The sequence below is a fragment of the Actinomycetaceae bacterium MB13-C1-2 genome, from assembly GCA_035621235.1.
In the GTDB taxonomy this organism is placed as follows: domain Bacteria; phylum Actinomycetota; class Actinomycetes; order Actinomycetales; family Actinomycetaceae; genus Scrofimicrobium.
Genome location: CP141731.1, coordinates 1494264 through 1551934, shown reverse-complemented (window position 1 = coordinate 1551934; position 57671 = coordinate 1494264). Strand labels below are relative to the sequence as shown.

The window sequence follows — 57671 nt, the reverse complement described above, 5'->3', positions numbered from 1 at the left end:
CACCGTCGGCGCCTCCTCCAGTTCAGCGGTCAGTTAGGGGCGATTTCAATGAGAGTTGCAGTCAAACGAGATCAGACAGTAATCAGCGAAGATGGACGCATTGTCGGCCATGACGCTGGTGCCACCCTGGTGCGGCGTTTCTTGCGCATCTTTCCGGGCGCCCAGGTAATCGGCCCCTCAGCCCGACGTTGCCACGGCTTCGACGTGGTACCGCTCGAATTCCTGGATCCCGAGAACACCGTAATTATCAACATGGATGTCATTGACTCCCCCACCATCTGGAACACGATCTATCAGGCAAGCGGTGGTACGGCTCCGAAGATCATGAACTTCGTGTGGTGGCCTGTATCGTTCCTCGAACGTCCTGAACAGAAATACACTGCCGCTCTGTCGTGTGCAATGTTCCCGACATTCGCGGCTTCGGAACGCACCGCGTCCGAGGTGAAGGAACTGGTCCAGAAGTCGACCCTCCCCCAACTGGAAGCAAAGATGAAGCTGGAGTGGGTCAACCTGGGCTTCCGCGTTGACCACGTTCAGGAACGCCAAGAGACGGCTAAGCCAATCGTTCTCTACCCCGCTATCTACCTCGCCCCGGTGAAACGCCCGGATCTGTTCAAAGAGATCGTCGAGCGTGTTCACAGGCAGGTCCCGATCGAAGTGGAGATGCGCCTGCAAGAAACCTCGCTCATCAGCGAGAAAGCCATGCAGTTCTCTCAACTGCCGTGGGTTTGGGTTGGACCGTTGACCTCAACGCGTTCCTCGTACTACGAGGCGCTGTCGCGGACCACCGCGTTCCTTGCCACTGCCACCGATGAGTCTTATGGAATGTCCTACGTGGAGGCACTCGGTTCCGGCGTCATTGGAATCTTCCCGGATGAGGAATGGGCGCGGGCACTGGTTCCCGTCGATTATCCGTTCTTCTACCGTGACAAGGTGACGGCCGAGAAAATGCTGTTGCAAGCAGTGACTGCTCCCGAAGAATGCCGCAAGGAGATCGATAGGGCCGCTGGAGGGTCGTTCATCGACTGGATTGCCCGGCACCACTCTGATGCAGCATTCGACCGTGAGATCACGGAAACAGTCAAGGATTGGTTTAGTTAGAGCCACACGAAACCGAGTGACTACAGGCGCTCGGTTTTAGACAGCAGGGGCTCCCGCGCATCGATTCGCGGGAGCCCCTTTGGGCGTCAGCCGCAGTTCCTCGCAATCCTGACCCTTGCTTGTGGTTTGAGAAATAGTTGCGCTTCTGGTTGCACTGAGCTGGCCCATATTTGGTTCGATCTGTCAGGTAGATGTACTTGACGGCTGGAGGATAGTCAAAAAACGTCCTGCGGCAGAGACTCTTCATCACTGGATTAGTTTGATCCTTTGGCCCCGTGGGAAAATCGTCTGGTGCTAACGATTCCAGAGACCATTGATATACAGGTAACCTCGGCCGATTCCAAGTCGTCGGGGCTAGATACCCCCGGAAGGTTCCTACTATCGGGAATGTTGGCCGGTGTCTTCATGGGGATCGGAGTAGTCCTTATGGTTTCTACGGCCGGTCCAATGTTTGCGGCGGGTGAAGGGCTAGCGAAGCTAGTAAGTGGGCTCGTCTTCGGAACAGCATTAACGCTCACGGTCTTCGCCGGAGCTGAGCTAGCGACATCTGCCATGATGGCGCTTCCCCTGGGGGTACTCACCAAGTCAATCCGACTTGGTCGAGCAAGCGCGACGCTACTGTTTATCTTTGTCGCGAACCTATTCGGAGCTTTGCTCTTTGCGCTTCTGATCCGAGGTTCAGGAGTCTTGATTTCCAACCAAGCAGCGGGTGCGATGCTCTCTGACATGCTGGCCACAAAAGCTCACGAGACGCCGCTTGAACTATTCGCTCGAGGAGTTCTCTGCAACATCCTGGTCTGCTTGGCCATTTGGATGAGTTCGAGAGTGAACTCAGACGGTGCCAAGATCGCCCTAATCTTTATCGCCATAACTGCCTTCATTGCCTCTGGGTATGAACACGTCATCGCCAACATGTTCACCTACTGCTACGGCATCATCATTGGTGATCCAAACGGAACCCTTCCCCTCTTTGGGAAGAACCTGCTCTGGGTTGGGCTCGGGAACCTGGTCGGCGGAGCGGTAGTCGTCGCCCTCGTCTACTGGCTGGTCGCGGGTTCACCAAAGAAAGAGCCGGTCGGAGGGAGGAATTAACTCTCGTCAACCTTGACTGGTTAATTCAGCAGGTTGACTGGCAGATCGGGCACAAAATCAGGGAAGGATAAGCCATCCAGGGATGGGTAAAGGTAGTCGAACCGCTCTCCATCAACCTTCGGAAGGCATTTCCCGATTAGGCGGTTTCGAGGGCGATCTTCATGTACATGCGTTCATTCGCGCATGCTTGGCCCAAAGACGTAATCGTCTAGCAGCCAACTGGAAAATTGCCGCGGAGGCATAACATTGCTCTACTAACGAGGCTCAAAGATCACGACCTGCGCCTTGCATCCGCTGAAGTAGCACGGAGTCATGCTCAATAGGGGTATCGCTTCAGCCTAACAGCGGGACGTGTCTGTGGCCAAAGGTGCCCCCGTTTCGATATGCCAGGACCTTTATGAACCCAAGGGCGTAGCGTTGCCTTGTCGAGCTAGTTCAGTTGACCAGGTCTACCAAGTATTTCCCGCCAAGACCGTTAAGGGGCGCCAGTGGCACAAAAGGGTCAGCTACTGTACGAAGGAAAAGCCAAGAAACTCTACGAAACAGACTCACCCGAAGTCTTATGGGTTGAGTACTGTGATCAAGCAACAGCTTTCAACGGGGAAAAGAAGGATCAAATCCCCGGAAAAGGCAAACTCAACAACCAGATCAGCGGAATGATCTTCGATCTTCTCGCTGACGCGGGTGTTCCCTCCCACTATTTGGGTTCGCTTTCTGAAACCGAGCACCTCGCACAAAAGGTGCAAATCATTCCCCTTGAAGTCGTCGTAAGGAACGTGGCAGCAGGCAGCCTCTGCAAGCGATTGGGGCTGATGGAGGGCACCGCACTACCCGATCCGATCGTCGAGCTCTTTTACAAGGACGATGATCTAGGTGATCCGCTCATCACCGACGAACACGTCAAGATTCTCAATCTGGCATCTGAGGCGGAAGTCGCAGAAATCAAAGAGAAGGCTCTGACAGTGAATGCCGCACTCACCGAGATATTCGAGAAGTGCGGCATTCGTCTTGTGGACTTCAAACTCGAGTTCGGGCGTGACGCTGAAGGGAACGTTCTGCTCGCCGACGAGGTTTCGCCGGATACCTGCAGGCTCTGGGACGCTGCTACCGACGAACACCTGGACAAGGACGTTTACCGCAGGGACATCGGCGATCTGACTAGCGTCTACCAGGTTGTCCTCGCCCGGCTTCAAGAACTCACGGCCAAGCGAGGCTGAGCGGGCTCACGTGGCACCGCTGAGCTTCCCCGACGCAACCAGAAATGGAAGCCAAAGAACTCAAGCTCATCTCTAGTTTCCCTAGTGCTGTTGAGAAGCGACTCCCTCGGACAAACACTCACAACTGAATAGGCCGCCCCTCCACTGCTGCAAACCGACCCCCACGACTCGGCTGGTGCTACAACCCGACTGCTACGACCTAACTCCGCTACGACAACCAACCTTCTACAATTCAGGAGCATTTGCGTGTATTTGGCCAAGGTGTACGTCACCTACAAGGACTCCGTACTAGACCCTCAAGGACAGGCCGTAATGGGAGCCGCCCACCGACTCGGTTACTCGGAGATCGACGACGTTCGCGTCGGCAAATATTTCGAGATTTGGGTGAGCGCTGACGGACGTGACCCCGAGATAGTCGTCGAAGAAATCAGCGACAAATTGCTGGCCAACGTGAACACCGAAACGTATCGAATCGAGATTGAACGGGCCGACAGTGAGTAGTCCTCGGTTCGCTGTAGTCGTCTTCCCTGGATCAAACTGCGACATCGACATGCTGGAAGCACTCACGGATGTGATGGAAGTCGAGGCCCAGGCCGTGCGACACGACGCCACCAGCCTTGAAGGATTCGACGGGGTAATGCTCCCCGGAGGCTTCTCATACGGCGACTACCTTCGTTGTGGTGCGATCGCCCGCTTCTCCCCCATCATGGAAGAGGTCCGCCGATTCGCCGAGTCAGGCAAACCCGTCTTCGGTACCTGCAACGGTTTTCAGGTCCTTACCGAAGCCGGCCTACTCCCCGGCGCACTCATCGAGAACGAGTCACTAAAGTTCGTCTGCAAAACGGTTCCGCTAAAGGTCGTGAACTCCCACACCCGCTTCACCAGCGAATATGACGAGGACGAGGTTATTTCTCTTCCCGTCGCTCACGCCGGGGGTAACTACTTCTGTGATGCCGGAACCCTTGCCGAGCTTCAGGAGAACAACCAGATTGTGTTCACTTACGAGGAGAACATCAACGGTTCAACCGCCTCCATCGCGGGTATCACCAACAAAGCGGGAAACGTGCTGGGCATGATGCCACACCCCGAACGTGCCGTCGAAGCCCTGTTAGGTTCCGAGGACGGAAAACGCTTCTTCGCCTCCCTGATTGATTCCATCCACAACGCCAAGTCCTCAGAGGAAGCAGGTGATGTCCGATGACCAGGGCGAATGAACCCACTCCTCAGGCAATCAAGAACTCCCGCATGTACGCGCAATGGGGTCTTACCGACGAGGAATACCGACTCATCGAAGAAGAAATCCTCGGACGCATGCCGAACTACACGGAAACTGGACTTTTCTCGGTTATGTGGTCCGAGCACTGCTCGTACAAGAACTCAAAATCCGTCTTACGGAAGTTCCCTACGGACGGTCCCCGCGTTTTGCAGGGGCCCGGTGAGGGAGCTGGAATTGTCGACATTGGTGATAACCAGGCTGTGGTCTTCAAGGCGGAAAGCCACAACCATCCTTCGGCTGTTGAGCCATACGAGGGCGCTGCCACCGGCGTTGGCGGCATCATCCGCGATATCTTCTCAATGGGAGCCCGTCCGATCGCAGTTTTGGACTCCCTTCGTTTCGGCGAGCTAGACAACGACCGTACGAAGTTCCTTCTTCAAGAAATCGTCGCGGGCATCGGTGGGTACGGTAATTGCATTGGTATTCCAACCGTGGGCGGAGAGATCGCCTTTGACTCGTGCTATGAGGGAAATCCTCTAGTCAATGCTATGTGCGTTGGAATCATCGACCACAAGGATATTCAGAAGGGTCGCGCCGCGGGCTCCGGCAACTCGATCCTCTACGTCGGGGCAAAGACTGGCCGCGACGGGATTCACGGAGCAACATTTGCCTCGGAATCGTTCAATGATGGCGAGGAACAGAACCGCTCGGCCGTCCAGGTCGGTGATCCGTTCATGGAGAAACTACTGCTTGAAGCCTGCTTAGACCTCATCGTCAATCACGCAGACATTCTGGTTGGAATCCAAGACATGGGTGCCGCCGGGCTAGTCTCGTCCAGTTCAGAAATGGCGTATAAGGCTGGCTCCGGGCTCCGTCTCTACCTGGATGACGTTCCGGTTCGTGAACCGGAGATGACCCCCTATGAAATGATGCTCTCCGAGTCCCAAGAACGCATGCTGATCTGCGTGAAGAAGGGACGCGAAGCGGAGGCACAGAGAGTCTTTCACGACTACGATCTTGACGCGGTCGTGATCGGCGAGGTTACCGATGATGGCCGATATCGCCTGTTCTTCGAGGGACAAGAGGTGGCGGATATTCCCGTAGAAGCACTTGGGGACGCCCCGGAACAACAGCCCGCTTCAAGCAGACCGAAGCGACTAGATGATTTCGCTGAACAGGGTTCGTACCAGCCGAACCCACTGGAGCCGGCCTCGACTCTATTGAAGCTCTTGTCGCAGCCGACAATCGCCTCAAAACATTCAGTGTTCCAGACCTATGATTCGCAGGTCAGAACTAATACTGTGGTGGGTCCAGGTTCGGATGCGGCGGTCTTGAGGGTTCGCGGAACCAACAAAGCCCTGGCAATGACGACGGACTGCAACGCGCGATACCTGTACCTCGATCCCTTCGTCGGCGGCCAGATCGCGGTGGCGGAGGCGGCTCGGAACATCGTCGCAAGTGGAGCGCAACCGCTGGCAATCACCGACTGTCTCAACTTCGGTTCACCCGAGAATCCCGAGGCGTACTGGGAGCTTTCAACTGCCGTTGACGGCGTGGCTGATGCCTGTCGCAGGCTTAGGACCCCCGTGATTTCGGGAAATGTCTCGCTCTACAACGAAAGCAATGGCGAGGCCATCTACCCGACACCGATGATCGGGATGGTTGGACTCGTACAGAAGCTGGAAGATATCACGACCAGTGACTTCAAGCGTGCAGGAGACCTGGTCTATGTGATCGGTGAGACCGGGCCAGATTTCGGCGGCTCAGAACTGCAGAAGATGAATGAGGGCAAGATTTTCGGAACTCTGACCGGGTTCGACTTGGAAAGGGAATCTAGAAACCAGAAGCAACTCCTTGAGGCAATCGAGGCTGGTCTGGTGGTTTCGGCTCACGATCTGGCGGAGGGCGGCTTGGGAGTTGCGCTGGCAGAAAGCGCGTTCCCGGGCAACTTTGGGTTCGAAGTCTCGGTGAGTTTTCCTGCAACCTGGTTGTTCTCAGAGACTCAATCCCGTTTCGTAGTTTCGATCAGACCCGAGGACCGCGAGCGCTTCGAGACAGTTGCCCCCAATGCAGCCCTAATCGGCACGGTCAGCGATGCCCTGACATACCGCTTTGCCACTAGCGACGCCAGCTTCGAGGTCAACGCCGCAGAAGCCAAGAAGACCTGGGAGGAATCACTCGAGTGCTTGATGAAGTGAATTACCGCGATTCTGAGGTGGGCAGCCTCAATGAAGAATGCGGCGTCTTCGGCGTCTGGGGCCACCCTGACGCCGCCCGCATCACCTATTTTGGCCTGCGAAACCTACAGCACCGCGGGCAGGAAGGTGCCGGGATCGTCGCGGGCAATGAAGGCGAACTGAAGGGGCACCGCGGCCTCGGCCTGGTCTCAACCGTTTTCGCGAATGAAAGCCAACTTGATCGCCTCGCTGGACGCGCTGCCATTGGTCATGTTCGTTATGCTACGGCCGGGAGTGAATCGATCGACAACGTCCAACCGCTCCTCTTCCGGTTCCAAAACGAGTCGGTGGCCCTGGCCCACAACGGCAACCTGACCAACGCTCGAACGCTACGCAGACAGCTTGAGGAAGACGGAGGGATCTTCCACTCCGATTCCGATACCGAGATCCTGATGCACCTAATCAGACGGAGTTCCTGCGTCAGGTTCATCGACCAACTCAAAGAGGCACTGAACTCGATCAAGGGCGGCTTCGCCTACGCGCTCCTCACAGACGACGCCCTCTACGCAGCCCTCGACCCTAACGGGTTCCGACCTCTGGCCATCGGGCGCATGAAGAACGGGGCTTACGTCGTGGCTTCCGAAACCTGTGCGCTTGACGGCGTTGGCGCCGATTTTATTCGAGATGTTGCCCCCGGCGAGGTCGTCATCATCAATGACGAGGGCATGACCGTCGATCAGTTCACCACGGAGACACAGCAGTCGATCTGTGCGATGGAGTACATCTATTTCGCCCGCCCCGACTCGAACATCGCCGGGATCAATGTTCACGCGGCCCGTAAAGCAATGGGGGTCCGTCTGGCGACTGAAGCACCAGCGGAGGCCGACATGGTTATCGGCGTCCCGAACTCGTCTCTTTCCGCCTCGTCCGGATACGCCGAGGCATCGGGGATCCCCTACGAAATGGGCCTGGTGAAGAACCAGTATGTCGCCCGTACCTTCATCCAGCCAACGCAGGAACTGCGCGAGCAGGGAGTACGGATGAAGCTCTCTGCGGTCCGAGGAGTCGTCTCTGGCAAGCGTGTTGTGATGGTCGATGACTCCATCGTCCGCGGCACGACGAGCAAACGGATTGTCCAACTACTAAAGGATGCTGGCGCCGCCGAAGTTCACGTTCGGATCGCCGCACCCCCACTGGCCTACCCGTGCTTCTATGGAATCGATATTCAGACCCGCGAGGAACTGGTGGCATCAGATCACTCGATTGAGGAGATCCGAGAGATGATCGGAGCGGACTCACTCAGCTTCCTCAGTGAAGAAGGTCTGCTCAACGCCATTGGCCTTGACTCAGATGCGCCCTACTCCGGTATCTGCATGGCCTACTTTAACGGCGACTACCCCACCGGACTTTACGACTATGAGGAGGGGCTACGGGCCTCGCTTGAGGCCCAGGCACTCCGGGAGGCAGCGACTCACGGCGACATCTCCGATGGGTCCGAATCGGCGCGGGCCTGCGAGCCACCGCACGGTCAAGCAAACCCAGGACTGCTGCGCGAGTCCGTATTGGCGGTGGCGAAATGAGCAACGCATACGCTGCTGCCGGAGTCGACGTCGAGGCCGGATACGAAGTGGTGCGCCGCATCCGCAAACACGCGAAGCGAACTGAACGCCCCGGAACGATGGGCGGGCTGGGAGGTTTCGGAGGATGCTTCGATCTCGCCTCGCTGGGCCTAGTGGACCCCATCCTGGTCTCGGGAACCGACGGTGTTGGCACCAAACTTCTGGTGGCAATCGCAACCGGCAAGCATGACACTGTTGGCATCGACTGTGTGGCGATGTGCGTAAATGACATCGTGGCGCAGGGAGCTATGCCCCTCTACTTTCTGGACTACATCGCAACCGGGAAGAACAACCCAGCCCAGATTGAGGCCATCGTCGCGGGCGTGGCCGAGGGGTGCGTCCAGGCCGGTGCCGCCCTCATCGGCGGTGAGACCGCCGAGATGCCGGGGATGTATGCCGGGGACGACTACGACCTGGCGGGATTCGCAGTCGGAGCTTGCGAACGCGGGCAACTGGTTGACAGTTCCACCGTACGCCGGGGCGACATATTGATTGGACTTCCCTCGTCCGGGGTTCATTCAAACGGTTTCTCACTGGTACGGAAGGTCCTTGATCAGGCGGGCAAGAGTTTCGGTGATTCGGTCCCGGAGCTGGGCGGGGCGACGCTGGGAGAAGTACTACTGACGCCGACGCGGATCTATGTAAACGCGGTTCTGCCCCTAGTCCAAGAGAATCTGGTGCGGGGAATCTGCCACGTCACCGGGGGTGGCTTCGATGAGAACATTCCGAGGATGATCCCCGCGGGGCTATCTGCGGCGATCGATCTTGGAACATGGCCGGTTCCGCCGGTGTTCGGCGTAGTTCAAGGCCTGGGTCAGATTGCTCTACCTGAGATGTACCAGGTGTTTAACATGGGCCTCGGAATGATACTTGCGATCCGTCCCGGCGATATGGATGCGGTGATGGCTTCGCTGGCGAGCCGTGGCGAAGAGTTTTATCGGATTGGTGAGGTCGTCAGGGAAGAGAGTGATCCCGTGATCTATAGGGACACGTTCGAATGAGGCTGGCAGTGTTTGCCTCGGGAAGCGGTAGCAACTTCGAGGCGATCGCAGCGGCCGTCGAAGCCGGAGAAATCCCGGCAGAACTGGCGTTACTGGTATCAGATCAACCTGAGTGCCCGGCACTGCGGCGGGCAGAAAAGCGGGACGTTCCGACCCTGGGCCTCTCCCCCAATAACTTCGGGTCAAAGGCGGAGTTTGAGGCCGAAATTGTGAGAGTGCTGGGTGAGGAGCAAGTAGATCTTGTTGCATTGGCCGGATACATGCGCATCGTCGGACCGACTTTACTTTTGGCGTACGAGGGGCGGATCGTCAACCTTCATCCCGCCCTGCTTCCGGCGTTCCCAGGTGCACACGCAATCACGGATGCCTTGGAAGCTGGAGCAATCGAAACCGGAGTTACCATCCACTACATTGACGCGGGAGTCGATACCGGACCGGTGATTGAGCAACAATCCGTTCCGGTTCTTCCGAACGACACCGAGGAAACGCTCGCCGAGCGGATTCACGCCGTTGAGCATGAACTGTATCCGAAGGTCCTCAGAGACATTGTGCTAGACATCGAGTCCGGCGGCATTTCGAATCATCGGGCTTTTGGGTTTGAACTTTTGGACAGGGACACCCCAAACAGAGGAGACCACATGAACGCAAGCGTCGGAGTCATAATGGGCTCGATTTCCGACTGGGAGACGATGAGGAACACCTGCGAGATTCTGGATCAGATGGGTGTTGCATACGAGAAGAAGGTGGTCTCGGCTCACCGCACCCCGGATGCTATGTTCGAGTACGCACAGACGGCCCGCGAGCGCGGCCTAAGGGTGATCGTTGCCGGGGCTGGTGGGGCCGCTCATCTTCCGGGCATGATCGCAGCGAAGACGACCCTTCCGGTGGTCGGAGTTCCGGTGCAAAGCCGAGCATTGAACGGTCTGGACTCTCTGCTTTCCATCGTGCAGATGCCCGCAGGCATTCCGGTTGCAACAACCGCGATCGGACGTGCGGGGGCGGTGAACGCCGGGCTTCTGGCCGCGCAGATCGTCGGGGCGTTCGATCGCGGGGTCGCGGTCAAGCTTGATGAGTATCGCACCGAGCTGCGAGCCCAGGTAGAAGAGAGCAATGAGCAACTCGGGTAGCTCCAGTTCGACCCGACCCGAGGATGAGCGCAGGCAGTCCGCCGCCGCTCGCTCAAACACGCTGTCCCCGATGCAGCAAGTGACAGCGGGCGAGGTGCCCGACCAGGCAAACGGAGAAACCGACATCCGAAGCGGACCAAACACCGACGTGCCCACGGTAACAGGCAAGAACCCAGCGACAGCGGGCGAGGTGCCCGACCACGCAAACGGAGAAACCGACATCCGAAGCGGACCAAACACCGACGTGCCCACGGTAACAGGCAACCCTTCTGCTGAGTTGGTGGCCGAGCTGCCCGGACTTCCCTCCTCCAAACCGGCGTTGCTTCCCGAGCGAACGACCATTGGGATCGTCGGCGGAGGCCAACTGGGACAAATGATGGCCGAAAGTGCCCGGGACATGGGATTCAAAACCATTATCCTCGACCCGGCCGCTGACTGCCCCGCCGCGCAGGTCGCGGATGAACAGATCGTCGCGCAGTACTCTAACGAGGACGCAATCCGCGAACTCGCAGACTCGAGCGACGTGGTCACCTACGAGTTTGAGAACGTCGATGCAGATGTCCTCGACCGAGATCCGGTCCGGGTGAAGCTCCCCCAGGGCACAGCGTCCCTTCGAGTCTCACAGGATCGCCTCGCAGAGAAGCGGTTCGTGGAACGCCTAGGGATTCCTCTTGTCGACTACCGTCCTGTGTCCTCCCGCGAGGAACTGGAACGAGCGGCCCAGGAGGTCGGATATCCGTGCGTTCTAAAGACCACCCGCGGTGGGTATGACGGCAAAGGTCAAAGAGTGTTGCGAAGTGAAGTGGACCTCGAGGATGCGGCCGCGCTCGTTCAGGACTCGCAGAACTCCGAGAGCTCCGAGCACATCGCCTGCGTTCTTGAGGCATGGGCGGCGTTCACCAAAGAGATATCGGTCCTGGTCGTCGGTGACGGCACCGGCAAGACCGTCGTATTTCCCGTGTCAGAAAACGAACACAGGAACAATATCCTCCACCTCACTACTGCGCCGGCCCGGATTCCAGGCCGGACTGCGGCGACGGCTCAAAGGTACGCGAGCACCATCGCAGAGACACTAAAGATCGTCGGGATGCTGGCTGTGGAGATGTTCGTAACTGCGGAGGGGGCGGTGCTGGTTAACGAACTGGCCCCTCGTCCGCACAATTCTGGGCACTGGACCATCGAAGGTTGCTCGGTCAGCCAGTTCGCTGAGCACATCCGGGCGGTCGCTGGAATGCCCCTAGTTGAGCCCGAACTGGTGAGCTCGGCGGTGATGATCAACGTACTGGGTCAACACCTTGAGGGCGCAACGACGCTATCGGAAACCAGACCGACCTGGGTACTCCATGACTACGGCAAGTCCGAGGCGAGACCAAACCGCAAGGTCGGGCACATAACCATCCTGGGCGATGACCCGCAGACAACCATTGATGAGATCGAACAGACGAGCGTCTGGGGCCGTCCGAGATAGTAAGGAATCTGATGCGCGTACTAGTTGTTGGACGAGGGGGACGTGAACATGTGGTTTCGCGCCATCTTGGATTGAGTGATCTTGTGGAGACGGTGTACTGCGCGCCGGGCAATCCGGGAATGATTGCAGACGGAATCGTCACGGTCGACATTAACGAGAGCGACCACAAAAGGCTGATCGAGTTCGCGAAGGCCAACGGAGTTGACTGGGCGTTCATCGGCCCGGAGGCTCCTCTGATTGCGGGGATCGTCGACGAGTTTGAAGAGGCCCGGATTCCTGCCTTCGGCCCTCATGCGAATGCCGCAGTGATCGAGGGTTCTAAGGAGTTCGCGAAAGAACTGATGTTCCGTCACGGTATTCCAACCGGCACGTACCGTTCGTTCACAGACTTCGAGGAGGCGCGAGATTACGTTCTGGGGCAAGGTGCCCCCATTGTTGTCAAGGCCGATGGGCTCGCGGCGGGCAAGGGTGTCGTTGTCGCGGTGACGATGGAGGAAGCCGTCGAGGCATTAGACTCCATGCTTCGCGCAGAGTCTTTCGGCACTGCCGGAGCAACAGTGGTGGTCGAGGAGTTCTTAGAAGGGCAGGAGTTTTCCCTGCTCGCATTCGTTCGGGGTGCCTCAGTTCACCCGATGGTGATCGCGCAGGATCATAAGCGTGCCTGGGACGATGACCGGGGCCCAAACACGGGAGGCATGGGTGCTTACTCCCCGGTTCCACAGATTCCTGAAAGCATGGTTGAGCAGGCGGTTCGAACGGTGGTCGAACCGGCGGCACGCGGCATGGTTGAGGACGGGACGCCCTTCACAGGCATCCTCTACGCGGGATTGATTGCCACGACCGAAGGGCCGAAGGTGATCGAGTTCAATGCGAGGTTCGGGGATCCGGAAGCGCAGGTGGTTCTGCCTCGTCTGAAGTCGGACCTGGCTCAGATCATTGATGATCTGTTGGCTGGGCGCGAACCAATCGTCGAGTGGGACAACGACCGGGCTGACCTCGGCGTAGTTGTCGCTGCGGAAGGCTATCCGGGAGAATACGTGAGGGGAGCAAGTATCCCCTCGTTCGATGACTCGGTGACGGTGGACTACGCCGGAGTGGCCGCTGAACAGTACGACAAGACCTCTGGTGGCTCTGCGCGGAATGGAAGCGGCGCTAGCGACTCCGCAGCAGTCGATGCTACGCCAATCGAGGTGGGTTCCGGTCCTGCATCCCCTGCAGAAGCCTCCAACTCCGGTGGTACGGGACTTGTGTCTGACGGGGGGCGGGTCTACCTGGTCAAGGCAAGCGGTCGGACGCTGCAAGAAGCACAAGACAAGGTCTATGCGGCATTGGCGAAGGTAAACACCGACGGAACCTTTTACAGAACCGACATAGGGAACAAGGCAATCAACTCCTAGGGCGTCCTCGCCTAAACCTGTGCTCAGGCGAGGACGCCCGGGAGATCCGTGGTTGCAAGGCGGAAGAAGAGGCCCTGCCGGTGGCAAAGCCGACGATGAAAACCTAGCAAACACGGATTCTCCGGTCACCACAGCGAGCAGGGATATAGGAGACACCCTAGCCAATCAAACTCGCGTTCGGAGCGCCCTAAGCACGATCCCAGGCCAGCTCCGCCCGCGTAGCACGACCGTAACCGGTGGAGCTTACCGGCACACCTGACCACCAGCATCAGCCCTCATGTGGGTGCCGTAATCTGTGGCACCCACATGGCAAAGCTAGTTCCTTCTTCTTCGCGACAGTGCAGCAGCCACCGCTCCCATAACCAGCAACAACGCCCCTCCAATGGCCACTGGTGCCGCGTTCGCACCAGTGTCTGGCAGCGCCGGGTTTGCCCCAGCATCGCCGCCAGCTCCCGGGTCAACGGGAGGATTCGGAGGCCCAGGAGGCAAAGGAGGCTGGTTTACCTCGCGCCACTGCGCAACCAGGGTCGCGTCCGCATCAGGCATAGTAAACTCAACACCCGCGTTGAACACCTGATCGTTGTACCACCAACCCGTGAACGCAAAACCATCGCGCACCGGCACATCAGTCGGCAACGTGACCAACTCACCCTCAACCAAACCAGTGATCGGATCGAAGACACCGCCCCCGGCAGCCCCACCACCAAGGTCGAACAACAAGGAGAACTCAGCCGGAGGCGGGGGTTCCACCTCGCGCCACTGGGCCACCAGAGTCACGTCCACATCAGGCATGGTGAACTCAGCACCCGGCTGATACGTCGTATCCGCGTGCAACCACCCCTCAAACTCATGCCCATCCCGAGTCGGCACATCAGAAGGCAGGTTCATCATGCTACCGGGCACGCCCACCAGCGGATCAAACACGCCCGCTCCACCATTCAGATCAAAAGTGACCGCCACCGTGCCAATAGGCACTTTTCCCCACTGGGCCACCAGGGTCACGTCCGCATCAGGCATAGTGAACTCAGCACCCGCGTTGAACACCAGATCGTTGTACCACCAACCCGCAAATGCGAAACCGTCGCGCACCGGCACAGACGCCGGCAGAGTCAGTGTCTCCCCCTCAACCAGACCAGTGATCGGATCGAAGACACCACCCCCGGCAGCCCCACCACCAAGGTCAAACGACAGAGTTAACTCAGCCGGAGGCGGGACATCCTCTTCCCACTGCGCCGTCAATGTGATCGCACCCGGCGCGCTTACCACGAACGAGTCGCCCGGATGCAACGAACCAGCTGCCCCAAGTTCACCGATCGCACCGCGCGCCTGAGCCATCACCCAATCGAGCAAACCCATTCCCGCCACGCGGGTCGTCGCCTGACTCATCTGCCAACCATCGAATGTGTACCCGATCAACTCCGGTACATCCGTCGGTAGCGTCAGCAACCTACCCACCGCGGCATTATCAATACTGCTCAGATCAGGCGCCGCGCCCGGAGACCAAGAACCACCAGTAAAGTCCAACGTCACGGGCGTCGACATTTGCCACACGTATGTGCCCGCAGCTGTCGCCGAGTTCTGGCTTCGTTCGATCAGCTCGTCACTGTCTCCGCTCCACCACGCCTCGGTGGACGAGGGATCAGGCCCGGTCCGCACCCATTTCCCCGTGTACGGCGCACCATCTGGAGCATCTCGCAAAGCGACGGTCGCCGCGAACTTCGTGTCCGCCCCCAAAGTCAGCGAAGCAAGAGACGAGGCCCCTATGAACAAGCTCTCCTGGTAATCTCCGTCCAGCACCCATCCGGACAAATCCAACGATTCAAGCGAAGAAGCACCGGAGAACATGAACTCTGTATTCGTAAAGCCCGTGGTATCCCATCCGGACAAATCCAACGATTCGAGTGAGGAAGCAAAGGAGAACATACCCCTGGGATTGGAAACCTCAGACGTGTTCACCTGACCGATCCCAGAGATGCCCCGCAGATTCTCCAGTGGGAAACCGGTGCGTGATGAGAACAGGGATTCACTATCAGCCGGCAACTTGATGCTCTCCGGGTCCTCAAACACGATCTTCTCTACGTCCCGTGGTCCAAAGCCGCTACCCACCGTGTGCCACGGCGCTTGGGATTCGGTTCCCAAAATACGTGGGTTTGCCGAGTCACCACTGCCGTAGACAGTGACCGTGCCCGAGGCTGTATCGAACTTCCACGGAGCCTCACCCCACAGTCGCAACGGCGGGTCCCACTGAGCCGTCAGAACCAAACCTGGTTCTGTCACGACAAAAGAGTCGCCCGCCGACAACGTCCCGTCCGGGTCAGCCGGATTCGGGCCCCAACTATCAAACTCAAAACCATTCAAGACCGGAACATCGACAGGCAACGTCAGCGAATCGCCCACGCCAGCACTGGCAAAGGCATCCAGGTTTGGCACTGGATCAGACCAAGCACCGTGATTTAGGTCAAGCGCGACCGGGGCCTTCTGCTGCCACACGTAGGTGCCCGCAGCATCGGTCTGGTCCTGACTTTGTAAGATCAGCTTGTCACTGCTCCCACTCCACCACGCGGTCGTGAGCGAGGGCGAGGTCTCAGTCCGCACCCACTTCCCCGTGTAGTCAGAACTGATACCACTCGGAACACCTGGCAGATCCGCACTACTCGCAAGGCGCGACGTATCCCCAAGAGTCAGTGATGACAGCTTGTCAGTCCCGAGGAACATGTAGTTCATCTCCTGCACGCTGCCGGTGTCCCAACCAGACAGGTCCAATGCCTCCAGAGACGATGCCCCATTGAACATACTGGACATGGACGCCACACTGCTGGTGTCCCATTTGTCCCCAAAAGTTAGTGATGACAGCTTGTCAGTCCCGAGGAACATGCTGTTCATCAACTCCACGTTGCCCGTGTCCCAACCAGACAGGTCTAACGCCTCCAGAGACGATGCCCCGGAGAACATGCCAGCCATAAACATCACTTCGGTGGTGTCGACCTGGCTGATCCCCTCTATCTCAGTCAGATTCGCCAAGAAATCCAGAGCCGAAATCGCACTGAACAGATAATTACTACCCACGGGGAGCTTGATTCCCTCCGGGTCCTCAAACACGATCTTCTCAATACCAGCCGGGTCCACTCTGCTGGTGTCGGCGCGGTTCCACGGCGAGGCGGGGTAACCACCCAAGGTACGCGGGTTTGCCGCGTCCCCGTAAACGAACAGAGTGCCCGAGGATGCATCGAACTTCCACGGAGCCTCGCCCCACAGTTGCAACGGCGGGTCCCACTGGGCGGTCAGAACCAGACCTGGTTCTGTCACGACGAAAGAGTCACCCGCCCCCAATGTCCGGTCCGGGTCAGCCGGGTCCGTACCCCAACTATCAAACTCAAAACCGTTCAAGACCGGAACATCGACGGGCAACGTCACCAAATCCCCAACACCCGCAACACCCAGCGCGTCAAGGTCCGGCGCGGCACCAGGCCAATCGCCGTGGTTCAGGTCCAACGTAACCGGGGCCTTTCGCTGCCAGATATAAGTGCCCGCAACCGTCGCAAGGTCCTCACTGCGCTCGATCAGTTCGTCACTGTCTCCGCTCCACCACGCCTCGGTGGACGAGGGAGCAGGCCCAGTCCGTACCCACTTGCCCGTGAAGATGTCAGTGTTGTTCACGCCGGGTAGCCCCGAGCTGGACAGCACCGTCTTCGGTCCAAGGGTCAGGGACTCTAAAGAGGACGCATCCTCGAACATGTTCCATTTGCTCGCACCAGTGGTATCCCAGTTCGACAAGTCCAAGGACTCCAATGCCGAAGCACCCCGGAATAAGTGGTCCATGTTAGTGACCTGGGCGGTCTCCCAAGTGGAGACATCCAGTGACGTGAGGCTTGCCGTGTCCCGAAACAGGTTACTCATATCGTCCACACCGCTGGTTTCCCACCCGGACAAGTCAAGCGATTCAAGAGATTCAGCGCCCCAAAACATGCCCCACATCAATGTCACACCCGAAGTGTTCACTTCAGAAATTCCCTCAATCCGCGTCAGATTAACGGGTTCGTCACCGTAACCATTGGAGGAAAACAAGAGACCGCTCTCGGCTGGAAATGCGATGCCCGTCGGGTTCTCAAGAATGATCGTTTTGATGTCAGCGGGAGGCACGCTGCCTGTCTCCCACGGGGACGCATAATACCGGCCCAAAGTGCGCGGGTTCGCCGGGTCGTCGCTGCCGTAGACCGTCAGCGTGCCCGTGGCCGCGTCAAACTGCCACGGAGCTTCGCCCCACAGTTGCAGGGCAGAGCTCCACTTGGCATCCATCACCAAGCCCGTTTCAGTTACCACAAACGAAACACCGGGCGTGGCTAACATCGTTCCTTCGAGGACTTCACCCTGCCACCATTTGAAGGCATTACTTCCGAAGACTTCCGGGTCCAGTGTCGGGGCCTGCGTCGGCATCGTCACCCGGTCACCGACGGCGGCGTCGGCGAGAGCTAAGAGGTCCGCCTCCAGTGCCGCTTACATATCTGGCCACTCACCGTAGTTCAGGTCCAGCGTGACTGGGGCCTTCTTCTGCCAGACATAAGTGCCCGCCGCCTCCGCCGGGTTTTGACTGCGGGATTCCAATTCGGTGCTGGTACCCCGCCACCACGCCTCGGTGGACGAGGGATCAGGCCCCGTACGAACCCAGTTCCCCGTGTGATCCCCTGTGCTCGAAGCGTCGGGTAGACCCGAATTGGTCTGCACCGTCTTCGGCCCAAGCGTCAGAGACTCGAGTGACGATGTTCCGCTCAGCATTCCGGTCCGGTTCGCCCCGGTCGTGTCCCAGTTCGACAGGTCCAAGGACTTCAGTGATGAGGCACCGTTGAACGTGTTCTGCATGCTCGTGACGCCAGCGGTGTTCCAGCTTCCCAAACCCGCTATTGACTCCAACACCGGCGTGTAGGAGAAAGTACCGGCTATGCTCTGGACCTTCTCCGTATTCCAATCCGTGAGGTTCAAGGTTTTGAGCGCAGACATGTAGCTGAACGTGTTTACTAAGTACTCAACTTCGCCCGTGTCCCACCCGGACAAGTCCAGGGAAGTCAGAGATGCGCCGTACATAAACATGTAGGCCATGTTTGTCACAGCAGAAGTGTCTACCTGACCGATCCCCTCGATCTCGCTCAGGTTGGACATCGGACCGGGCACCCAGGGGTCTGTACCAGCGGTGAAGAGACGTCGACTGTCGGCTGGGAACTTGATGCCCGTCGGGTCCTCGAACACGATTTTCTTGATACCAGCCGGGTCCACTTGGCTGCCGTCCGCGCGGTTCCACGGCGAGGCGGTGTAGCCACCCAGCACGCGCGGGTTCGCCGGATCATCGTTGCCATAGACGGTGAGCGTGCCTGTGGCCGCGTCAAACTGCCACGGAGCGTCGCCCCACGATGGGGTCCACTGCGCCTTCAGGGTGGCACCGCCGCTTAGCATGGTGAACTCGCCCCCCGGCTGATAAGTGGTGGCCGTGCCCTCATGCAACCAACCATCGAAGATGAACACCCCGCCGCGCGTTGGCACCTGTGCCGGGATAGTCAGATTTTGGCCGACCGTACCCTCTTGGGCCGCGAATGCGGACGAGGGGGTGCCTCCATCAAGATCAAACACCAGCTCAAAGGTGGTGTCCGCCCAGGTCGCGACCAACTCCAGTCCCGACTCGGTGACGATAAAATCGGCCGAGACGGGCACAGGAGCGTTGCCCGGCACACTGAGTTCCCACCCAAGGAAGTCATGGTCAGCCCAAACCGGGTCCCGATCAGGCAGCGACACCAGGGTACCCACTGCGGCCTGGGACAACGGATCCAAGTTAGTCGGATTGTCCTCCGCCTTCCAATCGCCGGAGCCCAAGTCCACCCCCACTTGGACTTTCTCCTGCCAAACGTAGGTACCCGCCGCGGTCATCGGGTCTTGGCTACGAGTCAACAAGGCTGCGCTCGTCCCGCTCCACCACGCCTCGGTGGACGAAGGCGCAGGCCCAGTCCGCACCCACTTCCCCGTGTGTGGGCCCCCCTGCGACAGGCTGGGTAGCCCCGAGTCGCTCAGGTCTGTCTTCGGCCCCAGTGTCAGGGACTCTAGAGACGAAGTGTCGTAAAGCATCACAAACGTGTTTAAGTTGGACATGGCAGTCGTGTCCCAGCTCGACAAGTCCAAGGACTTCAGCGCTGAGGCGCTATAGAACATGAACGACGCATTCGTCACTTTGCGGGTGTCCCAGCCGCCCGTGCCTGCAATCGACTCGAGCGACCGGGCGTACGAGAACATCCGGCTCATGTCGCGGACCTCGTCGGTTTGCCAGCCCGTAAGGTCCAAGGATCGGAGCGCAGCAGCGTTCTGGAACATCTGACTCATGTCCTGGACCTGGCCGGTTTGCCATCCGGACAAATCCAGTGACTCAAGGGATTGCGCGCCAAAGAACATCTGCGACATGTCGGTGGCATCAGACGTATCCACACCGGCAAGTCCGGAAATACTCTTCAGGTTCGTAAGCCCGGTGGTCGCGCCGAGAATGTAGACAGCGAACAGCTTCGAGCTGTTGACTGGGAACTTGATGCCCGTCGGGTTCTCGAACACGATCTTCTCAACGGCGTCAGGGTCAACTCTGTTGGTGTCCGTACGGTTCCAGGGGGAGGCGGTGTAGCCACCCAGAACGCGCGGGTTCGCCGGGTCATCGCTGCCGTAGACGGTGAGCGTGCCCGAGGCCGTGTCGAACTGCCACGGCGCCTCACCCCACAGTTGCAGTTCGGAGGTCCACGATGCCTTCAGCGTCACGCCCGGCTGGGGCACCACAAACTGGAAACCGGGTGACACGGTGAGGTGGTCTCCGCTGACGGCTCCCTTCCACTTATCAAAGGCGTTGTTCCCGAACTTCGCTGGGTCCAAGACGGGAGCTACATTCGGAAGTTTCACGACCTCGCCGACGGCGGCGTCGCCGAGAGCTGTGAGCTCCGCCTCCCAGGCAGCCTCCATGTCGGGCCACTTGCCGTAATTCAGGTCCAGGGTGACGGGGGCCTTCTGCTGCCAAACGTAAGTACCAGCCGAGTCATCCGCGCCCGCACTGAAGGTCGCCAGGCCGTCACCGGTGCCGCTCCACCACGGGATCGCAGGATAACCCCATAGCTGGCCCAGGCGCACCCATTTGCCGGTGTAACCCTCAGCATTTGAAGCATTGGGCAAAAACGAGCCGCTCAGATCTGTTTTGGGGCCCAGAGTGAGGGATGCCAGAGAGGACGCATCCGAGAACATGGCCCATCTGCCCGCGTTGGCTGTGTCCCAACTCGACAAATCCAGCGATTCGATCGAAATCGCAGAGTTAAACATCAAGTCCATGTTGGTGACCTGACGGGTGTCCCATGCCTCAATGCCGACAATCGACTCAAGTGCGTTAGTGCTGGCGAACATGCGAGTCATACCCTCAACAGCGCCGGTCTGCCAACCGGAGAGGTCCAACGACCTCAGCGACTCCGCACCGAGAAACATCCTGGACATGTTGGTGACGCCGGACGTGTCCACGCCGGTGAGCCCAGAAATGCCCACCAGATTCGCCAGACCAGAGGTAATGAAACCGTCGGAGACGGCAAAAAGCGCCGAGCTGTTCACCGGGAACTTGATGGCACCGGGCGTTCCTGTCTCGAAGACAATCTGCTCGACATCCGCTGGCGCCACCGACCCCCCGTTCCACGGCGCGGTGGAGTAACCGCCAAGGGTCGCAGTCAACCCGGGAGGTGGAGCGTGAAGAGTCAGAGTCTTTGGACTCCGGGAGCCATCAAAACTCCAGTCCACTTGGCCCCATGATCCCATGTCCGTGTAGGCGGGAACCGGGGCGTCCCCATCCGCCCCAATCGGCGTGGGAGACTGCGACTGGGTACCGAGCAGTGCGGGGTCATCCTCCTCAAGACTCTGCAAACCATCGGCGCCGTCCTCGTCCGTATCGAACGCGCTCGCGCCTTCATCAGAGCGCTCACCTGGGTCTTCCTCCACCCCATCTCCAAGGGCAGGAGGGTCGGTGGGCAGCGTCCCCTCGTCCAACTCTGCGGTGGACGGCGTCTGCTCGCTAGTGCCCTGGGCCGTATCTTCAGCGACCGAGCTGAGCGCCGGGGGAACCTCACCCTCACCGAAATCAGCGGCGTCGCCACTCAAGGAGACACCACGGGCTTGACCCGGCCCAACTTCCGAGGCATCCGCGTTCACAGTAGCAACGGAACCAGCGGCGTCGCCGCTCATAGGCGCACGTCGGCTCGTGCTGGCTTCGTTCGCTGCGACATCTGCGGTTGCGGTAGTGACGGAACGGGCGGGGCCCCCGCTGGGTGCTTCTCCCGACGATTCTGCCGCGACGGCAGCCCCGCCGAAATTAAGCGTGAAAGCTACCGCAATTGCGGTCGCACTGGCAAGTACTCTGTTCATCGCGTGTCTCCCGGTCGGAACCGGCGTAGCGTCCTACGCCGGAGTAGCCCGCCCCCACGCAAGGCATCATTGCCAGGACAGCGGATCGACGCACGGATGGGCTGTAAGAAACAGTGTATTGCGACCTTAGCGTGCCCCAGTAGGACCAACGACAGGATGTGGAAAACAACGCGGTCGCGACACTGCTTATTTAGAGCCCAATATAGAAGACTTGTGTATGAGGACTTTTCAGGAGTCGTAGCCTCCAGTCCTCGAACGGGCGCACATCGACGATGCATTGATTGAAAGGACCGTTTCGCAATGAAGACACTACTTAACATCATCTGGGTGATCTTTGCGGGGTGGGAACTTTTTCTCGCCTATGTCTTCGCTGGGGTCATTGCCTGCATCTTTATCGTCACGATTCCAGTTGGTGTGGCGTCCTTCCGGATTGCCGGTTACATCATTTGGCCGTTCGGGCGTGAAGTAGTGAAACAACCGGGTGCCGGAGTCGGCTCGTCCTTGATGAACGGCCTTTGGTTCATCATCGCCGGGTGGTGGCTGGCGCTGGGCCACATCATTACTGGGATTGGCCTCGCAATAACCATCATTGGGATTCCACTGGCGGTGGCAAACTTCAAGCTGATCCCAGTAACTTGCTTCCCGTACGGGAAGATGGTGGTGGACGAGCCGCGAGCGGCGGCCTTTCCAGGCTAGGTCTACCTCGCCTTCACTTGAAAATATCCTGGTGAGTCCCCGTGCGTAGCAAAACTGCTACACCACCATCGACTTGCCACACAAGCAACCAATCCCCGGCGTTGGCGATATGACACTCGTTGGCATCGGCCCAGGCTCCTTTGAGTTGATGCATTCGATGGTGTCTACGAAGCTCGCTTAGCGATTCCTCACTATCGACCTCAATTAGCCGAATGACATTCCGTAACTCTGCAAGATTTGCTCTCTTCTTAGCTAATCGCTTCACGTCCTTCTCAAAGCGCGACGTGTATTCAAGCAGTAGCACTTTAGGTATCCCTGATTCCGAGAGCCTCAAGTAATTCTTCGGATTCACCGAAACGGGAACGCCCCGCCGCAAGGATCACCTTGGCCTCCTCCAAGGACTCGACAGAGCGCGCATTCGGTTCCTCGTAACTCAAGTTGAGTGGAATCCGATTCTCACGAATCATCTGTCTGTAGAAGGCGCGAGTCACAGAAGAGAGGTCAAACCCGAAATCAGATGCGATGCGATTGGCTTCGGCTTTCGTTTGTTCATCGACACGAATGGTTATGGATGACATTTCTCCTCCTTGTAATACATTTATTACGATATGTCTTACATCGTTCTGTCGCAAGGTACGTCCGGTGATTTTTGGGCGACATCTGGTTTGGACAGAGCATTCCTAAGCCATGTATCGTCCCCTTCACAGCTCATTGGCCAAGGCGTTGGCGTGAAACCTCCTCAAGGGTGTGCGTCACCACCCGAACGCAGGAGTTTAGGATCGGAAGACCGCGCATTCGCCGCAGGTCCTCAATCGGATTATCCCGAACGTTCTTACCCATTAGCTCAAAGATGCCACCCAGGGCGAACTGATAGGTATACGCGGCCTCTTCACTCAGATCGGCGCGATCAAGCGAAAAGACCTCAAGCCACACATCGACCACGGCCTCTTTGAGCATGTCGCGAAGCTCAACGGTGGAGTTGGGTCCTATTACTGCAAGCACACTGAGCATTTTCGTGTAGCCGTCCCGAGTGGCGAGAAGACGATCAAACGGCTCCGAGTCGAGTGCGAAGCCGGACGCCAACGCGCGTGGAATCTCTGGGATAAGGAGGTTCTCAACCGCACTACGAGCCAGCTCTGTGAGATTGGAGTAGTGGTAGTAGAAGGAGTTGCGGTTGACGGCGGCCGTTGTAACCACCATTCGAACAGTAATCTTCTCAAACGATATCTGTTGCAATAGCTCGAAGAACGCCTCCTCCATCCGCGTGGTTGCAGACGGACCCGCATCCTTTGGTGGACGACCCACGATGCCTCCCTCCAGTGGATAACCAGTCACCTTCACGGAACGTGTCTGTTTTTATTGCACACGGTGCCCAATATCCTAAACCAGGATAATTCATTGCTATTACAAATTAGGAAGGCCTGGAATGTTCGAAAAGCTTGGAGCGAAGAAGTTCGCTGTTCCAGCACTCATGGTGTTATTGATCGGGTGCGTTATGGCTTTGATCTTCTATCCCATCCTCAATATGAAGCCCCAAGAACTACCGTTCGCCATTGTCTCTTTGGACGAAGGCGCCGAGACTCCAGCCGGCGACATGAATGCTGGTGAAATGATGGTCACCGGACTCACCACCGCCGAAACTCCCGACGGTGAGACCGCTCCAATCAGCTGGGAGTTGATGTCCAGTCAGGCCGACCTGGATGCGGCGCTCGAGAACAACGACTACTACGGAGCGCTTGTTATCCCTGCCGACTTCACCGAGAAACAGATGCTGGCACAGGCCGGTCAGGGCGAAGCCCCAGTCGTTAGCGTCGTCCTCGACAACGCAAAGTCACCCATGGTCGCAAACCAGATGCAGGCTTCAATCGGAGCGATGCTCGCGCAGATGGATTTGAATGCTGATGTGCAGATAATCCACACCGGTAATTCCGACGCGGACGCCGCCTCGCCCCTTACCAACATGATGAGCCAGAACATCGCAGTGATGCCGTTGATGATCATGTCCATGATTGGCGGAATCGTTATTTCCCGTATTCTCCCGCGAACCACCGCAGCGTCAACCTCAGGGCGCTTCGCAAACCTGGGAAAGCAGTTGGGTTATGCAGCTGGCCTCTCTCTTCTTATCTCACTAGCCGCGGTAATCCTGATTAACACCCTGGTCCACGCTGGAGCTCCCTTCCTGGTCACGACCGTGTTCCTCTGGTTCGCGAGTTTCGCGGTAATGAGTTTGTTCCTGGGGGCGTTTGACATCGCTGTTCCACTGGGCGCTCTCGCGGTTCTTCTGGTGCTGTTCTGCGGCATGATGACCGCCGTTCTCCCCGCAGAAATGCTTCCACCGTTCTGGGCCAACTGGATTGTGCCGTGGGTCCCCCAGCCGTTCATCGCGCAGGGCATCCGCGACATTCTCTACATGGGCGCGGGCCTGATGCCGCGTGGTACCGGAGGCCTGCTCATCATCGGTGGCGTTGGCCTTCTCCTCGCAATAGCAGCGGCGTTCATTCCGAGCCGCGCAAAAAACACTGTCGAGGCAGTCGCCGCGTAGTCGTTCGTTTAGACCGCCAGCCCTTGCCATAATCCGGGGTGTCAACGTTGGTTTGTTCGTTGAGACCCCGGGTTCTGGCGGGTTAGCCAACTGTTCTCGACGATAATGGACTCTCGTGCATAGTGAACGCGCATTTCTTGAAGGGCCCCAGGAACGACTGCTGAAGTGGTTGGCGGTTGGCCTTATCTCTCTGGTCGCGTTTGAAGCCTTGGCCGTTGCAACTGCCATGCCCACCGTGGTCCGGTCGCTGGAGGGGCAAAATCTCTATGCCCTAGCTATGGGAATCACTATGGCGACCCAGCTGATTGCAACCGCTCTAGCTGGCCCATGGTCGGACACCCGTAGCCCTCAGTCATGCCTTTATGCGGGAGTCGCACTCTTTGTCCTGGGACTAACCATCTGCACCCTATCTCCGTCCATGTACATCTTCGTCCTAGGCCGTGGCATTCAGGGATTCGGTGGCGGTCTATCGATGGTTCCGCTCTACACGATCATTGGCAACCACGTGCATCCGAGTCGGCAACCTCCATTTTTCGCGGCATTTGCCGCCGCATGGGTCTTGCCCGCACTTATTGGTCCCGGTATCGCAGGACTGGTCGTTCAGTACGCCAGTTGGCGCTTGATCTTCGGGTTCGTCCCGGTAGTCTTCCTGCTCGCAGTCCCGGTTCTAGTGAAAGTCACCTCCGCACTTCCCCGAACAGAACCAGCGGAGTCCGAGGGCTCCACCAAACGCAGAATGCTCCTCGCAATCGGTGCCGGCATCTCAGTCGCACTTCTCCAAGTCATGTCAGGCACTGAGCCGGACTCGTTCACTCCCCCGATCTTCCTTGTCATCGCAGTTTCCGCAGTCTTGACATTCGCGTTCATGAAGCCGCTTCTGCCGGTCGGGACGTTTAGCGCGAGACGAGGACTCCCCTCCACCGTTCTACTACGCGGACTAGCCAATGGGGCCTTTATCGGCGTCGAGACCTTCCTCCCGTTGCTTCTTCAGCTGGTGCATGGCTGGGAACCCGCGGGAGCTGGCCTCGTACTCACCGTAGGTTCGATCACCTGGGCTATCGGCTCTGCGGTATCCGGGCGCATCGCGGACCGGGAAGTGCGCGCCAAGCTACCTGTGGTGGGAACCGTGATCCAACTCGTTGGCTCCGTGGTCACCTTCGCGGGTGTGTTCGAGGGCGTCCCCGGCGCTGTCATCATTATCGGCTGGACCATCACCGGGCTTGGGATCGGACTGGTCTACCCGACAATGACCGTCCACGCTCTCGCGATGACGAGGACCAAGAACAAAGGGAAGACCTCGTCCGCCCTTCAAATGGCAGACACGCTTGGGGCGGCGTTCTGTGTGGCAGCAGCGGGGATCGCTTACGCGCTGGTGCTGCCGAACCTCTCCCCTGCGTTCGCAGCCGCAGTTGGGCTGATGATTGTCATCCTGGTGATGGCAGTGCCGATTGCCAGGAGGACTAGGCCGTATCCCGGTTCGGACGAGGAAGTGCAACTTTTGGAGAGCGAGCAGCTATAGTCTCGTCACGGCGACAAAGGACACTCCCCGGCGATGCGCCAGAGAGATCATCAGTTCTTGTACTGCGCTAAGACGCGGCCGTCGAGCAAATCCTTCTGCCACAAGCGACACACCGAGTTCGAGGCCGACTTTGCAGCCTAGACACAGCAAACCAGGCACGACTCGCAGCAATGAAGTAAGCTCGATTTCCCATCTCTTTGGGACGGTGGCCCCAGCCAGTGTCGACGGCCGCCAATCAGTTGAATAGCGACGCAGGAAAACCACCTGCGTTTGAAGGAGACGAAATGCGATTGATCTCGCGACTGTCTCTAGTGCTCGCATCTGCGGTAATGGCAGGGACCACCCTTGCCGCTCCGCTAGCGAACGCTACGGACAGTGACCCCATTAATTCAGATCCGCCGAATCCAATAGCGCTCAGTGACGAGGGAGGAGCATCAGAGTCTGGTGCGGCACTCGATTCCCTCAAAAATGAAGCCGGAGCGTCAGATGACGTGACGTCCGAGGACGTACTGCCTGGCTCCGGTGACAAGCAGTCTGGGCCCACTCTCGACGAGCCACAATCAGATGATCCCGCAGTCAGCGCTCTTGCCCTGGGACTCTTCGCGGTTGACCATCCCGTGAGTGCCGCGCGTGAAGCCACCGCAGGAGAAAATGTCGAGGCCGAGGGCTGGGTTACCGCAACCTACCCCACTGGCAACCTGAACGGGTACGTAATCCAGACGGCCGGCAGCGGCGGAGCATGTGATTTCGCCAAGACCTCGGAAGCGATATTCGTCTTCCTAGGAGCGGGCAAACCGGCTAGCGACTATCCGGCCATCGGCGACTACGTGAACGTTACGGGCACGCGCGCTGCTTACCAGGGACTTGAGCAGATCTCTAGCCCGGTAACGACCAAGATCACTGATACCACCGGGATCGCTCCGGCTGAGCCACTGACCTGCGAATGGCCGGGAACCGAGATCGAGCGTCAGGCCATTCAGTCGATGCTTTTCATCCCGAGTGGCGACCTCGCAGTTACCAACAACTACGACGCGAACTCGTATGGATCGCTCACCATCTCAACTACCGGCAAGCCGCTACAGCAGCCAACTGATGTCGCGCCCGAGGACTCAGATCTTTACAACGCGACCGTCGCATTGAATGATGCCTCGAAGTTCATTCTCGATGATGGTTCCTCGATGCGTTTCGCTGGCGCGGGCGGTGCCAACATCGGCAACCAGAAACTGACGCCTCCCTACGTGTTCAATGACGGACGCACCGCCGTTGGCGCAAAGGTAACCTTCACCAAGCCGGTGATCGTTGACTATCGGAACAACTCCTGGACGCTCAACACGACGACTCAGATCACTCCGGCCGACGCACTGGATGACGACGCTTACCCGGCGACCTTTACCGCGAGCGCTCCCGGCGCTCCGACGCTTGAGTCGCTTGGTAATCCGGATGTCGTGGTCGGTGGCTTCAACCTTGAGAACTACTTCCCAATCAACCAGGGTGGCAACTGGAAGGTGGCCTGCACCAGCTACAACGACAATGACGGAAACCCGATCACAACCAACCGCTGCCCCGACTACACCGAGAACGGGGTAACCGTAACGGGTCCGCGCGGTGCATGGGACAAGGCAAACCTTGATCGTCAAACCGCAAAACTGGTGCCCGCTATCAACAACCTTGATGCCTCAGTTCTGGGGATCATGGAACTGGAGAACAGCTACAAGCTCTCCTTCGGCGATAAGGATCAGGCTGGAGCCTCAGCAGCGTACCTAGTCGATCAGCTAAACGCTGCAGCCGGTTACGCAAAGTGGGACTACATTGTTCCGGACGTTGACAACGCCGAGCCCATCAACCAGCAAGATGTCATGTATCCCGGCATCATCTACCAGCCCGAAGATGTCACTCCTATCGGTGACAACCTGATTCTGAATGACCAGTCGGGCGAGGGTGAGGCATTCGGCAATGCCCGCGCTCCGTTCGGTCAGGCATTTGAACCGGCGGGAGGCGGAGAGCCCTTCTTCTTCGTTGCCAACCACTTCAAGTCGAAGAGCTGTTCCACGGGAATGACCGGCGGGGCACAGGGTTGCTTCAACGAAGACCGCACCAACCAGGCAAATGCACTCGCGGCGTGGATCGAGGTTGTCCTTCCAGAACTATCTGCCAACACAGGAAAGACCGTGGAGGACGTGGTTCTGGTTGGAGACTTCAACGCATACACGTTCGAAGATCCGATGTTGGCCTTCTATGAGGCTGGCTACGCCAACGTAAACGTCGAGAACGGAACGCCGGTTCAGTCCTCGTACAACTACGGCGGAATGGACGGGTCACTGGACCACGTCATTATTTCCGAGTCTGCACTCGACCGCGCCACCGGGCACGCGATCTGGGACATCAACGGTTCGCAGTCCATTGCCTACAACTACAGTCGCTTCAACGCGACCGGCGGCGAGTTCGTGCAGGGCCTTGCGGACACTCCGCTCCGTTCCTCCGATCACTCCCCGGCCGTTGTCGGTTTCAAGGCCGACACCACGGTGCCGGAGTCATCCGTGATCCAGCTGTTGAACATCAACGACTTCCACGGTCGGATCGACGGAAAGCTCGGCGACGGTGAGAAGAACTGCGCCGCCCCGGAGTTGGACACGCGTCCGCTTACCTCGTCAGACACGATGAATTTCGCGTACACCATCGAGAAGTTGAAGGCTGACGGTGACGTTGATGGAACTCTGTTCCTCTCTGCCGGTGACAACATCGGTGCCTCGCTGTTTGCTTCCGCGGTTCAGAAAGACAAGCCAACCATCGAACTGCTGAAAGCCCTGGGGCTAGAAGCGTCAGCCGTGGGCAACCACGAGTTCGACGGAGGCAAGGCTTGGATCAATGAAGTAAACGGCTGGATTGGTGGGGCATTCCCGTACTTGGCAGCCAACGTGATCGATGATGCGACCGGTCAGGTCGCGGCTCCCTTCAAGTCATCCGCGACCTTCGATGTCGCAGGCAAGAAGGTGGCGGTCATCGGCGCGGTGACGCAGGAAACTCCGACCCTGGTTTCGCCTGAAGGTGTTGCCGGATACTCCTTCACCGATCCGGTTGAGGCAGTGAACGCAGAGGTAACGCGCCTCATGGGCCTTGACGAATCAGAACGTCCTGACGTGATCGTTGCCGAGTACCATGATGGAGCCGCTGAAGGAAAGGGATCGACTCTTGAAGCCGAACTCGCGTCCTCGCCCTCCTTCAAGAAACTCGTTGAGCAGACCTCCGCTGACGTGGACGTGATCTTCACGGGTCACACCCACAAGGAGTATGCGTGGGAGGCTCCGTACGGTGACGAGGGCAAGACACGCCCTGTCGTGCAGACCGGTTCCTACGGCCAGAACATTGGCCGCGTGGTGCTGAGTATCGACAACGCCACCGGCGCAGTATCCGCCGAAGTTGTTGAGAACGTCGCAACCGCGGAAGTCGCAGCAGACGGCAACTGGAACGCCGATCTCAATGATGGCAAGGGCGGATGGCAAATCCAGGACATAAGTGTCCTGGAGGGATTCAACGCAGCCACGGAAGAGGCCTACGTCATCATCCGTGACGCCGTTCGCCTTGCGGATTGTGAGGGCGGCAAGGTCACGGGCCGACTCTCTGCTGATGTCTCTCGGGCTTACACCTCGTGCACCTACACGGACGGTAAAGCGGTACTGGGGTCGGACGCCAAGGAAGACCGCGGCGGAGCATCGCCCCTGGGCACCCTCGTGTCGAACATGCTACGTTCTGAACTCGGTAAGCTACCGGGCGGAGTCGACCTGGGTGTGACAAATCCTGGTGGTCTGCGTACGGACATGGCTGCCGGAGACGTGACTGTCGCTCAGGCTCGTGCGGTGCTGCCGTTCAACAACGAGTTGTCTATCGTCACCATGACCGGCGATCAGATATACACGATGCTTGAGCAGCAGTGGCAGCGCGGTGCGGATGGCACTGTCCCATCCCGCCCGTTCCTGTACCTTGGCCTGTCTGACAACGTTCGCTACACGTACCACGAGGTATCGGATCCGGCGAACGAGGGCGCGGTTAAGGGTGTTGTCGACACCGTGTTCATTGACGGAAAGCTCATTGATAAAGCCGCTGAGTACCGCGTTGGGACGTTCACGTTCCTGGCGGCGGGCGGAGACAACTTCTGGGTCTTCCAGGATGCGCCGAATATCAACACCGGCTTGCTTGACTATGAACAGTGGCTCGCATACCTCGCTTCTGAGTCCGGAGTTGAGGGAATCGCCCCGAACTTCGTCAAGCAGGGAATCAAGGTTGACCTTGATCCAGCAGACGGAGCGGTGAAGGCGGGCGAATCGCTGAAGGCCACCTACTCGGAACTCAACATCTGTGCCATCGGAGCTCCCGAGAACACCGATGCCACTTTGGATGTCACGGGACCCTTCGGCGTGTCGTCCTCCACCGAGAAGGTTACAGACGGCGCGGTTACGTTCACGGTTCCTATGCCTGTGGACGTGAAGTCGGGTGAACTCGTGCTAGACATGACTGCCCTACCAAGTGACAGCTTGGCAACCAGTTACGGCACCGTTACCGCGGGGACGACCCCCGGACCCGATCCGAAACCGGGCACGGACGGCAAGCTCCCCGATACGGGCGCTTCCGTTCTATGGTTCCTGATAGCTGGTCTTGGCCTCACGGCCGCAGGAACCGGGATCGCGGTGAAGTCACGGCGCGAGAACGGCGGCCAGGCATAGCCTGACCGAATCACAAAAATCGGCACAAGGCCGACTACAGGTCTGGCCCCTGTGGCTCCTCGAAGTGAGGGGCTACAGGGGCCGGCTTGTTTGTAGCATCGGCGCGTGCGCTCAAGCCACCTATCTTGACCGTTCCGTCATGACGCCATTTCGTAACCCCAACACAGGACTTCGGTCCCATAGAATGAAACGCCCTCTCAAGCCTGCGCAATCCGCCCGATCATTGCTACAACTCGTTTCGCTGTGACGGATTCAAAGGGGACCGCAAATGTCGAACCAGCAGACCTACCCGCCAAATCAAGAAACCATAAACAACGCATGGGTCAAGGACTGGCGCAAAACCATGGATTCTGCGGCCGCCGACCCGCTTGCCTACTGGGAAGGCCGGGCGAATGAACTCAATTGGTCGAAGCCATGGGAACAGGTGCTTGATGATTCCAGCGCCCCGTTCTATAGATGGTTCACTGGCGCCGAAACCAATATCGTCACCAACGCAGTTGATCGCCATATCGATGGCCCCAGAAAGAACAAGCTCGCCCTTATTTGGCACTCGGAGGACGGCAAGGAAACCCGAACCTTTAGCTATTTTTCCCTCGCCCGCGAGGTGACGACCATGGCAAATGTTCTCAAGGCTCTGGGCGTACGAAAGGGCGACCGAGTAACCATATACCTGCCCCGCGTTCCGGAGGTCGTGTTCGCAATGCTGGCGTGTGCCAAGCTCGGCGCGGTTCACTCAGTCATCTTCGCTGGATTCTCCTCCGATGCTCTTTCCTCCAGGATCGATGACTCCGAGTCCAAGGTAGTCATCACTGCGGACGGATCTTGGATCAACGGTTCAGTCTTTCCGCTGAAGGACATTGTTGACGAAGCCGTTCGTTTCTCCCCCACCGTCGAGAACGTGCTAGTAGTAAAACGAACCAACTCCGCGGTTCACATGGATCCCCTGCGCGACCACTGGTACCACGATCTCACCGCTCTGCCCGTAGCTCGTGGCAAATGCGAAACGGTCCAGGTTGACGCCGAGCACCCCTTGTTCATCCTCTACACTTCCGGTTCGACGGGGAAGCCCAAGGCCATCCTGCACACCCACGGCGGATACATGGTCGGCACCTACGCAACCCTGCACGATACCTTCGACATCCACGACCAGGACCGCTTCTGGTGCACCGCTGACGCGGGGTGGATCACCGGCCACTCCTACGTCGTTTACGGTCCCCTACTAAACGGGGCGACGTCGTTTATGTACGAGGGTGGACCCTCGTACCCCCACCCCGACCGTTGGTGGTCACTGATCGAGCAGTTCGGAATCACAACGTTCTATACCGCACCCACGGCGATTCGCTCACTTATGCGCTTCGGGGAAGCATGGGCGAGCAGGCACGATCTGTCCTCGCTGAGACTTCTAGGAACTGTCGGCGAACCGATTAACCCTGAAGCATGGAAATGGTTCTATGAAGTGGTCGGCGGCGGGAACGCCCCGATCATGGATACCTGGTGGCAGACGGAAACCGGCATGTTCCAGATCACCGGTGTCCCGACCATGCCGCAGAAGCCCGGCTCGGCGGGGATGCCTGTCTTCGGACAGCAGGCTCAGATTCTCGACGAAAAGGGGAACGAGGTTGCCGTTGGCACCGAAGGATTCCTCGTACTAACAAACCCGTGGCCAGCGATGATGCGAACCCTGTATAAGGATGATCAACGCTACCTGGACACCTACTGGAAACAGTATCCCGGGAAGTACGCCACCGGAGATTCCGCGAAGGTGGACGAGGACGGGTATTTCTGGGTTATCGGGCGCACCGATGACGTAATCAAGGTTTCCGGTCACCGACTGGGAACCGCGGAAGTCGAGTCAGCGATAGCTTCGCACCCCGTTGTCACTGAAGCGGCCGCAATCGGCCTGCCGCATGAGATCAAGGGCAATGCCATCCACGCCTACGTCGTTCTAAAGGAGGGGTACGAGGGAGGGCGCGACCTGGCGGAAGAACTCCGCGCTCATGTCAGCGCACATCTCTCCCCAATCGCGAAGCCGGACGAGATTGAGTTTGTCGAGACCCTGCCCAAAACTCGCTCGGGGAAGATCATGCGACGGGTTCTGCGAGCCCGCGCGCTGGGCCAGGATGAGGGCGACCTATCGACCATGGACGGCTAGCATTTCACTCATGCTCGATTTTCCGGCCTGGCCTGGCCTTACAGTGTCAATCATCTCTGTGATCGATGTGACCATCAGGGTAGTAGCACTGTTCGTAGTTCCTAGAAATCGGAACCCCTCTTCAGGAACCGCATGGCTCTTGTTCATATTCTTCTTCCCAATCGTGGGTCTGATTGCCTTCCTAGTTTTCGGCGCAAACAGGATGCCGAAGACTCGAAGGGTGAAGCACGACTACGTTGTCAGTCGGATGCAGCAGGTGGCACAAGGAGATAAAAAGCAGTTCGGCAGCGATCTCAACTCGCTTCCGCCCGGGCTCGAAAACGCTGAACGGCTTGCCCTATCTCTTGGCGCGCAGCCGATGCTCACAGGCAACACGGCCTCCATCACATACAACTACGAGCAATCCATTGCCAACATGGCTAGAGCGATCCGCGGCGCTAAGAGTCAAGTCAGTATTGAGTTCTATATCTTCTCCTACGACCAAACCACCGAGGACGTGTTCGAGGCAATGCGAGAAGCGTCTGACCGAGGCGTAATAGTCCGCGTCATGCTCGACCATATTGCCATGGCACGCCAGCCAAAACTTTCCGAAACCACTAGCAAGTTCGACGAAGTAGGGGCTCAGTGGGCCTTCATGCTTCCGATACGCCCATGGAAGGGCGAGTGGCGTCGGCCAGACCTTCGCAACCACCGCAAGCTAATGGTGATTGACGGAACCATCGGGTTCGTTGGATCCCAGAACCTTGTTGATTCAAGCTACAACAAGAAGGCAAATCTGCGTCGTGGACTGAAGTGGCAGGACATCATGGTGGAAGTGACCGGGCCAGTCGTCTCAAGCCTAAACCGCGTCTTCATGGGTGACTGGTACATCGAGACCGGAGAGATGCTTGACGACATAAAACCACGCGCTCTCGGTCCCTCTAGGCACGGCGAATCATTCGATTGCCAGATCCTACCAAGCGGCCCAGGCTTCGGGGACGAAAACAACCTCCAGGTGTTCATCGCACTGATCGGTATTGCAAAGAAACGGATCAGCATCACCAGTCCCTACTTCGTTCCGGACCAAGCGATCATGTACGCGCTACGAGCTGCGACAGCCCGTGGGGTTAAGGTCGAGCTATTCGTGTCAGAAACCGGTGATCAGGCGATGGTTTACCACGCTCAACGCTCGTACTACGAGGCGTTGCTAAGGGCAGGAGTGCGGATCTTTATGTTCAAGTCGCCCTATATTCTGCACGCGAAACACTTTTCGATCGACGATCACACGGCTGTCGTGGGTTCCTCAAACATGGACCAGAGATCTTTCAACCTAAACATGGAAGTCTCAATGATCGTGACAGGCAAGGATTTCGCCGCGGAACTAGACCGGGTCAACGACTACTATCGGGCGAACTCCCGAGAACTCACAGCCCAGGAATGGAAGAAACAACCCCTCCGAAGTCAGTTGCTAGATGGACTGTGCCGACTAACCTCGGCGCTGCAGTAGCAAAACTCTAGGTACTCGGGCTGGAAGGAATTCGCTTCCAGAACACTATTGCAAGCGTCAGCGCACACGCGAGGAACAAAGCAATAACTCCCAGTCCTGCGCTTGCGCCAAGCAACCAGCCGTCGGTATTCTTCCCTCCCCCATAGACAGAGAACAATACCCCGGTAACCAGGGCATTTCCGATTGCTGTTGTGATGCGCTGGGTCATCTGTTGAAGGCCACCCGCCGTCCCTCCGTGTGCCGGCGGAACGTCCATCATGGCCTGGGTCTGGTTTGCAGCACCCATGCAGCCTGCGCCGAAACCCATAGGAATGATCGGCAGGATCAACCAGTAGATCGACCAACCAAGCCGGATCACACCCCAGAAACCGGCGATCAATAGGAGGAGGGAAACCAGCATCGCCGCCAACGCGAACACCTGAATTCCCTTGCCGTGTTCCAACGCGCGCTTGCCGGACCATACGGCCGCGTAACCTGACGCAATCGCGTTGGGCAGCCCGACGATTCCGACCATGAGCGCGGACACCCCGAGACCATCCTGAAGGAACAGTGCCAAGACCACGAAAATCGTTGCGCTCCCCAGGAACTGTAGGGCCGAGATCGCTGTGCAGTAGCTGAATGACCTGATCTCGAACATCTTCATATCGACCATTGGGAAGTGTCCGCGCTTTGCATACCAAAGCTCCCAGAGGACCCAAAGACCCAGAAGAATAAACGCGCCGATAAGCAAGAACCAGCGCCAACTAACGCCGTGCAACATGAAGGGCAACATGATGCCGAGGACCGCCAGCATCAGCATGACCATGCCGACAGGATCGAGGTCGATTCGCTCACCGCGGCGTTTACGAGGACGGTGTCCCGCAGCCACCTCTTGTTCCTCGTACTCCTCTTCCACCTCGTCAGCATGCGGACCGAGGGTGCGGCGCTCTTTCCCAAACGGAAGGAACTTCCACGCGGCGGCCAGCCCGATAAGGCCAAGAGGAACATTGATAAAGAACGAGTATCGCCATCCGGGATCCTCACCCAACAGAGCGACGAGAGACCCGGAGAGCAATGGCCCAACCGCGACCGACGCCGAGACAACCAGACCCATGTATCCAAATGCGCGGGCCCGGGACTTGCCCTGGAAATACTGCTGGATCAGACCCGTCACCTGCGGAGAGAAGAACCCGCCACCGATTCCTTGCAGAACGCGCATTAGGTTGAGTTGAGTTATCGTCCCCGCCAGGCCGCATCCGAGAGAGGCGATGGTGAAGATCGCCAAACCGATTACCCAAAGACTGGAGCGACCAAAGATGTCGCCGAGCCTCCCCGCCGGAACCAGGGTTATTCCGACCGCCAGTGCATAACCGGACAGAATCATCTGGATGCCTGACTCTGAGGCGGACATCGCGCTCTCGACAGAGGGCAAGAGGTTGTTGACCGAACTGACCTGTAGCAAGGTAAGTGCCAGGGAGATTAGGAGAACGACTAGCATCCAGTTGCGGTCGTATTTCCTGTCGCTTCCGGGCACGGTGAAATAGCGAGAGTTGTTCACGGAGACCTTTCTTCAGGGTCATCCTAGCCAACTCAGCAGCAAGCCTCTAATGACCCGTGTAGCTCACGCCATTCTTCCGAATTACAGTTATGGTAGCGGCCTCTTCGCTCATGGGTGGACCGGGGTTTCCCGTGTTGTGGGGGTCGCAACAGCTGAGAAAGACGGGTGAGAGAGGCCATGGGTTCGCTCACGCGGGCATCTAGATCGAGGGGATTAGCATCGTCCTGACGATAATCATCGCAACCGGTGCACCACCGGGAATGGCTCTACCATCGGTTGTGTACCTCCTCGGCCCAACCGACAAGACCACTAAAGGCAACTCGTCCGGCACCCTCGGGCTGCACCCACCCGCTGTACTCCCCAAAGCACTGGTCTGAGCGGCTCGACAAAACGAGCATAGAGGTGGAACCTTGCTTGTCGTAGAACGGCACCAAAGTTACGTCCATCTGCGTCCCGCGGATGCGCCAAGGAGTCGTGAAATCGCCGGGATCATAGTCCCACGTCAGGTCCCCCACCTTGGTGATCCGACCATCCCAGTAGATGGAATTCTCCGTGGTGCCTGTGCCGTCCGTCCACTTGTCTCCGATTTGCAGGCCCAGGATGTGCGCCTTTCCCTCGTGAATGACCGTTCCCGCTGCGGCACCCCAGTTCCACGTTATGTCGTAGGGCCAACGACCACGACCGTGATCCAGCGTGGCCCACGAATCTCCCTCGGGCACCGGCGCGCGCACTCCGTCCGTTTCCACCCATCCCGTAGCAGGGCGAGCGATGTCCTTGACCGTGTACTGGAATCGCTTGGCCGACCAGGGAACCACCACACCCAGACGCTCATGGCCTGCGGGCAAGGCCGCAAACACGTCGAAAGCAGCCCCAGGAATGCGGGCGCGGAGACGAGTTCCTTTGTCGCTGGGCTCAATCGCAATGTGTAGATCTCCGCTGGTCACAAAGATCGCCCCCTCATCCAGTGAACGAGGCATGTCTGGTGGACGAAGGATATCCGTGCGCGTCACCTGCCAACTCTGAAGGGTGGCGCGATCAAACACCCAGACCTCGTGGACTCCCGCGTAGTCAATAGACGAGGCTGTCAGGGCGAGGATATGCGTGGGAGTGATGACGTTCCAGTACTCCCAGCGCTTGTTACGGCACCAACTGTGGCGACCATCGATCCCCGAGGTGTCGATGATGGGCTGACGCATCCATCCAACCGCGTCTGGATTCAACCGCCCATCCACCGTCAGGGAGACCGGCTGCGTCAATTCTAAGGAAAGAGGAGGCGCATTCATCGCAACAGCTTACTCTTCGGCGTCCACCCGTGGTGTCTAGTTAAGCCCGGGCGCCTTCGTAGCTGCAGCCATGAGGGAGCTGCAAAACAGCAGCGAGCATTGGCCGCCACGACGGAAAGTGCTGTGACGTCAGGGAGATAACCAGACCAGTTATACTCGGCTCACACGCGCAGTGCTGCATGCAAAATCGCTGAGGAGCTTGAGTGAATCGTGAGCTAACACCTATCTCCGCGCGTTTCATGGCGAGTGCCGTCATCTTGGGACTGGTGGGCCAGCTGGCCTGGACCGTAGAGAACATGTATCTGAACGTGTTTGTTTACGACACCATCACGGACTCTCCACACGTGATTGCAGCAATGGTCGCATCCTCGGCACTCACAGCCACAATTGCCACCATGCTGGTGGGCGTATGGAGTGACAAGGCGGGTACCAGACGCCCATTCATAGCATTCGGGTATCTGGCGTGGGGAATCGTTACCGCCATGTTCGGCATGGTCCAAGGAGACCCAGAGGGAGCAAAAGTTTGGACGGGAGCAGTCCTGGCCATCATTATCCTGGACTGCGTAATGTCCTTGTTTGGCGCTGGCGCAAATGATGCGGCTTTCACGGCCTGGGTAACTGACTCAACGAATAAGGGAAACCGCGGCCGAGTCGACGCAGTTCTGCAAATTCTGCCCCTGCTGGCGATGCTTATTGTCTTCGGAGCCTTGGATGGGCTCACCCAGAGCGGGAACTGGTCGTTGTTTTTCCTAATCGTTGGAGGGGTGACAGTCCTTGTTGGCCTCTCGGCTTGGTGGCTGGCCCCAGATGCTCCCACGATCCAAAAGAGCGATGAGCCCTTCTTCAGTTCGCTGGTCTACGGACTGCGGCCCAGCACAGCCCGGAAGCACCCTGAACTTTACATCCTGCTGGCTACCTGGGCCATTATTGCTAGTAGCGTTCAAATATTCATGCCGTACATCATCATCTATATCCAAAAGCGACTACAGCTGGACTCGTACCCCATCATCCTTGCTGCGGTAATTCTTTTCTCGTCGATCATTTCGATTCTGGGCGGACGCGCAATTGATCGGTTCGGCAAGGTTCGGTCCATCGTTCCGGCCACTGCTGTGATGGTCGTCGGATACGTTGTCATGTTGTTTGCCCGAACAATGATTCCTGTAATCATTGGTGGAACACTGGTCTTCTCAGGAATGATGCTAGCCATCGCGGCGGCAGCTGCCGGAGTGCGCGACGCAACACCCAAGAGGCATGTAGGAATGGTTCAGGGCCTACGCATGATCGCTGTGGTCCTGATTCCCATGTGGATTGGACCGTTCATTGGAGCAACGGTGATCTCAGGAGCCGGGGAAACTTACGTGGACCTCGGAGTCACCAAACAGGTTCCCACGCCGTGGATCTTCTTGGCTGCCGCAATCACGGCAAGCATGGTCATCATCCCAGTTGCTCTGTTGCAACGCAGAACGGTGCGACCAGATGCTACTCACTAGGTGGGGCGAGGACCTCCTTAGCGCCTCTTGCGACAAGGACTTCGTGCCACTGCAGGAGTACCCGCGGCCACAAATGGAGCGCCAGTCCTGGCAGAACCTCAACGGCTGGTGGGAATACGCCGTCACGCCACTGCGAGGAGACATCCAAGACCCCGGGGCAGCCGACAACCCTAGCTTCGTCGATGATCCAACGGAGTTGCCCCCGCAGTTTCTTTCGCAGGACGCGTCGTCTCGAGCCGCACGGTGGGAAGAAGGTGCCGACGAAGGGCGGATTTTGGTGCCGTTCTCGCCCGAATTCCCCCTCTCTGGAGTCAGCAGAAAGCTCTCGCCAGACGAAACCCTGTGGTATCGGCGCCAGTTCACAGTCTTGGCGGGACCCACCGACCGCGTCCTACTTCATTTCGGCGCTGTCGATCAGTCGTGCTACGTCGCCGTGAACGGAACCTACGTCGGCGGAAACGTCGGCGGGTATCTTCCGTTCTCGCTGGATATAACGGACGAGGTCAACCTCGACGGCGCGCCCAACACTCTTGTTGTCTCGGTTCGGGATGTCACGGACACCTCATACTTCAGCCGCGGTAAACAGTCCAGTAATCCCGGCGGCATCTGGTACACGCCGCAGTCGGGAATCTGGCAAACGGTCTGGATCGAAGTGGTCCCTGTGCATCACATTGCCGACCTGCTGTGGGAGCCTACCCTCGACTCAGTGACCCTCACAATCAGTGCTCCCGGATCTGAAGATCAGACTGTCGGCCTCAAAGTTGGTAGCCCTGTTCTTGGCGCGGCTTTCATGGCGGGATCCCCAGTTCTTGATCCGCTACTGGAGGCCGAGGTGCCCATCGGTGTGCCGACTGAGCTCAGTGTTCCCTCGCCAGAGAACTGGACGCCAGAACACCCTTGGCTTTACCCAGTTGAACTTACCCTGACCTCCCTCGAAGGCACGGACACCGTCTATTCCTACTTTGCGCTCAGAACACTCGGCGTCGGGGAACGTGCCGACGGCAAGCCTGCGCTCCTGCTAAATGGGAAACCACAATTCGTGATTGGTCTACTGGACCAAGGGTACTGGCCAGACGGTGGATACACCGCGCCGTCCGACGCCGCCCTGAAGTGGGACATTCAGTTTGCCAAGGCGGCGGGATACAACATGCTGCGAAAACACATCAAAATCGAACCGCTGCGCTGGTACCACCACTGTGACCGCCTCGGAATCCTGGTATGGCAAGATGCCGTCAATGGTGGGCGGCCTCCGCGCGATTTCCTCCTAAAGTCTCGCGTCGTCTTGCCTTATCCCTTGCGGGACAAACCGGGCGCTCTCCTGGGCAGGCAGGATCCAGAAGGTTTAGCCCAATACCGCGAGGAATTGGCGCGGATGGTCGCGCATTTGCGTTCGGTGCCCTCTTTGGCCCTATGGGTTCCATTCAACGAGGGATGGGGGCAGTTCGACGCTGTCGCTAACACTGAGCGCCTGCGGGAGCTAGACCCCAGCCGACCAATCGATCACGCTTCGGGATGGTTTGACCAGGGTGCAGGCGACCTGCGCTCAGTGCATGTCTACATGCGCCCTCCAGTGTTTGTGGGACTTGGAGTGCGAGATTCACGAGTGCTGGCACTCACTGAGTATGGTGGCCTAGGACTACCCGTACCGGACCACCACCGGAGTGACGCTTTATTTGGCTACGTCAACTTCAAGAACCAGCGCGAGTTCGCGCGCGGTTTTGAGAAACTGCATCGGCAGCTGAGACCAGCACTCCGCCGTGGCCTGGGCGCGCTGGTCTATACACAACTGAGCGACGTGGAAGAGGAACTCAACGGACTGGTCACCTATGATCGGCGAGTCGTGAAGATGCCGCTGTCAGAGTTGCGACAGATCAACAACGCTGTGGCGGCTAATGCCGGCCAGGGCCGACCTTAGCCGCAAGCAGGTACTTGGGGGTTGGACTTGAATGCCCGCGTGAACACGCTGATTGCCGAAGGCGCGCACGCTGTCATGGGCCCTGACCAGTACGACGCCGACTACGCCACCCTCGAAAACAAATACCAGAAGGTAGACGCTGAACGCCAACAAGTAGCTGAAGCCATCCGGGGGCAGGAAACCCGCAGCCGCCAAGCCCGCCAATTGCGCGACTACCTACAGACCCAGCCGCCCGTGGCTTACACGCCCCAGGCGTGGAACACCCTCGTCGAGGAAGCCACAGTCAGCGTCAACGGCACGATAGAGATTCGGTTCAAAGACGAACCGGCAACCTAAGTTCGCCGCAAGGAACGAAGATGCCTTTCGCTAAAAACACGCCGCTAGATCGGCGGGCGTCCCGCCCATGATCACAGCAACGTTGCGGGTGATCTTGTCGATAGGCCAGTCCCACCACGCGATCTCTTGCAGGAGGGCAATCGCATCATCTGAGTAACGGGTCCGGATCCGTCTGGCGGGGTTGCCCGCGACAACCTCATACGGACCAACACCGCGGGTAACAACGCTACCGGCACCAATCACAGCGCCATCTCCAATGGATGCCCCGGGCAGGATCATTGCGTCACGCCCGATCCACACGTCATTGCCGATGACCGTGTCCCCGGGTTGTTCTATCGCCAAGAAGGTTTCCAACGTGGCCTCACCCCAGTCTCCGCCAAACATAGTGAACGGGTAGGTAGACGGCCCAATCATCGGATGGTTGCCACCAGGCATGAGGATCTGAACACCAGGTGCGATAGCCGTGAACTTACCGATCCGCAACCGCTGGGGCCCATACAAGTACCTCACGCAGCGCCGCTCAAACGGTGTCGGATCACCCCCAGAATCGGCATACGTATAGTCACCAACCTCAATGAACCCTGAAATGACCTCATTCTTCAAGAAAACAACATTCATGAGATCCACCCGAGTCGTCGGGTTGGACCGATCTGGATCAGGTACATCCACCAGAATCTCCTCACAAGCTCGCGTCAGTCATTGGATCGATTTCAGGTTCTCGATGTCGAAATAGTCCTTATCTGTCAGCTCATAGCCCGAATGGAACAGCATCTGCGCTTCCCTAGAGATGCAAGGAATCTGCTGGCCCTTGTACTCCGCTGATGAGAACCATTCCTTCTGGAACGTGTATTCTCCACCGTTTGGATCAGCCTGGGTAATCGAGCCATCTGCGTTGAAGTTAATGGGGTGAATGTCCAAGTATCCGTACCGGTCGTGCCTCAGTTCCATTCGAGACGGCATCCAATCCACCACGATGACGTAACCCGCGGCTTCGAGTTCTGAGACCACCCGTTCCGTATGCGCCGCGTCAAAATCGATGTCGATATCCCTGTGTTCTCGGTTGGGCCTGCCCGTGAGCACATCGACACCCCAGCCGCCATCCAACCAGCAGGGCACGCCGAGGCGTTCGAAGAACTCCAAAGTGGCAAGCAGCGCACCCTCTGTCGCAATATCGTTCACAGTGGCCTGCTCCCACCTCTGACGTTACCTTGCCGCCCCCGCCGAGGCGACCGACCTTCCATGTCGGCGCTTCGGTTGAGAACACAGGGCGAGTTGAGGCCCCCGGGCCGTTCAGTCAAGAATCTGAACTCGCCTGATGAGCGTCCGCGCCCTTTCAACGTTTCGCCGCAGCGTCAACGTATCCAAAAGGGTCTGCTAGTTGTGGACCTAAGTAGAAGCTTCTCAAACCCTTCCAAGGCGCTGAAAACCTTGGTTTCCCAGGTATTACGCGGAAAACGACACCGAGTAACACGGCCTTCAAGAGTCTCACGCAGCGACGTTCGAAGTCGCGTCCGAGACAAAACGTTAAATCCTCAAACTCGTTTGAACTACCCGTTACGTCAAAAGGTCATCGAAGCCTACGTCGCAGGGACGCCTGTAAAGGAGATCGCGAAGGAGTTCGGTATCCACCGAACAACCATCACCCAAATCGCCCTCGCGGCCGGTTTAGCTATGCGAAACCAGAAGCTCTCCCCCATAACCAAACAGGAAGCCAGACGACTCTACGAGAGCGGACTCAGCCTCGCCAAAGTCGCCAAACAACTCGACATCAGCCCCACCGGAGCACGAGACGCCATCGTCGAAATCGGAGGAACCATGCGATCTCCCGGACCCGACCGTCAGACGGCAAGTCAACAGGTACGACTAGAGCGCTGACTCCGTTTTCCTGGAGTTCCACGTAGCTTTGGCAAGGTACGCCCGAGTACCGGGGTGTCAATCTCAATCAGTCATCCAACGAGAACACAAATTGGAACAGACGAACCGATTGTCACTTCAGATGCGGCAAGAGCGAAACGACTTTTCGACTTGCTTCTTCCGTAAGCTCGGACGCGACAACTCCGGGAACCCGAGCAGTAGCAACGTCAAATAGCTCACCTGGCACGCATGATTCCTCAAGAAGGACCGGTAAATCGACGCCCTCGTCGTCAAGTAGAGCAACTGCTCGCGGCATAAGAGACGGCTGTTCCATTGTCCTAACTCTCCCAGGCTCATCCCGCCGCCATCCGCGTGAAGACAAGGACATCATGGCATTGCGATACGAGACATCAGAGAGATTACCCAGATGGCGTGCACGGTATAAGAGTGCTTGAATGCTGACCCCCCACTCCTCCTTCAACCGAGCCAGCTTTCTCCACGCATCCCTGCCCATCGACGTGGGCAAGAGAGAACGAATCTGGTCGCCTGGCATAAGGAGTTCTGCCGCAAACCTATTGGCTTCATCCTCAATAACACGCCCTCCAGGTTCGGAATCGGAGTGCATAACCAAGTGACCAAGTTCGTGGGCCACATCGAATCTCTGACGGTAATAGTCCCGCTTAAGTGGATTCAGAACGACAACTGGACGCACCTTTGACTCGAAAGAGTATGCATCAACTGTCGAAGTTTGAGGTGGACTGAAAACGACCAAGATTCCATGGTTTTCCAGAATCCTCACTAGATGTCCCACAGGTCCGTCACCGAGTTCCCACTTCTCCCGCAACGCTCGTGCCGCATCCTCGGGAGTGCCCTCGGCTCCTTGATCCAGATCTACCGGAATTGACGGGATGCTAATTTCCGGGAACTCGACATGTCTCTCCAGCGCGACTGAAATCTCCAGTGCGATTCTTCCGTATGCAGAAGCTTGGTCTCTGGCTAGTTGAGTTGTGGAACGAAGGGACCTGAAGTGTGGAGTCGACAGGAGTGCCGCATCGCTCCCACCGGAAGTAAAGAACTCTGGTGCTACCCCCAAGCCCAGAGACAATTGGCCAACCGTAGCAGGTGATGGGCGCTTCTTTCCGGATTCCCATGCTGTCACAGACGCTGGGCTTTTCCCGATAGCATTTGCCAACTCAGTCTTACGGAGACCGGCAAGTTGTCGCGCCGTTGTCAGTCGTGCACCGTCAAAGAATGTGGCAACCGCTGTGAGTCGGTCACCCGCACTCACCGCAACCCTCCGGCCTTCTTGTCGTCTTCCGACTCGGCTGGACGACGGAGCTTGACTGGAGCATCTGGAACCTCATCGGGCTGAACGAGTGAAGGCGCAAAGAACTCTCCATGGGCTTCACCTGGTGTCTGATCTTCAAGGAGGTCAACGGTCCAATACCACGCAGACGCGCCATCCGGATTCCACTGCGACTGTCCGACTACAAGCTCTTGTTTAAGAGTGATGAGATCAAGCGAATACCCGACAACAAGAGTGTCAAAGTCGATTGGTAGTCCATTCGCAACAAAGAGTCCTTCATGGACTGAATCATCACCAAACGAATCAAACAGTGACGGGTTGTCTTTGCTCTTGCCAAGTTGCCGAGCAACCAACTGCTTTGTCTCGCTTTTTCTCGCCCACTCAATGGTATTCACTTCACCCGGACGTGCCGAGGCAAGGAGCCAACGAACGTCTTCGACGCGCCAGCCTGCGCTTCCGTTCAAGTTAAACCTAGAGACAACTCCAGGCGAAATCTGAGGGAAAGTGGAAATCTCACCGGGAGTCAATTCCGCAAATAGAAAATCGAGCCCTGAATCACCAGACTGACCTAAATCCACTGCATATTTCCCGCACGAAAACACTCTGTCCAGGCGATCCTCAAAGAGTGCGCGAAGAAGAACCCCGGCGCAAGTCGCGTTGTACCCAGCCGGTTCTGAAAAGTCCTCTGCTAAGCGACTAGACGCAGAGCGGTAAGCCCAAGCGATCCCAGCGAGAACGCTGGTATCAACCCTGTCGCAGAAATGCTCTTGATCAATCATAGAGCCAAGCATACCCCATTGGTAGTAGATTGCGCATGAAACTGAACCATCACTATGTTTCTGTGTCGAATTCTCTACTACGGTTGAGCTTGGAGGACAAGTACGCGTGTTGTGACAAGAAGGTACCGGCGGGCGTTCACCTCTCAACGCTGCGAGAAAGGTTACCACGTTGTCCTAAACCGTTTTGCGATGAACGCGCCGCAGGGACGGCTCTGTCGATGGCGGCGTGGAAGGCTGTCATGCCCACGTTCAAAGATCTTGGTCCGGCTGAGCCGGTTCTCTAAGGTTCCATGATCGCGTCGATTAGCTTCTGGTATACGTAATCGAAGATGGGGTGTGGCGTGATCAGCTTCGTTCCTGCTTTGCTCAGTTGTTCCACAACCTGGTCGGCACGGGTCTGGTTGAAGTCGAGGCGGTCGATGCTGGTCACAACGATGGCGTCGATGCCGCTATCGATTGCAGTTTCGAGGAACTGGTTGAGGTTGGTGCGGTCGAGTGGTTCGTCGTGGATGTGGCCGATGATCTCGCATCCAGCTTCAAGTGCGATCCGTTCACACTCGGCGCGTTCAGCCTCAACGTCTTTCGGTGTCGAGATAGGCAGGTATGTGTATAGGACTGCTTTCATGCACTTACCTCGGATCATGCTGTGGAGCCATCATTGACTGCGCCACCTTGTTCAGCTTTCTTCTGGCGGCGGGCGATGGCTTCTTGGGCTCGGACTCGTAGGAGTAGAACGAGGCTGATTGGGCCGAGCCAGAGCATTTTAATTCCTGACCAGATGCAGACCAGGACGATCAGGTAAAGCCACTTTGGTGCTCCGGTATCGATAAGGGTGGTGAGCCAGTAAGCGACGCCCAGGTAGGGAACGGCGAGCAACATTGCCGGAATGCCCCATTTGAGCCCTTGGCGGTTGCGGACTTGGTCGCGGATGACGTTTGTAGGCATCCAACGACGCAGGAAATCATGGATATAGATGCTGGCGGCCATTATTAGACGGATCACGGGAGTCTCCTCGTCATAGCGCGGCGTCATACACCGCAGAGACAGCTATGAATTGAGTGCCCCGCTGTAGGGCGATCCCGTCGGGACCACTGAAATTGGTTGGCCTGTCTCAACAACCACTGTACGCCTGCCCTGTGATCTGGGGAACCTCTTGGTGGTGGTTTCTCGCGTACCTGATCGGTGACCTTCTACTGAGAGGAACTCGCCCATGTCCACTATCACTGATCATGTACGAGATGAACGTACTGCGAGGATCATGTTGTCGATCATCGCTGACCCAGCAGACCCCACCACTGGTGAAGTCTTGTGCACCCACGGCGGGATTGAGACCCTGCGTTTCTTGGAGTCCGAGGGGCGTGTCCCGACCGTGGATGACACGAAAGCCCGGATTTGGCGGGAACGCCTGGCCCCCAAACTTGACCTGGGCGTGTTAGCCACAGCCGATGGCTACCAGCAGCTCGGGTTCAACACTCTCATTCCCGGCGACCAGCACTGGCCGAAAGCACTGGCAAGTCTTGGCGTGCGTGAGCCGTACTTGTTGTGGGTGAAAGGTGCTACCTCGTTTCTGAGTATGCCGTTGTCGGATCGGGTGGCGATCACAGGGATGCGAGCCTCGACCAACTACGGCAATCATGTCGCCACCGACATGGCTCAAGAACTCGCTCAGCATGAGCGAATCCTGGTTGCGGGCGGCGCGTATGGGATTGAGAGCGCAGCGAACCACGGAGCCATGTCTGTTGGCGGGCAAGTCATCGTGGTTATGGGTAACGGACTGGATCACCGCTACCCATCATTTGAGAAACCCGTGTTGGATGCCATCGGCGATGTGGGACTCCTGGTCTCCGAAGTGCCACCATCCACCTCGCCAAGGCGCGGGCAACTACTCGCCAGACACCGGCTCATCGCCGCTCTTGCAGGTGCGACCGTTGTGGTTGAAGCAGCGATGCGGTCAGGGGCTATCAACATTGCTGCCGAAGCGATCTCGATGGGACGCAAGGTCGGGGCCGTTCCCGGACCGGTCACCAGCGTTTCCAGCTACACCCCGCATGAGTTGATCCGTCAAGGTGTTGGCTCACTGGTCACGAACGCCAGCGACGTGCTCTACCTCCTCGATCACAGAGAACGAGGCGCGGGGCGCTCCTTTCTCAACGTGGATCGTCCAATGAACCGCAGCGTCGAACCGACCGCTCTAAGCCTCTGAACGTGCCGCGCACCTACTAGAGGAACGGAAGGAGACGCAGTCATGAGCGCAAACGAAGAACAAGTCTTGGTTTATTCGCAGCCTCATTGCGGGCAATGCGAAGCAACGAAACGAGCCCTGGCCAAACACGGCATTGCTTTCACCGAGATCGACCTGACCACCGACCCTGAAGCGTTGGCGAGGGTCAAGGCCGCCGGGTGGATGCGAGCACCCGTCGTTGAGACCCCCGACGGGCAAGCATGGTCAGGATTCCGCCCAGACAGAATACGAGACCTCACCAGCCCAAAAACCCAGTGGGCACCGAGCAGTGAACCAGCCCGGTCGCCTACTCCTCAGGCGATGTCGTTAGCAGCAATTTGACGGACTGCGACTCAGATTCGAGCCCTATGGGTTCGCCTTCCATGAATCGTAGTTGGGCCCGTCTGACGCTGGTGGTGCCACAGGTTTCTGGATACGAACGCTCACTGGCACCGGGAAGTCCACTCCCATGAGGATGGCTTCGCCAGGAACCAGTCCTGGTAAAAGTTTCGTTGCTGACTGGTCGATCTCTGCTGCGGCTTGTTCGATTCGTTGACGATCACGACCATCTGCAAGTCGATGGACAATTGTCATTCCAACTTGGCTCAGCACTCCAGATGGCAAGTCACCAGGGCGCTGCGTTGCGACACAAGTGGTGAGCCCATACTTGCGCCCCTCTTTGGCTATGGAATCAAACGCGTTCAAGTGGGTGCTAGCGAATTCGTCGCCGACCGTTACGTCAAAGAACTGGTGCGCCTCATCAACGGCCACGACCAATGGAGCATCGCTGAACCTGCCTAATCGCGCCCAACCGAGCAGCGTCTGGCCCAATATATTGACGACAATCTCTCTCAGGTGATTGGCAAAGGTCAGATTCTTGAGCGAAATTCTTAGTATGTGACTGTCTGGGTCCGCCAGCCATGTATCCATTACGTCGATGGCGTTGAAAACTCCGTTCGGTGGGTCAATGACACCCATGATCTCGGGAATCTGAAGAAGGTCATTGATACGGCTTACCAGCGATGACACATATCCCAATTCGTTATTGTTCGTGCCTCCGAAAACGGCCGATTGCTGTCCGGGACCCGTAGGCCAGATGCATTCGCACTGAACTTGATCGGCCAAGGCCCTGAAGTTGAAGGGAAAGTGGGCGTTCTCAATGCTCCCGATGTACTTCTGCATTGCACTTTGGTAAGTGTGGATTGACTCGCCGGTCTTTACCAACGCACCGTGCACCAAACCGAAGGACTGGTGAGCAGGATCAGGCGAGTCATCGTTTGCTACAGCATGAACCAATCTAAGTGAACGCACAGCCTCACGCAACTTGGGGAGCTGCGATCCGGCGGATGGATTGAGGAAGGCGTTTCGATCCGACTCCCGCATCATGTAGTGGGGAATTCCAACAGGAGAGGTTCCATGTGGTTCGCCAGCAACCGATCCGAACGCCAGGTGTGTTGCTCGATCACCGAGTGTTCGAAATTCACCGGTGGCGTCAATCAGGACCATTTTGCCTCGCAGCGTAGCTACGCTTTCAGCGAGGTGGCCGAGAGTCCAGCTCTTGCCCGATCCGGTAGCCCCGACGACAGCTACGTGCCGCCCGAACAAGCGAGTCAGTGGTACATCAACTGGTACCGACTCATCCACTGACAATCTGCCAAGCCGAAGTACGGATTTCGTTGATTTGGGATTGGCCCCTATGACCGCGAGGATCGCCTCAGAACTAGCGGCAAATACGGCATCGCCAACTTTTGGGTACTTAGCTATACCTCGTATGGATTCGCCACTCATTTTGAGTGTAGAAAGTAGCTGCACTCGGCCTTCGACTGGGACCTTTCGCTCCGATTCGTCGAGTAGGTCTTCTGCTCGACTGACGAGAGTGCCAACGCGCAATAGTCTGCCGAACGTCGCAACACCACCAACGTCAATGACCACGAACTCACCAACTTCGCCCCTACCGAGGCGCTCACCATAGTGGGATTTGGGGAGCTTGTTAGCAGCGGAAAACGTGACATCGACGAAGGAGCCCTCGACCTGATAGACGTGACCGATGCGGCGTTCTGGGCTGAAGGGATGGGTTTCCATCAGTGTCGGATGCCCCCGTTGGCTAGTCGCTCTGCATGGGCATCGCTCTCTTCCCGTGGTGGGACATCTGGAAGCACCTCTACAAGGTCGTCAAATGTACCTGCCAGTAGTGTGAGGCGACGGTCTCCCTTCTGAATGAGTTGTTCAATCCGGACAAATGTGTCTGAACGGTCTGCGCTACGCACACCTGACGAAACGAATACCGCTCGCATTCCGATGTTGCTTCTCAGCGCTGCTTCTACTGGTGCTGTCAGGTGATCGTCGTTGAAACCGAATCCAACAACAATGAGCCCCACGTCACGCTGGCGCAATGCGATCTGGAAGCGGGACATGAATTCCAGGTAAGGCTGTTGGTAGGACAACTGGTACTTGGTCGCTGATGGATAGATCAGTACTGGGTTCGTCGGTTCTTCACCTCCACAGACTTTGCGGACTTCACCGTCTTTGGTTTCCCAGTCGACTGACCCGTGTAGCTTCAGTAGGTGGAACACGTTTGGCTCAAGTGTGAGGGGCTCGTGTGGTCGTCGGCGAACATAATCCAAGTCGAATGATGCCCCATCGAAGACTTGGCCGCCGTAACCGAATCCGTCGATTGTGTTGAATCGGGCCCGTTGCGCTGCTACTTCAAAGGCTAGATCATAGTTTGTCGTGAATAGCTGTGTTCGCTGGAGTCGGGTAGAGCGCCGAGCTACCTTCCTCAAGAAGAGTTCATGAGCACCTAGCTCTGAATCGGCATTGATGAAGCTGCATTTGTTCCACACAATGCCTTCGGCCTCGCTTATGAAGGTTTCCAGATCCGAGTCATTTGGTTCTAGTGAGTGTCTGGCCTGTGCGTCGGAGAGGACGTGCTCAAGATTCGTGTTCTTAATCGGAATCGCGCTCAGTTTGCTTTTGACCTTGGAGAACGACGGCAGCATTTCAATCTCACTCCAGAGGTCCCCCATGCTAGGCGCATGGCAGTTTCCGGATTTGTCTTCGATGCCGAGCGACGTGCCCGACCCGGCGAGAATGACTAAGTTCTCAGAGTTCGCAATGGTCGATAGTTCTTCACGCAACGCCGAAAAGGCTGCTTCGCATTCCTGCTTCTTCGTGTCGTCTTTTGGGGGATCATCTGTGATTTCCACCCAGTCGTTAACGTAGGTACCCAGGACTTCCAACTTCTTCAACGTGCCCCATCTCTTTGAAAGAACGAGAGAACACGCTAACACCTTGATGTCGAGACCGGGTGTCAACGGTGACCTTCATTCTGTATCTCTCCGTAGGTGATTGACTAAGTCAGCTCCATCACCAGAAGCTCATACTCCAAGGGTACCGGCGGACACCGACAAGTCGTTGATGATGACACAGCCCGTCGCAAGACAAGAACCGTAGCTCGTCTCGGCTCGGAAACCAATAGGCCGCACGCCCGTCATGTAGCGGCTTCGACTCCGAGGCAACCAACACTCCTCTCACGATCCCACGTAAACTGCAATGCTATGAGACGCCTGTCCTTCCGGTCTGATCAAGAGCCGAAAGAAGACCCTAATGAGAGATACCGGACATGCCCTGAGTGTGGTGGCGACTGTGCACCCGAACCTGCTGGGAGTGACGGGCACGGAGTTCGATTCATTTGGGAGTGTCCCCATCACGGGATTCACACCATTACCGACCCATTCTTTGACCTGCGGGACGGTTCCTGACTTCCGTGTTCTCGCTGGAGCCTCCTAGATTCCGAGTGCGGGCAGCCCGGCGATGGAGGAGCTACGAACCTCGAATCCAACTTGCATCTCGGCAATCTGCGTAGCCTGCCGTAATGCGGAACCTGCCCGAGCCGCGTCGATCTTCTGTTTGACGTTGATGTCTTCTGGTGCAGGTCCGAGAGGAGTCTCGTTGTCGGTGATTTGGTAGCGATCTCGGTAGGCCACAACCGTTCGTGCCGCACTGAGCCATGCCGCTTGTTTCTTTGTCTCGGTGGGCATTGGTCCAAGCCGCGCCGACCAACGCTCTCTATCTGTCAATGCTCCATCTAGCAGTGCGGCGGCGCGTTGTTCGATCAGTTCTCGCCGCTCGGTGAGGGCTTGCCTCATTTCGGGGTCCATCGGCCCGTCGGCGTTGGGAATCAGGCCAACAATCAAGCGTGGCGGTTTGCTGGTGCGCCCTGACCCTGCGGGCCGAGCGGTTGCACGGGCCACGCGACCATGAAGCACTGAGGCAATGTCGTCAGCGTCCTCGAACCCGCGTACTCGGACGAGGCGTGGCAGGAGTTGGTCGAGGTCGTGGTGGTTGGCTTCCGCGCTGCGCAGCTCCGCCGACAAAGCACCGTAAGCATCAGAAGAAAGCACATCCTCGACTTGCTCAGTGGTGAGCCCGGAACTGCTGAGAAGGGAATGCCAGCGATCTGCTTGGGCTTCTTGGGCAATAGTTTCGTATTCGGCGGCGAGCTGGCTGATGGACCCCCACCGGTCTTGTTCGGCAGTGATCATTTGGTGGGCTGAGAGTTCAGCTCCGACGTGCTGCAGAACGCCAAACAGGACAGACCTCGCGGTGGCGTCTGGGTTGTCGCCAGGATGGGCGTGTGAGTGGTCTTCGTCTGGGCGGTCGATGGCGACGTAGGCGTAGTTTCCTTCTCGGCCTCGGGTCATGGCGACGTAGAAGTTCTCCCGCGTGGTCGTAGACGTGACAACAACATGCGACGTGTCAGTCGTAACCCCCTGCGCCCTATGGCCGGTTACCGCATAACCCAAATCCACATGCTCAGAGACGTAGGCGGCAGTCAGGACGATGGAGCCACCAAACCGACGATGAGTGGGGCGCACGGTGATTGATCCGTCTTCGCGCAGGCGAGTGACGATCCACCTATCCCCATTGCGTACCCATGAGTTGCCGGAGCGGAGCCGTCGGTCGTTGCGTCGGGTGATCACCAGGTCGCCCTCACACACCGCAGTCCCGTCATGGAGCGGGAGTTCTCGTTCGGGGTTGATGGTGCCGTCGATAATCCGATCAGCTCTGGCTCGCTGATTCAACGCAGTCACTAACTGCTGGGTCTCCGCTACAAGGATGGAGGCTTTGCCAGTTGCCTGGTCTGTTCGCCAAGCAAGGTAGGCGGCATCCATTGCCTGTTCTTCTTCGGCACCGTGAACCCTTCCGTGTTTGATGAGAGTGTCGATGGCGGTGATGTGTCCGTGGCGCAGGTCGAGCGAAGTGGTCTTCTCCCAGGCGTTGATGAACCGGTGAACATCCGTCAACTTCGGACTGTCGTCGTGTGCCGCTACGAGCATCCCGAACGCTCCGCCCGCATCCACGGACTGGAGCTGAGCGTAGTCGCCGACCATCAGGATTTTCGCGCCCTGAACTTCGGCTTGTGCGGTGATCTGATCCAAGGTGAAGGTGCCTGCGAGCGATGCTTCGTCAATGATGACCAACTGGCCTGGAACGAATGTGGCTCCGGTGGTGTGGAAGGTGTGTAACCACTTTGCGGTGTTCTCCGTAGCAATCCCCAAATCCTCAGCGAGGACTTGAGCAGCGACAGCGGAGGGAGCCAGACCCACCACCGCGTCTTTACCGTGCTGCTTCTCCCATGCCCGACGCAAAGCGTTCATCGCGGTAGTCTTCCCGGCACCAGCAGGGCCAACCAGCACGTCTACGACGCGGCCTGATAGGGCAATCGCTGTCAGGGCATCTGCTTGATCCGGGCCAAGTAGACGGCCTTCCCTGTCTGCCTTACGGGTGATCGCTTCGATGGTCTCCAACGGGATGGTGGGTGCTGTAGTTTTATCGGCCCGTTCCAGGCGTCGGTCTTCTGCCTTCAGTAGGTCTTCCGAGGAGAACACGGTTGAAGCGTGGGGGCGGAACCTGGACGAGCCGTCTTTGCGGCGGAACTGTGCTGGGCTGAGCGCCAACTCCGGCGGGGTCAACCGCAACGATGCCTGCTCGGCAGCGTCCACAACCATGCCGGTGATGGCTTTACGATCCAGGGTCGAAGCGAACCGCAACCCCATAAGTTGCCTACTGGCTTCGGCGTGCAAGTTCCATCTGGTCCAGGTCGAACGCTTCTCACCCACCACAGAAGTAACCACCTGGCCGATCTGCTCAATCACATCAAGGGGTAGATCATCGGCCCGCACCGTCACAGGCAAAACCTCGCTACTGGTGATCACCCTGGCCCATGTCATTGCATCCTCACCCAAAACTTGCGTGGCACGCCTCCGCCACTCGCTGGTGAGGTCGGCCAGGGAGCGCACATCCTTCTCAGGTCTGGTTGCGAGGGTAGCTTGGGCGCGCAGCTTCAACACGATCCGGTCACTGGGCTGGCGACCATGCTTAGATACGTAATCATCAACGAGCCGGTTCTTCTCCTGTTCGATGAACTTGGACCGGGTTGAGAACTCGGTAATCAGAGAATCTGGAACGCCGTTGATTTCCCATGCGGGGTTCCGATCCCGCCCCCGATTCCGAGATTCCCAGTCCAGACCGAAAGTGCGGGTCAGGTGGTCGGCCAGGACCGCGTTGTACATTTCCGAGATCGCTACCACCGCCCGGTGCATCGGGCGAGAATCCAACGTCCGCCACTTCCCGTCCTGGGCGGTCTTGACCTTGTTGCTGATGACGACGTGGGTGTGCAACTGGGGGTCGTGGCTACGTGAGTCGTAGTGATCGAACGCGGTTGCGGCCACGCCGAGGACATCGACTTGTGCAACCGCACCATCGTTGCCGGTTGCGCCTACGCGGGTTGCTGCAACCTCCTGCTCGATCAGCTCGACCAGCTCGGCAACCGCCGCGTGATGCGCTGCCGCGATCAGGGATTGCGTGCCCGCATCGGCCACCGCCCAGATCGCCGACACGCTCTTCGGCACGCTGAAGGTGTAGTCAAAGGCTGCAACGGCCTTGCGCGTCCCGCGCTCTTTCTCCTCGGCCTCAATCTGGGCGACCAGTTCCGCCCGATAGCTGGCGTCAAGACTCGGGCTGAGTTTCTTGGTTCGCTCCTCGATCCGCTCGGCCACAGTGGCGAACTGCTGATACGCCCGGCCCAACGGCTCACCAGTGAGCGGGTCACGGCCCATCCCCACCAGGAGCTGGAGCTGAGTCTCCGACACCTCAGAGCCCGCCGCCAGCTTACCGTCGCCGAAGCCAGCGATCCCGCAACCGAGCCAGAACCCCGGCGGATTGCCCGCCTCGGCGTAGTAGCGGGTCAGCGGCGTCGAAAGGTTCCTGTCACCGTCACCAGCAGCCACCGACTTCAGCAGGTACTTGTAGCCGTCGCCAGCACTCATCACGCGCATCGAAACAGTCATGGCCCACCTCCCTCACGGAGGGCAGGTGGGCCATAAAACCCGGAACGAAGCAGTCAGAGCCGAGTGACAAGACTCAGACCGACCCTCTTCTGCCAGACGTGTGGCCCTTCAAGAGTCGACAAATGCGCGCTGCATCTAAGGGATGAAGCGACTACGTGCGAATACGGACTCAGTGAAGAGAACGACAATAGCTACGCCCAGTCGCGTCAACGATAGATCACTTCCTGGGTGTTGTCTTGCTGACTGGAGGACGCCCTAAGAGAGCCTCATACTTCTCCTCGGTGGACACAGCCTCGACGATCCGGCCGACAAGCTTCGGACGGTAGACAAACTTGCTGAAGGCGGGAGAGTACAAACAGTAGCCATCTGACTTGGGAAGCTGTTGTTTGTCTCCGCTCTTGGCTGGTCCAATTTCCCAGGCTTTCCGGATGGTAGTGAAGTCATTGACTGTAAATCGAAACGGAAGACGCCGTTCAACTGCGTCGGCTACAGCCCCCGGAAGCATCTCGTCTCCATGGATCGCCTCGCGGTACTTTTCCGCCACGATCACGCTTCCTTGCTGTCCGAGAAGATCCTGCATTTCTTCTTCACTCAGATCGTCCTGTCTGACGAAGTTGAGAGCAAGGTCTGCTTCTGTCTTCGGTCCTTTCATGGGTACCAAGAGGAGCCTGTAAGCGTAGCGTTCATCACTGCGCACATCGTCATCTAACTCGGCTTGAAACTCGCTGATGAAGCTAGAGACATTCCCTGGCAGTGCCCGCCGGAGGTTTCGTTGTTCTTCATATCGCGATGGGCTTAGAGACTGAATGAAGACCGGGAACTTAAGTTCCGCCCCCCAGTGTCTCGTTGCTACCAAATCGACGAACGAGCTCGGTCTCAAAGTTGATTATGCAAGCGTGGGCTTCAGCGGCAGTAGCCATCAGGACAGAATCCTGGAATCGATGTTCTACGTGGTTGCGCAACCCAATGAAAAACAGAAGGTTCGCTTTAACTGGGTCGCCATCTTTGAACTCGTACTTCAAGCACTGATTCAGATCCCATGTCTTCTTTGATCCATCAGGATTGCGCTTGAACGTCCGTCGCTTGTCATTCTCCCGGTAGAAGATCTCAGCTTTTCTGCGCATTCGATCTGCGTGCAGGAGATTTTGCCACGCAAGGTGAATGTGAACAATAAAGTCGGCAAAGCTACGCCGATCACCGGGCCGATTGTAGAAGTCAATAGCAACGAGGGCTTGGCGTCGAGCTTCGTCGAGAGTGTGTCGCCATGCAGCGGGACGTGGCATATCTGCTACCCCTCTTCTTGTGGAGTCGCTGGTGCCGCAAGGAAGTCGCGCAGCATCTTGAGTCGTTCGAGGATCTCGTCGTAGGTCACGATGGTCACGCTGCGAGAGTTGGCTCGGTACAACTCAAATGATTTCTGTTTCTCGGGGTCATTGGCCGAGGGTGTGCGTCCAGCAACAACGAAACAAGAAACGGCGTAGGACTCCAGGTCCCACTGTCGTGAGTTTTCTTTTAGGTTCGTGAAAGTCTTCGTCAGGTTGTAGGCCTGATCGAGCACTTGAGTAATCGCGCCGTTCAACTCCTTTGACGGGGCGAACACACCCTGCCGATACTCTTGGTTGCTAAGTAGTTGCGTTGTTGGCTTCTTGATCTCGACGAGGGCAACGTTGTTGGTCAGAGAGTTTTTCACCAAATAATCGGCGATCTTCTCCCCGCTGCCCGAGAAACCTCGACCTCCGACAGCAGCACCAGAGCGGACACTGACCATCGGGGCTCCGAAAACCTGTTGCAGTGCGAATGTGTTGTCGTCGAAGAATGACTGCCAGTATTGCTCTGGCCTGTTCTGTTCCAGCGCATCCGCATAGGACTCAATGAGCCGATCAAGACTGACAAGTTCTATATCGCGCCTAAGTTGCTGAAACTTCTGGGGAGCACTCTCGGCAATCGCTGTAGACTCTGAGGTAATCGTGCCGATCAGCTCATCACGTTCCGAACTGCTTAGTTCCTCGGTGCCATCGGCGGCCTTTGCAATCAAGCGTGAGGTTGGGTGTCGACCGAGCGAAAACTCCGTAGCAGTGAGGCCGAGCGGAGCGGCAAGGTTATTGTGAACGAAGACATCTTTTACTCGACTGGCAGCCCTGTTACCCCGGTCATTGATCCGGCGGATCTCCCTCCAGATTTCTGCGAATCGTGCAAGGCCAAGGTGGAAGGTTGTGTTGTTGATAGCCACGTTGTCACCGTTGGTGAAGACTATTTCGTCGCAGGATGTGTTGTCTTCGATCAATCGAATTAGTCGGTTGCAGTCCTTGAGGAGCCCTAAGCCGTACGCGTAGTCTTTTACAAACCCTTTTGGCAGCATCTCAAGAATCAACTCCAGATCGAGGTCATCGCAGTAGTCGTCCAGAAGTTGCGTCTCCAGAATGAGTGTGCGTATCTGATTGTATTTTGGGCCGAGATAGTCGCTGTGGGTTGAGAGCGTGTTGATGGGATGGATCTTCAGGATGCCTGTCTTGGAGTTGAACTCCAAGAGTTCCACGCCACCAGCCAAGCGTTTGCGTGCTGTAAGTTTTTGCTGCGGCAACTCGGACGGAATGAAGTGAGCCTTGATCCATCCATCTTCGTCCTCCGAACGGATGTCAAGGCGACCGACATTTGTCT

General features: G+C 57.8%; 44 protein-coding genes and 1 pseudogene (2 of these 45 cut by a window edge). 26 read left to right on the top strand and 19 right to left on the bottom strand.

The window, feature by feature from the left end; translation table 11 throughout:
* From U6G28_06805 to purD, 13 genes and pseudogenes are all read left to right on the top strand, one after another.
* Positions 1–37: the final stretch of a sodium-translocating pyrophosphatase gene (locus tag U6G28_06805; GenBank protein ID WRS29242.1), read on the top strand. Its footprint begins 2531 nt before the window's first position; 37 of the gene's 2568 nt are visible here — the last part of the coding sequence; its start codon lies off the left edge, out of view; it ends in the stop codon at positions 35–37.
* An 11-nt stretch (positions 38–48) separates the two neighbouring features.
* Positions 49–1101 (top strand): glycosyltransferase family 1 protein, encoded by a 1053-nt coding sequence (locus tag U6G28_06800; GenBank protein WRS29241.1) that lies wholly within the window; start codon positions 49–51, stop codon positions 1099–1101.
* Between the two features lie 267 nt (positions 1102–1368).
* On the top strand, positions 1369–2193 hold the full coding sequence (locus U6G28_06795; GenBank protein ID WRS29240.1) for a formate/nitrite transporter family protein: 825 nt from the start codon (positions 1369–1371) through the stop codon (positions 2191–2193).
* A gap of 488 nt (positions 2194–2681) precedes the next feature.
* Positions 2682–3410 (top strand): phosphoribosylaminoimidazolesuccinocarboxamide synthase, encoded by a 729-nt coding sequence (gene purC / locus U6G28_06790; GenBank protein ID WRS29239.1) that lies wholly within the window; start codon positions 2682–2684, stop codon positions 3408–3410.
* A gap of 246 nt (positions 3411–3656) precedes the next feature.
* Positions 3657–3911: a phosphoribosylformylglycinamidine synthase subunit PurS gene (gene purS, locus U6G28_06785; GenBank protein WRS29238.1), complete on the top strand. Its 255-nt coding sequence runs from the start codon at positions 3657–3659 to the stop codon at positions 3909–3911.
* The gene (gene purQ, locus U6G28_06780; GenBank protein WRS29237.1) at positions 3904–4611 is read left to right on the top strand and encodes a phosphoribosylformylglycinamidine synthase subunit PurQ; all 708 of its coding nucleotides are present in this window, start codon (positions 3904–3906) and stop codon (positions 4609–4611) included. The genes purS and purQ overlap by 8 nt, the downstream gene beginning before the upstream one ends.
* Entirely contained in the window at positions 4608–6824 is a 2217-nt protein-coding gene (gene purL, locus U6G28_06775; GenBank protein ID WRS29236.1) for a phosphoribosylformylglycinamidine synthase subunit PurL, read from the top strand. The genes purQ and purL overlap by 4 nt, the downstream gene beginning before the upstream one ends.
* Positions 6809–8383, top strand: a complete 1575-nt coding sequence (gene purF / locus U6G28_06770; GenBank protein WRS29235.1) for an amidophosphoribosyltransferase — start codon at positions 6809–6811, stop codon at positions 8381–8383. Before purL ends, purF begins: the two co-directional genes overlap by 16 nt.
* Positions 8380–9423 (top strand): phosphoribosylformylglycinamidine cyclo-ligase, encoded by a 1044-nt coding sequence (gene purM / locus U6G28_06765; GenBank protein WRS29234.1) that lies wholly within the window; start codon positions 8380–8382, stop codon positions 9421–9423. Before purF ends, purM begins: the two co-directional genes overlap by 4 nt.
* Positions 9420–9911 (top strand): annotated as a pseudogene (gene purN / locus U6G28_06760) (phosphoribosylglycinamide formyltransferase). The gene purM and the pseudogene purN overlap by 4 nt, the downstream one beginning before the upstream one ends.
* A 150-nt stretch (positions 9912–10061) precedes the next feature.
* Positions 10062–10550: a 5-(carboxyamino)imidazole ribonucleotide mutase gene (gene purE, locus U6G28_06755; GenBank protein ID WRS31211.1), complete on the top strand. Its 489-nt coding sequence runs from the start codon at positions 10062–10064 to the stop codon at positions 10548–10550.
* On the top strand, positions 10534–12018 hold the full coding sequence (gene purK / locus U6G28_06750) for a 5-(carboxyamino)imidazole ribonucleotide synthase (GenBank protein WRS29233.1): 1485 nt from the start codon (positions 10534–10536) through the stop codon (positions 12016–12018). The genes purE and purK overlap by 17 nt, the downstream gene beginning before the upstream one ends.
* An 11-nt stretch (positions 12019–12029) precedes the next feature.
* Positions 12030–13415 (top strand): phosphoribosylamine--glycine ligase, encoded by a 1386-nt coding sequence (purD, locus tag U6G28_06745; GenBank protein WRS29232.1) that lies wholly within the window; start codon positions 12030–12032, stop codon positions 13413–13415.
* Positions 13416–13730: 315 nt separating this feature from the next.
* Here the strand turns inward: purD and U6G28_06740 are convergent, their stop codons facing one another.
* Both U6G28_06740 and U6G28_06735 read right to left on the bottom strand, forming a co-directional pair.
* Positions 13731–17849, bottom strand: a complete 4119-nt coding sequence (locus tag U6G28_06740) for a BspA family leucine-rich repeat surface protein (protein WRS31210.1) — start codon at positions 17847–17849, stop codon at positions 13731–13733.
* Positions 17850–17909: 60 nt separating this feature from the next.
* Positions 17910–21827 (bottom strand): BspA family leucine-rich repeat surface protein, encoded by a 3918-nt coding sequence (locus U6G28_06735; GenBank protein ID WRS29231.1) that lies wholly within the window; start codon positions 21825–21827, stop codon positions 17910–17912.
* A 300-nt stretch (positions 21828–22127) separates the two neighbouring features.
* Here U6G28_06735 and U6G28_06730 point away from each other — a divergent pair, with 300 nt between their 5' ends.
* Positions 22128–22523, top strand: coding sequence for a YccF domain-containing protein (locus U6G28_06730; GenBank protein ID WRS29230.1), 396 nt, complete (start codon positions 22128–22130; stop codon positions 22521–22523).
* Between the two features lie 13 nt (positions 22524–22536).
* Here the strand turns inward: U6G28_06730 and U6G28_06725 are convergent, their stop codons facing one another.
* The 3 genes from U6G28_06725 to U6G28_06715 form a co-directional block, all read right to left on the bottom strand.
* Complete coding sequence (locus tag U6G28_06725) at positions 22537–22827, bottom strand: type II toxin-antitoxin system YafQ family toxin (GenBank protein ID WRS29229.1); 291 nt, start codon at positions 22825–22827, stop codon at positions 22537–22539.
* Position 22828: 1 nt separating this feature from the next.
* Positions 22829–23101, bottom strand: coding sequence for a type II toxin-antitoxin system RelB/DinJ family antitoxin (locus tag U6G28_06720; GenBank protein ID WRS29228.1), 273 nt, complete (start codon positions 23099–23101; stop codon positions 22829–22831).
* Between the two features lie 130 nt (positions 23102–23231).
* Positions 23232–23828 carry a TetR/AcrR family transcriptional regulator gene (locus tag U6G28_06715; GenBank protein ID WRS29227.1) on the bottom strand — a complete coding sequence of 199 codons (597 nt, stop codon included), beginning with the start codon at positions 23826–23828 and terminating at the stop codon, positions 23232–23234.
* Between the two features lie 121 nt (positions 23829–23949).
* Between U6G28_06715 and U6G28_06710 the strand changes: the two genes are divergently transcribed.
* From U6G28_06710 to cls, 5 genes are all read left to right on the top strand, one after another.
* Positions 23950–25065, top strand: coding sequence for an ABC transporter permease (locus U6G28_06710; protein WRS29226.1), 1116 nt, complete (start codon positions 23950–23952; stop codon positions 25063–25065).
* 115 nt (positions 25066–25180) lie between these two features.
* On the top strand, positions 25181–26584 hold the full coding sequence (locus U6G28_06705) for an MFS transporter (GenBank protein WRS29225.1): 1404 nt from the start codon (positions 25181–25183) through the stop codon (positions 26582–26584).
* A 284-nt stretch (positions 26585–26868) separates the two neighbouring features.
* Positions 26869–31302, top strand: a complete 4434-nt coding sequence (locus U6G28_06700) for an ExeM/NucH family extracellular endonuclease (GenBank protein WRS29224.1) — start codon at positions 26869–26871, stop codon at positions 31300–31302.
* Positions 31303–31570: 268 nt separating this feature from the next.
* Entirely contained in the window at positions 31571–33454 is a 1884-nt protein-coding gene (gene acs, locus U6G28_06695; protein WRS29223.1) for an acetate--CoA ligase, read from the top strand.
* 10 nt (positions 33455–33464) lie between these two features.
* Positions 33465–34940 carry a cardiolipin synthase gene (cls, locus tag U6G28_06690; GenBank protein WRS29222.1) on the top strand — a complete coding sequence of 492 codons (1476 nt, stop codon included), beginning with the start codon at positions 33465–33467 and terminating at the stop codon, positions 34938–34940.
* 7 nt (positions 34941–34947) lie between these two features.
* Here the strand turns inward: cls and U6G28_06685 are convergent, their stop codons facing one another.
* Together U6G28_06685 and U6G28_06680 are read right to left on the bottom strand one after the other, a co-directional pair.
* Positions 34948–36477, bottom strand: coding sequence for an MFS transporter (locus tag U6G28_06685; GenBank protein ID WRS29221.1), 1530 nt, complete (start codon positions 36475–36477; stop codon positions 34948–34950).
* A 266-nt stretch (positions 36478–36743) separates the two neighbouring features.
* Entirely contained in the window at positions 36744–37760 is a 1017-nt protein-coding gene (locus U6G28_06680) for a DUF2804 domain-containing protein (GenBank protein WRS29220.1), read from the bottom strand.
* A gap of 203 nt (positions 37761–37963) precedes the next feature.
* On the opposite strand from U6G28_06680, the gene U6G28_06675 reads away from it, so the two are divergent.
* From U6G28_06675 to U6G28_06665, 3 genes are read left to right on the top strand one after another with little or no spacing between them, the layout of a single operon-like run.
* Positions 37964–39250 carry an MFS transporter gene (locus U6G28_06675; GenBank protein WRS29219.1) on the top strand — a complete coding sequence of 429 codons (1287 nt, stop codon included), beginning with the start codon at positions 37964–37966 and terminating at the stop codon, positions 39248–39250.
* Positions 39237–41165 carry a glycoside hydrolase family 2 TIM barrel-domain containing protein gene (locus U6G28_06670; protein WRS29218.1) on the top strand — a complete coding sequence of 643 codons (1929 nt, stop codon included), beginning with the start codon at positions 39237–39239 and terminating at the stop codon, positions 41163–41165. The genes U6G28_06675 and U6G28_06670 overlap by 14 nt, the downstream gene beginning before the upstream one ends.
* Positions 41166–41204: 39 nt before the next feature.
* Positions 41205–41501, top strand: coding sequence for a hypothetical protein (locus U6G28_06665; GenBank protein ID WRS29217.1), 297 nt, complete (start codon positions 41205–41207; stop codon positions 41499–41501).
* A 30-nt stretch (positions 41502–41531) separates the two neighbouring features.
* On the opposite strand, the gene U6G28_06660 is transcribed toward U6G28_06665, so the two are convergent.
* A complete protein-coding gene (locus U6G28_06660) occupies positions 41532–42170 on the bottom strand; it encodes a CatB-related O-acetyltransferase (GenBank protein ID WRS29216.1) in 639 nt (212 codons plus the stop codon).
* Positions 42171–42197: 27 nt separating this feature from the next.
* A complete protein-coding gene (locus tag U6G28_06655; GenBank protein ID WRS29215.1) occupies positions 42198–42680 on the bottom strand; it encodes a lincosamide nucleotidyltransferase Lnu(A) in 483 nt (160 codons plus the stop codon).
* Between the two features lie 363 nt (positions 42681–43043).
* On the opposite strand from U6G28_06655, the gene U6G28_06650 reads away from it, so the two are divergent.
* Entirely contained in the window at positions 43044–43376 is a 333-nt protein-coding gene (locus U6G28_06650) for a helix-turn-helix domain-containing protein (GenBank protein WRS29214.1), read from the top strand.
* 112 nt (positions 43377–43488) lie between these two features.
* On the opposite strand, the gene U6G28_06645 is transcribed toward U6G28_06650, so the two are convergent.
* The 4 genes from U6G28_06645 to U6G28_06630 form a co-directional block, all read right to left on the bottom strand.
* Positions 43489–44643: an XRE family transcriptional regulator gene (locus U6G28_06645; protein WRS29213.1), complete on the bottom strand. Its 1155-nt coding sequence runs from the start codon at positions 44641–44643 to the stop codon at positions 43489–43491.
* The gene (locus U6G28_06640) at positions 44640–45440 is read right to left on the bottom strand and encodes a hypothetical protein (GenBank protein ID WRS29212.1); all 801 of its coding nucleotides are present in this window, start codon (positions 45438–45440) and stop codon (positions 44640–44642) included. Before U6G28_06640 ends, U6G28_06645 begins: the two co-directional genes overlap by 4 nt.
* 280 nt (positions 45441–45720) lie before the next feature.
* Entirely contained in the window at positions 45721–46065 is a 345-nt protein-coding gene (locus U6G28_06635; protein ID WRS29211.1) for a recombinase family protein, read from the bottom strand.
* Between the two features lie 14 nt (positions 46066–46079).
* The gene (locus U6G28_06630) at positions 46080–46442 is read right to left on the bottom strand and encodes a sulfate permease (GenBank protein ID WRS29210.1); all 363 of its coding nucleotides are present in this window, start codon (positions 46440–46442) and stop codon (positions 46080–46082) included.
* A gap of 208 nt (positions 46443–46650) precedes the next feature.
* On the opposite strand from U6G28_06630, the gene U6G28_06625 reads away from it, so the two are divergent.
* Both U6G28_06625 and nrdH read left to right on the top strand, forming a co-directional pair.
* Entirely contained in the window at positions 46651–47643 is a 993-nt protein-coding gene (locus tag U6G28_06625) for a DNA-processing protein DprA (GenBank protein ID WRS29209.1), read from the top strand.
* Between the two features lie 42 nt (positions 47644–47685).
* A complete protein-coding gene (nrdH, locus tag U6G28_06620) occupies positions 47686–48003 on the top strand; it encodes a glutaredoxin-like protein NrdH (GenBank protein WRS29208.1) in 318 nt (105 codons plus the stop codon).
* Between the two features lie 24 nt (positions 48004–48027).
* Here nrdH and U6G28_06615 read toward each other — a convergent pair whose 3' ends face one another.
* Together U6G28_06615 and U6G28_06610 are read right to left on the bottom strand one after the other, a co-directional pair.
* Entirely contained in the window at positions 48028–49743 is a 1716-nt protein-coding gene (locus U6G28_06615; GenBank protein WRS29207.1) for an ATP-binding protein, read from the bottom strand.
* Positions 49743–50909, bottom strand: a complete 1167-nt coding sequence (locus U6G28_06610; protein ID WRS29206.1) for an SIR2 family protein — start codon at positions 50907–50909, stop codon at positions 49743–49745. The genes U6G28_06615 and U6G28_06610 overlap by 1 nt, the downstream gene beginning before the upstream one ends.
* 358 nt (positions 50910–51267) lie before the next feature.
* Between U6G28_06610 and U6G28_06605 the strand changes: the two genes are divergently transcribed.
* Entirely contained in the window at positions 51268–51450 is a 183-nt protein-coding gene (locus U6G28_06605) for a hypothetical protein (protein ID WRS29205.1), read from the top strand.
* Here U6G28_06605 and mobF read toward each other — a convergent pair.
* The 4 genes from mobF to U6G28_06585 all read right to left on the bottom strand — a co-directional run.
* A complete protein-coding gene (mobF, locus tag U6G28_06600; protein WRS29204.1) occupies positions 51447–55013 on the bottom strand; it encodes a MobF family relaxase in 3567 nt (1188 codons plus the stop codon). The genes U6G28_06605 and mobF overlap by 4 nt on opposite strands.
* A 217-nt stretch (positions 55014–55230) precedes the next feature.
* Complete coding sequence (locus tag U6G28_06595; GenBank protein ID WRS29203.1) at positions 55231–55710, bottom strand: hypothetical protein; 480 nt, start codon at positions 55708–55710, stop codon at positions 55231–55233.
* 124 nt (positions 55711–55834) lie between these two features.
* Positions 55835–56296: a DUF3644 domain-containing protein gene (locus U6G28_06590; protein WRS29202.1), complete on the bottom strand. Its 462-nt coding sequence runs from the start codon at positions 56294–56296 to the stop codon at positions 55835–55837.
* A gap of 5 nt (positions 56297–56301) precedes the next feature.
* A protein-coding gene (locus U6G28_06585) for a Shedu immune nuclease family protein (protein WRS29201.1) crosses the window boundary here: on the bottom strand, positions 56302–57671 show its 3' portion. The gene runs 22 nt beyond the window's last position; the window shows 1370 of its 1392 coding nt (coding positions 23–1392); its start codon lies off the right edge, out of view — the gene reads right to left on this strand; it ends in the stop codon at positions 56302–56304.

Excerpts from the sequence above, each read along its gene's own strand:
- U6G28_06730 (WRS29230.1), top strand. The coding sequence starts at position 22,128 with ATGAAGACACTACTTAACATCATCTGGGTGATCTTTGCGGGGTGGGAA.
- U6G28_06680 (WRS29220.1), bottom strand. The coding sequence starts at position 37,760 with ATGAATGCGCCTCCTCTTTCCTTAGAATTGACGCAGCCGGTCTCCCTG.
- U6G28_06720 (WRS29228.1), bottom strand. The coding sequence starts at position 23,101 with ATGTCATCCATAACCATTCGTGTCGATGAACAAACGAAAGCCGAAGCC.
- U6G28_06605 (WRS29205.1), top strand. The coding sequence starts at position 51,268 with ATGAGAGATACCGGACATGCCCTGAGTGTGGTGGCGACTGTGCACCCG.
- purK (WRS29233.1), top strand. The coding sequence starts at position 10,534 with ATGAGCAACTCGGGTAGCTCCAGTTCGACCCGACCCGAGGATGAGCGC.
- purL (WRS29236.1), top strand. The coding sequence starts at position 4,608 with ATGACCAGGGCGAATGAACCCACTCCTCAGGCAATCAAGAACTCCCGC.
- U6G28_06635 (WRS29211.1), bottom strand. The coding sequence starts at position 46,065 with ATGAAAGCAGTCCTATACACATACCTGCCTATCTCGACACCGAAAGAC.
- U6G28_06700 (WRS29224.1), top strand. The coding sequence starts at position 26,869 with ATGCGATTGATCTCGCGACTGTCTCTAGTGCTCGCATCTGCGGTAATG.
- nrdH (WRS29208.1), top strand. The coding sequence starts at position 47,686 with ATGAGCGCAAACGAAGAACAAGTCTTGGTTTATTCGCAGCCTCATTGC.
- U6G28_06670 (WRS29218.1), top strand. The coding sequence starts at position 39,237 with ATGCTACTCACTAGGTGGGGCGAGGACCTCCTTAGCGCCTCTTGCGAC.
- U6G28_06640 (WRS29212.1), bottom strand. The coding sequence starts at position 45,440 with ATGATTGATCAAGAGCATTTCTGCGACAGGGTTGATACCAGCGTTCTC.
- mobF (WRS29204.1), bottom strand. The coding sequence starts at position 55,013 with ATGACTGTTTCGATGCGCGTGATGAGTGCTGGCGACGGCTACAAGTAC.
- purM (WRS29234.1), top strand. The coding sequence starts at position 8,380 with ATGAGCAACGCATACGCTGCTGCCGGAGTCGACGTCGAGGCCGGATAC.
- U6G28_06590 (WRS29202.1), bottom strand. The coding sequence starts at position 56,296 with ATGCCACGTCCCGCTGCATGGCGACACACTCTCGACGAAGCTCGACGC.
- U6G28_06800 (WRS29241.1), top strand. The coding sequence starts at position 49 with ATGAGAGTTGCAGTCAAACGAGATCAGACAGTAATCAGCGAAGATGGA.
- U6G28_06740 (WRS31210.1), bottom strand. The coding sequence starts at position 17,849 with ATGCCGACGCAGGCCCCGACACTGGACCCGGAAGTCTTCGGAAGTAAT.
- purD (WRS29232.1), top strand. The coding sequence starts at position 12,030 with ATGCGCGTACTAGTTGTTGGACGAGGGGGACGTGAACATGTGGTTTCG.
- purE (WRS31211.1), top strand. The coding sequence starts at position 10,062 with ATGAACGCAAGCGTCGGAGTCATAATGGGCTCGATTTCCGACTGGGAG.
- U6G28_06735 (WRS29231.1), bottom strand. The coding sequence starts at position 21,827 with ATGAACAGAGTACTTGCCAGTGCGACCGCAATTGCGGTAGCTTTCACG.
- acs (WRS29223.1), top strand. The coding sequence starts at position 31,571 with ATGTCGAACCAGCAGACCTACCCGCCAAATCAAGAAACCATAAACAAC.
- U6G28_06625 (WRS29209.1), top strand. The coding sequence starts at position 46,651 with ATGTCCACTATCACTGATCATGTACGAGATGAACGTACTGCGAGGATC.
- cls (WRS29222.1), top strand. The coding sequence starts at position 33,465 with ATGCTCGATTTTCCGGCCTGGCCTGGCCTTACAGTGTCAATCATCTCT.
- U6G28_06615 (WRS29207.1), bottom strand. The coding sequence starts at position 49,743 with ATGGAAACCCATCCCTTCAGCCCAGAACGCCGCATCGGTCACGTCTAT.
- U6G28_06710 (WRS29226.1), top strand. The coding sequence starts at position 23,950 with ATGTTCGAAAAGCTTGGAGCGAAGAAGTTCGCTGTTCCAGCACTCATG.